General features: G+C 57.1%; 63 protein-coding genes and 4 tRNA genes (1 of these 67 cut by a window edge). 55 read left to right on the top strand and 12 right to left on the bottom strand.

Annotated elements, in window-relative coordinates; all coding sequences use genetic code 11:
- Nucleotides 1-72: 72 nt before the first annotated feature.
- The 50 genes from birA to bfr all read left to right on the top strand — a co-directional run bounded on the left by birA (nt 73) and on the right by bfr (nt 36641).
- Entirely contained in the window at nt 73-1026 is a 954-nt protein-coding gene (birA, locus tag AC27VU_RS21230) for a bifunctional biotin--[acetyl-CoA-carboxylase] ligase/biotin operon repressor BirA (RefSeq protein ID WP_262141990.1), read from the top strand.
- Complete coding sequence (locus AC27VU_RS21235; RefSeq protein WP_488724861.1) at nt 1016-1765, top strand: pantothenate kinase; 750 nt, start codon at nt 1016-1018, stop codon at nt 1763-1765. Before birA ends, AC27VU_RS21235 begins: the two co-directional genes overlap by 11 nt.
- 7 nt (nt 1766-1772) lie before the next feature.
- Complete coding sequence (locus AC27VU_RS21240; protein ID WP_488724862.1) at nt 1773-2210, top strand: hypothetical protein; 438 nt, start codon at nt 1773-1775, stop codon at nt 2208-2210.
- 142 nt (nt 2211-2352) lie between these two features.
- Nucleotides 2353-2437 (top strand) — tRNA-Tyr (locus tag AC27VU_RS21245).
- A 24-nt stretch (nt 2438-2461) separates the two neighbouring features.
- Nucleotides 2462-2535 (top strand) — tRNA-Gly (locus tag AC27VU_RS21250).
- 26 nt (nt 2536-2561) lie between these two features.
- Nucleotides 2562-2637: transfer RNA gene (locus AC27VU_RS21255), tRNA-Thr, on the top strand.
- An 84-nt stretch (nt 2638-2721) separates the two neighbouring features.
- Nucleotides 2722-3915 (top strand): elongation factor Tu, encoded by a 1194-nt coding sequence (gene tuf, locus AC27VU_RS21260; protein ID WP_024164425.1) that lies wholly within the window; start codon nt 2722-2724, stop codon nt 3913-3915.
- Between the two features lie 53 nt (nt 3916-3968).
- A tRNA-Trp gene (locus AC27VU_RS21265) sits at nt 3969-4044 on the top strand.
- A 45-nt stretch (nt 4045-4089) separates the two neighbouring features.
- Nucleotides 4090-4458, top strand: coding sequence for a preprotein translocase subunit SecE (secE, locus tag AC27VU_RS21270; protein WP_003228759.1), 369 nt, complete (start codon nt 4090-4092; stop codon nt 4456-4458).
- Between the two features lie 9 nt (nt 4459-4467).
- On the top strand, nt 4468-5001 hold the full coding sequence (gene nusG, locus AC27VU_RS21275; RefSeq protein ID WP_025113545.1) for a transcription termination/antitermination protein NusG: 534 nt from the start codon (nt 4468-4470) through the stop codon (nt 4999-5001).
- A 117-nt stretch (nt 5002-5118) separates the two neighbouring features.
- Nucleotides 5119-5550, top strand: coding sequence for a 50S ribosomal protein L11 (gene rplK / locus AC27VU_RS21280; RefSeq protein ID WP_003228756.1), 432 nt, complete (start codon nt 5119-5121; stop codon nt 5548-5550).
- On the top strand, nt 5550-6245 hold the full coding sequence (gene rplA, locus AC27VU_RS21285) for a 50S ribosomal protein L1 (protein ID WP_003228754.1): 696 nt from the start codon (nt 5550-5552) through the stop codon (nt 6243-6245). Before rplK ends, rplA begins: the two co-directional genes overlap by 1 nt.
- Before the next feature lie 198 nt (nt 6246-6443).
- Nucleotides 6444-6944, top strand: coding sequence for a 50S ribosomal protein L10 (gene rplJ / locus AC27VU_RS21290; RefSeq protein WP_003228752.1), 501 nt, complete (start codon nt 6444-6446; stop codon nt 6942-6944).
- A gap of 74 nt (nt 6945-7018) precedes the next feature.
- Complete coding sequence (gene rplL / locus AC27VU_RS21295; RefSeq protein ID WP_003228750.1) at nt 7019-7384, top strand: 50S ribosomal protein L7/L12; 366 nt, start codon at nt 7019-7021, stop codon at nt 7382-7384.
- Nucleotides 7385-7605: 221 nt separating this feature from the next.
- On the top strand, nt 7606-11679 hold the full coding sequence (gene rpoB / locus AC27VU_RS21300) for a DNA-directed RNA polymerase subunit beta (RefSeq protein WP_003228748.1): 4074 nt from the start codon (nt 7606-7608) through the stop codon (nt 11677-11679).
- Between the two features lie 63 nt (nt 11680-11742).
- Complete coding sequence (rpoC, locus tag AC27VU_RS21305) at nt 11743-15942, top strand: DNA-directed RNA polymerase subunit beta' (RefSeq protein WP_003228747.1); 4200 nt, start codon at nt 11743-11745, stop codon at nt 15940-15942.
- Nucleotides 15943-16157: 215 nt separating this feature from the next.
- The gene (gene rpsL, locus AC27VU_RS21310) at nt 16158-16529 is read left to right on the top strand and encodes a 30S ribosomal protein S12 (RefSeq protein WP_003186084.1); all 372 of its coding nucleotides are present in this window, start codon (nt 16158-16160) and stop codon (nt 16527-16529) included.
- 107 nt (nt 16530-16636) lie between these two features.
- On the top strand, nt 16637-17110 hold the full coding sequence (gene rpsG, locus AC27VU_RS21315) for a 30S ribosomal protein S7 (protein WP_003228745.1): 474 nt from the start codon (nt 16637-16639) through the stop codon (nt 17108-17110).
- A 30-nt stretch (nt 17111-17140) separates the two neighbouring features.
- The gene (gene fusA / locus AC27VU_RS21320) at nt 17141-19246 is read left to right on the top strand and encodes an elongation factor G (protein ID WP_003228743.1); all 2106 of its coding nucleotides are present in this window, start codon (nt 17141-17143) and stop codon (nt 19244-19246) included.
- Nucleotides 19247-19277: 31 nt separating this feature from the next.
- Nucleotides 19278-20471, top strand: a complete 1194-nt coding sequence (gene tuf, locus AC27VU_RS21325) for an elongation factor Tu (RefSeq protein ID WP_024164425.1) — start codon at nt 19278-19280, stop codon at nt 20469-20471.
- Between the two features lie 158 nt (nt 20472-20629).
- On the top strand, nt 20630-20941 hold the full coding sequence (gene rpsJ / locus AC27VU_RS21330) for a 30S ribosomal protein S10 (protein WP_003186070.1): 312 nt from the start codon (nt 20630-20632) through the stop codon (nt 20939-20941).
- A gap of 80 nt (nt 20942-21021) precedes the next feature.
- Nucleotides 21022-21657, top strand: coding sequence for a 50S ribosomal protein L3 (rplC, locus tag AC27VU_RS21335; protein ID WP_003228738.1), 636 nt, complete (start codon nt 21022-21024; stop codon nt 21655-21657).
- A gap of 12 nt (nt 21658-21669) precedes the next feature.
- On the top strand, nt 21670-22272 hold the full coding sequence (gene rplD, locus AC27VU_RS21340; RefSeq protein WP_003228735.1) for a 50S ribosomal protein L4: 603 nt from the start codon (nt 21670-21672) through the stop codon (nt 22270-22272).
- Nucleotides 22269-22568 carry a 50S ribosomal protein L23 gene (gene rplW, locus AC27VU_RS21345; protein WP_002555488.1) on the top strand — a complete coding sequence of 100 codons (300 nt, stop codon included), beginning with the start codon at nt 22269-22271 and terminating at the stop codon, nt 22566-22568. Before rplD ends, rplW begins: the two co-directional genes overlap by 4 nt.
- Before the next feature lie 14 nt (nt 22569-22582).
- Entirely contained in the window at nt 22583-23407 is an 825-nt protein-coding gene (gene rplB, locus AC27VU_RS21350) for a 50S ribosomal protein L2 (protein WP_003228734.1), read from the top strand.
- A gap of 16 nt (nt 23408-23423) precedes the next feature.
- Nucleotides 23424-23699, top strand: coding sequence for a 30S ribosomal protein S19 (gene rpsS / locus AC27VU_RS21355; protein WP_003228731.1), 276 nt, complete (start codon nt 23424-23426; stop codon nt 23697-23699).
- Between the two features lie 11 nt (nt 23700-23710).
- Nucleotides 23711-24043 (top strand): 50S ribosomal protein L22, encoded by a 333-nt coding sequence (rplV, locus tag AC27VU_RS21360; RefSeq protein WP_003103908.1) that lies wholly within the window; start codon nt 23711-23713, stop codon nt 24041-24043.
- 13 nt (nt 24044-24056) lie between these two features.
- On the top strand, nt 24057-24743 hold the full coding sequence (gene rpsC / locus AC27VU_RS21365; protein ID WP_003176422.1) for a 30S ribosomal protein S3: 687 nt from the start codon (nt 24057-24059) through the stop codon (nt 24741-24743).
- Between the two features lie 12 nt (nt 24744-24755).
- Nucleotides 24756-25169, top strand: a complete 414-nt coding sequence (gene rplP / locus AC27VU_RS21370; protein WP_003228729.1) for a 50S ribosomal protein L16 — start codon at nt 24756-24758, stop codon at nt 25167-25169.
- The gene (rpmC, locus tag AC27VU_RS21375; protein ID WP_002555481.1) at nt 25169-25360 is read left to right on the top strand and encodes a 50S ribosomal protein L29; all 192 of its coding nucleotides are present in this window, start codon (nt 25169-25171) and stop codon (nt 25358-25360) included. The genes rplP and rpmC overlap by 1 nt, the downstream gene beginning before the upstream one ends.
- Before the next feature lie 2 nt (nt 25361-25362).
- Complete coding sequence (rpsQ, locus tag AC27VU_RS21380) at nt 25363-25629, top strand: 30S ribosomal protein S17 (RefSeq protein WP_003194644.1); 267 nt, start codon at nt 25363-25365, stop codon at nt 25627-25629.
- A 23-nt stretch (nt 25630-25652) separates the two neighbouring features.
- Nucleotides 25653-26021, top strand: a complete 369-nt coding sequence (gene rplN / locus AC27VU_RS21385) for a 50S ribosomal protein L14 (protein WP_002555479.1) — start codon at nt 25653-25655, stop codon at nt 26019-26021.
- Nucleotides 26022-26032: 11 nt separating this feature from the next.
- Nucleotides 26033-26347: a 50S ribosomal protein L24 gene (gene rplX, locus AC27VU_RS21390; protein ID WP_003186046.1), complete on the top strand. Its 315-nt coding sequence runs from the start codon at nt 26033-26035 to the stop codon at nt 26345-26347.
- A 20-nt stretch (nt 26348-26367) separates the two neighbouring features.
- Entirely contained in the window at nt 26368-26907 is a 540-nt protein-coding gene (gene rplE, locus AC27VU_RS21395; RefSeq protein ID WP_003210069.1) for a 50S ribosomal protein L5, read from the top strand.
- Between the two features lie 13 nt (nt 26908-26920).
- A complete protein-coding gene (rpsN, locus tag AC27VU_RS21400; protein ID WP_003228726.1) occupies nt 26921-27226 on the top strand; it encodes a 30S ribosomal protein S14 in 306 nt (101 codons plus the stop codon).
- Between the two features lie 209 nt (nt 27227-27435).
- Nucleotides 27436-27828: a 30S ribosomal protein S8 gene (gene rpsH / locus AC27VU_RS21405; RefSeq protein WP_003228724.1), complete on the top strand. Its 393-nt coding sequence runs from the start codon at nt 27436-27438 to the stop codon at nt 27826-27828.
- A 12-nt stretch (nt 27829-27840) separates the two neighbouring features.
- Entirely contained in the window at nt 27841-28374 is a 534-nt protein-coding gene (gene rplF / locus AC27VU_RS21410; protein WP_003228722.1) for a 50S ribosomal protein L6, read from the top strand.
- A gap of 10 nt (nt 28375-28384) precedes the next feature.
- Nucleotides 28385-28735: a 50S ribosomal protein L18 gene (rplR, locus tag AC27VU_RS21415; protein WP_003186037.1), complete on the top strand. Its 351-nt coding sequence runs from the start codon at nt 28385-28387 to the stop codon at nt 28733-28735.
- Between the two features lie 3 nt (nt 28736-28738).
- A complete protein-coding gene (gene rpsE, locus AC27VU_RS21420; protein WP_003176409.1) occupies nt 28739-29239 on the top strand; it encodes a 30S ribosomal protein S5 in 501 nt (166 codons plus the stop codon).
- 2 nt (nt 29240-29241) lie between these two features.
- Entirely contained in the window at nt 29242-29418 is a 177-nt protein-coding gene (gene rpmD / locus AC27VU_RS21425; RefSeq protein ID WP_003176408.1) for a 50S ribosomal protein L30, read from the top strand.
- A 3-nt stretch (nt 29419-29421) separates the two neighbouring features.
- A complete protein-coding gene (rplO, locus tag AC27VU_RS21430) occupies nt 29422-29859 on the top strand; it encodes a 50S ribosomal protein L15 (RefSeq protein WP_003228720.1) in 438 nt (145 codons plus the stop codon).
- Nucleotides 29860-31188, top strand: a complete 1329-nt coding sequence (gene secY / locus AC27VU_RS21435) for a preprotein translocase subunit SecY (protein ID WP_003228718.1) — start codon at nt 29860-29862, stop codon at nt 31186-31188.
- A 27-nt stretch (nt 31189-31215) separates the two neighbouring features.
- Nucleotides 31216-31332 carry a 50S ribosomal protein L36 gene (rpmJ, locus tag AC27VU_RS21440; protein ID WP_002555468.1) on the top strand — a complete coding sequence of 39 codons (117 nt, stop codon included), beginning with the start codon at nt 31216-31218 and terminating at the stop codon, nt 31330-31332.
- 130 nt (nt 31333-31462) lie between these two features.
- Nucleotides 31463-31819 carry a 30S ribosomal protein S13 gene (gene rpsM, locus AC27VU_RS21445; RefSeq protein WP_008374135.1) on the top strand — a complete coding sequence of 119 codons (357 nt, stop codon included), beginning with the start codon at nt 31463-31465 and terminating at the stop codon, nt 31817-31819.
- A gap of 30 nt (nt 31820-31849) precedes the next feature.
- Nucleotides 31850-32239, top strand: coding sequence for a 30S ribosomal protein S11 (rpsK, locus tag AC27VU_RS21450; RefSeq protein WP_002555466.1), 390 nt, complete (start codon nt 31850-31852; stop codon nt 32237-32239).
- Between the two features lie 18 nt (nt 32240-32257).
- Nucleotides 32258-32878, top strand: a complete 621-nt coding sequence (gene rpsD, locus AC27VU_RS21455) for a 30S ribosomal protein S4 (RefSeq protein ID WP_003176404.1) — start codon at nt 32258-32260, stop codon at nt 32876-32878.
- Between the two features lie 22 nt (nt 32879-32900).
- Entirely contained in the window at nt 32901-33902 is a 1002-nt protein-coding gene (locus AC27VU_RS21460) for a DNA-directed RNA polymerase subunit alpha (RefSeq protein WP_003186012.1), read from the top strand.
- A 42-nt stretch (nt 33903-33944) separates the two neighbouring features.
- Nucleotides 33945-34331 carry a 50S ribosomal protein L17 gene (gene rplQ, locus AC27VU_RS21465; RefSeq protein ID WP_003176402.1) on the top strand — a complete coding sequence of 129 codons (387 nt, stop codon included), beginning with the start codon at nt 33945-33947 and terminating at the stop codon, nt 34329-34331.
- A 240-nt stretch (nt 34332-34571) separates the two neighbouring features.
- Nucleotides 34572-36026 carry a catalase gene (locus AC27VU_RS21470; RefSeq protein ID WP_488724863.1) on the top strand — a complete coding sequence of 485 codons (1455 nt, stop codon included), beginning with the start codon at nt 34572-34574 and terminating at the stop codon, nt 36024-36026.
- A gap of 150 nt (nt 36027-36176) precedes the next feature.
- Nucleotides 36177-36641, top strand: a complete 465-nt coding sequence (bfr, locus tag AC27VU_RS21475; protein ID WP_003228714.1) for a bacterioferritin — start codon at nt 36177-36179, stop codon at nt 36639-36641.
- A gap of 64 nt (nt 36642-36705) precedes the next feature.
- On the opposite strand, the gene uvrA is transcribed toward bfr, so the two are convergent.
- Entirely contained in the window at nt 36706-39540 is a 2835-nt protein-coding gene (gene uvrA, locus AC27VU_RS21480) for an excinuclease ABC subunit UvrA (protein ID WP_003228713.1), read from the bottom strand.
- A 191-nt stretch (nt 39541-39731) separates the two neighbouring features.
- On the opposite strand from uvrA, the gene AC27VU_RS21485 reads away from it, so the two are divergent.
- Both AC27VU_RS21485 and AC27VU_RS21490 read left to right on the top strand, forming a co-directional pair.
- Nucleotides 39732-41129 carry an MFS transporter gene (locus tag AC27VU_RS21485; protein WP_003228711.1) on the top strand — a complete coding sequence of 466 codons (1398 nt, stop codon included), beginning with the start codon at nt 39732-39734 and terminating at the stop codon, nt 41127-41129.
- Nucleotides 41130-41138: 9 nt separating this feature from the next.
- Nucleotides 41139-41657 (top strand): single-stranded DNA-binding protein, encoded by a 519-nt coding sequence (locus AC27VU_RS21490; protein ID WP_003228709.1) that lies wholly within the window; start codon nt 41139-41141, stop codon nt 41655-41657.
- 199 nt (nt 41658-41856) lie between these two features.
- Here AC27VU_RS21490 and AC27VU_RS21495 read toward each other — a convergent pair whose 3' ends face one another.
- The 6 genes from AC27VU_RS21495 to AC27VU_RS21520 all read right to left on the bottom strand — a co-directional run bounded on the left by AC27VU_RS21495 (nt 41857) and on the right by AC27VU_RS21520 (nt 46406).
- Nucleotides 41857-43014 carry a glutathionylspermidine synthase family protein gene (locus AC27VU_RS21495; protein WP_201136444.1) on the bottom strand — a complete coding sequence of 386 codons (1158 nt, stop codon included), beginning with the start codon at nt 43012-43014 and terminating at the stop codon, nt 41857-41859.
- Between the two features lie 2 nt (nt 43015-43016).
- Entirely contained in the window at nt 43017-43703 is a 687-nt protein-coding gene (locus tag AC27VU_RS21500) for a DUF1190 domain-containing protein (RefSeq protein WP_488724864.1), read from the bottom strand.
- A gap of 17 nt (nt 43704-43720) precedes the next feature.
- Entirely contained in the window at nt 43721-44146 is a 426-nt protein-coding gene (locus AC27VU_RS21505) for a DUF350 domain-containing protein (RefSeq protein ID WP_003228704.1), read from the bottom strand.
- 15 nt (nt 44147-44161) lie between these two features.
- Nucleotides 44162-44812, bottom strand: coding sequence for a DUF2491 family protein (locus AC27VU_RS21510; protein WP_003228702.1), 651 nt, complete (start codon nt 44810-44812; stop codon nt 44162-44164).
- Between the two features lie 209 nt (nt 44813-45021).
- Complete coding sequence (locus AC27VU_RS21515; RefSeq protein WP_103483879.1) at nt 45022-45720, bottom strand: PspA/IM30 family protein; 699 nt, start codon at nt 45718-45720, stop codon at nt 45022-45024.
- Between the two features lie 17 nt (nt 45721-45737).
- A complete protein-coding gene (locus AC27VU_RS21520; protein WP_445261600.1) occupies nt 45738-46406 on the bottom strand; it encodes a YjfI family protein in 669 nt (222 codons plus the stop codon).
- Between the two features lie 324 nt (nt 46407-46730).
- On the opposite strand from AC27VU_RS21520, the gene AC27VU_RS21525 reads away from it, so the two are divergent.
- A complete protein-coding gene (locus AC27VU_RS21525; RefSeq protein WP_488724865.1) occupies nt 46731-47840 on the top strand; it encodes a DUF3182 family protein in 1110 nt (369 codons plus the stop codon).
- Nucleotides 47830-48588: an alpha/beta hydrolase family protein gene (locus AC27VU_RS21530; RefSeq protein ID WP_103522052.1), complete on the top strand. Its 759-nt coding sequence runs from the start codon at nt 47830-47832 to the stop codon at nt 48586-48588. The genes AC27VU_RS21525 and AC27VU_RS21530 overlap by 11 nt, the downstream gene beginning before the upstream one ends.
- 114 nt (nt 48589-48702) lie before the next feature.
- On the opposite strand, the gene AC27VU_RS21535 is transcribed toward AC27VU_RS21530, so the two are convergent.
- The 5 genes from AC27VU_RS21535 to AC27VU_RS21555 form a co-directional block, all read right to left on the bottom strand.
- On the bottom strand, nt 48703-49677 hold the full coding sequence (locus AC27VU_RS21535; RefSeq protein WP_488724866.1) for a lysylphosphatidylglycerol synthase domain-containing protein: 975 nt from the start codon (nt 49675-49677) through the stop codon (nt 48703-48705).
- Nucleotides 49674-50948: a cardiolipin synthase ClsB gene (gene clsB / locus AC27VU_RS21540; protein WP_488724867.1), complete on the bottom strand. Its 1275-nt coding sequence runs from the start codon at nt 50946-50948 to the stop codon at nt 49674-49676. Before clsB ends, AC27VU_RS21535 begins: the two co-directional genes overlap by 4 nt.
- Nucleotides 50945-51742, bottom strand: a complete 798-nt coding sequence (locus AC27VU_RS21545) for an endonuclease/exonuclease/phosphatase family protein (protein ID WP_488724868.1) — start codon at nt 51740-51742, stop codon at nt 50945-50947. The genes clsB and AC27VU_RS21545 overlap by 4 nt, the downstream gene beginning before the upstream one ends.
- Complete coding sequence (locus AC27VU_RS21550) at nt 51739-52665, bottom strand: DUF72 domain-containing protein (protein ID WP_201136449.1); 927 nt, start codon at nt 52663-52665, stop codon at nt 51739-51741. The genes AC27VU_RS21545 and AC27VU_RS21550 overlap by 4 nt, the downstream gene beginning before the upstream one ends.
- A gap of 214 nt (nt 52666-52879) precedes the next feature.
- Nucleotides 52880-54085 carry an MFS transporter gene (locus AC27VU_RS21555; RefSeq protein WP_103483872.1) on the bottom strand — a complete coding sequence of 402 codons (1206 nt, stop codon included), beginning with the start codon at nt 54083-54085 and terminating at the stop codon, nt 52880-52882.
- 339 nt (nt 54086-54424) lie between these two features.
- On the opposite strand from AC27VU_RS21555, the gene AC27VU_RS21560 reads away from it, so the two are divergent.
- Nucleotides 54425-54997, top strand: the beginning of a protein-coding gene (locus AC27VU_RS21560; RefSeq protein ID WP_488724869.1) for a mechanosensitive ion channel family protein. The gene runs 1521 nt beyond the window's last position; only the first 573 of its 2094 coding nucleotides appear in the window; it begins with the start codon at nt 54425-54427; its stop codon lies beyond the right edge, outside the window.

Below are 54997 nucleotides of genomic sequence, written 5' to 3' on the forward strand. Positions count from 1 at the left end.
GGTTTGCTTGATTTCTATGCAATCGCCCGGCTCATGGCTATTATTCGGGCCTCATTGTGAGGCGAGACCTGCATGCTGACGTTGTTGAATCTTTTGAAGGATGGTCGATTCCATTCTGGCGAGGCTCTCGGGCTTGCCTTGGGTATCAGTCGGAGTGCGGTATGGAAGCAGCTTCAGCATCTTGAGGCTGAACTCGGGTTGTCCATTAACAAAGTGCGGGGCAGAGGCTATCAGCTGGCTGCGCCCTTGACGCTGCTCGATCCTCTCAAAATTGGTGCCTTGGCAGCGGTTTGGCCAATTACAGTCTTTGATTCCATTGATTCCACCAATGCAGAAGCGCTACGCGCGATCAATCAAGGTCGAGTGGCACCGTTCCTGGTATTGGCAGAGCGGCAGATTTCTGGTCGTGGCCGTAGGGGGCGTAAGTGGGTAAGCCCCTTCGCTGAAAATCTCTATTACAGCCTTGTCCTGCGCATCGAAGGTGGCATGCGCCAGCTTGAGGGCTTGAGTCTGGTGGTCGGTTTGGCGGTTATGCATACCCTGCGAAGGCTGGGCGTGTCGGGAGCTGGATTGAAGTGGCCCAACGACGTGCTGGTTGGAAACAAGAAAATCGCCGGTATCCTCCTCGAGCTTGTAGGTGATCCAGCAGATGTATGCCATGTGGTGTTGGGTATAGGCATCAATGTAAACATGCAGATTGCTGATGAGGTTGACCAGCAATGGACATCGATACGGCTGGAGACAGGCAAAAGCTGTGATCGCAACGTCTTGGTGGCTGAACTGAGTGAGCAACTGCGCGGCTATATCCAGCGCCATCAGGCCGATGGCTTTTCGGCGCTCCAGGAGGAGTGGGAGAAGGGGCATATGTGGCAGGGTCGACCGGTTTCTTTGATTGCCGGCGTTAGTCATATAGAAGGTGTAGTGCTCGGCATTGATGGTCAAGGTGCGTTGCGCTTGATGGTGGATGGCGTGGAAAAAGTATTTAGTGGTGGTGAGCTCAGCCTGAGGTTGCGTGATGATTCTTGAGCTCGACTGTGGGAACAGCTTTATCAAGTGGCGCGTATTGAGTACTGCGGCTGGAGGTCTTTTCGCGGAAGGCGTGGTCGACTCGGATCAAGCGCTGGTGGATAGCCTGCGTGCATTTGACGGCCTATTGCTGCGCAAATGTCGCTTGGTCAGCGTCAGAACCGGTGAAGAAACAGCCGCACTCAGTCGGATTCTTGAGCAGACGTTCGGCGTCTCGGTCGTGTGTGCCAAGTCGGCCAGTGAAATGTCTGGTGTCAGGAATGGCTATGACGACTACGAGCGTCTGGGGCTGGATCGCTGGTTGGCGATGCTTGGTGGTTTTCACCTGGCTGCAGGCGCCTGTCTGATTCTGGATTTCGGCACTGCTGTGACGGCGGATTTTATTAATGCTGAAGGGGAGCATCTCGGCGGTTTTATTTGCCCTGGGATGCCATTGATGCGTAATCAGTTGCGCACTCACACCCGGAATATCCGTTACAGAGATTTGGCCGCTGAGCGAGCTTTGACGAGTCATGCCCCGGGGCGGAGCACTGTCGAGGCGGTGGAGCGTGGATGCTCCTTGATGTTGAGAGGATTTGTCCTGACTCAAATGGAAATGGCTCGATCCTATTGGGGGGAGGGCTTCACCGTCTTTATTACAGGCGGCGACGCTGGATTGGTTGCGGACGTCGTGCCTGATGCTCGGATTGTCCCTGACCTGGTGTTTGTAGGGCTGGCCATGGCGTGTCCTTTATCTTGAGGTTTGTATGCGTTGGTTGTTCCTGCTGCTTGTTGTACTCAATGTGTTCTATTACGTCTGGCATCAGCAGGAAGCGCCCTTGCGTGCAAAAGATGTCACGCCTCTCAGCATGTACCGTGGATCTCAGCAGGACATTCGCTTGCTGAGCGAAGCTAGTGGTGACTCCCGAGAAGTGCCGGGCGCGCGCCGCGCCGGACAGGATTGTCTGTTCTTGGGCGGTTTGAGTCGTGAGGAGGGCGTTTCCGGACTGCAGCAGCGGCTGGTGGCCATGAATGTGAAGGCTCAACCATTGCAAAAGGATCTCCCTGAGCCTGGTTACTGGTTGCGCATTGCGCCCGAAAGCCAGCGTTTATTGGGGGATGTGCAGTTGCAGAACCTTTCCAAGGAATTCAATGAGTTAAAACATAAAATAATGCTGTGTGAAGGGGTTGCACCGCTGGAATAGTTTGCATAGAATGGCGCCCGCTCCACAGCGAACACCTAAACAGGTTGTCAAAGCGGAGCAGTGTCAACGCAGCTAACCTCAGGTTTTTAATGAGAAAATGCTTGACAGAAGGTCGGCATAGTATAGAATGCCGGCTCGCTTAGGAGGGGTTCCCGAGCGGCCAAAGGGATCAGACTGTAAATCTGACGTCTACGACTTCGAAGGTTCGAATCCTTCCCCCTCCACCATTTTTAGCGTGAGCTGCAAGCTCCGCGGGTATAGTTTAGTGGTAGAACCTCAGCCTTCCAAGCTGATGATGCGGGTTCGATTCCCGCTACCCGCTCCAAGTTTGCAGGTTGTGCAAAGTGTTACGCTCTTGTAGCTCAGTTGGTAGAGCACACCCTTGGTAAGGGTGAGGTCAGCGGTTCAAATCCGCTCAAGAGCTCCATATAACAAGGCAGATATGAAAATATCTGCCTTTGTTTTAATGGTAGATATCGTTCGTCTAATTCTTCTGTTGAGGGTGTTATCGATGGCTAAGGAAAAATTTGATCGTTCCCTGCCCCACGTCAACGTAGGGACCATTGGTCACGTTGACCACGGTAAAACCACTCTGACCGCTGCTCTGACTCGCGTCTGCTCCGAAGTTTTCGGTTCGGCCGTAGTTGAATTCGACAAGATCGACAGCGCTCCAGAAGAAAAAGCTCGCGGTATCACCATCAACACCGCACACGTTGAGTACAACTCGCTGATCCGTCACTACGCTCACGTTGACTGCCCAGGTCACGCTGACTATGTGAAGAACATGATCACCGGTGCTGCTCAAATGGACGGCGCTATCCTGGTTTGCTCGGCCGCTGATGGTCCGATGCCACAAACCCGTGAGCACATCCTGCTGTCCCGTCAGGTAGGCGTTCCGTACATCGTGGTTTTCCTGAACAAGGCTGACCTGGTAGACGACGCTGAGCTGCTGGAACTGGTTGAGATGGAAGTTCGCGACCTGCTGTCCACCTACGACTTCCCGGGCGATGACACTCCAATCATCATCGGTTCGGCTCGTATGGCGCTGGAAGGCAAAGACGACAACGAGATGGGCACCACTGCCGTCAAGAAACTGGTTGAAACTCTGGACAGCTACATCCCAGAACCAGTTCGTATGATCGACAAGCCATTCCTGATGCCAATCGAAGACGTATTCTCGATCTCGGGTCGTGGTACTGTTGTGACTGGTCGTATCGAGCGCGGTATCGTTCGCGTTCAAGATGCACTGGAAATCGTTGGTCTGCGCGACACCACCACCACCACCTGCACCGGTGTTGAAATGTTCCGCAAGCTGCTCGACGAAGGTCGTGCTGGCGAGAACTGCGGCGTTCTGCTGCGTGGTACCAAGCGTGACGACGTTGAGCGTGGTCAGGTTCTGGTCAAGCCAGGTTCGGTTAAGCCGCACACCAAGTTCACCGCAGAAGTTTACGTTCTGAGCAAGGAAGAAGGCGGTCGTCACACTCCGTTCTTCAAAGGCTACCGTCCACAGTTCTACTTCCGTACTACTGACGTGACTGGTAACTGCGAGCTGCCAGAAGGCGTTGAAATGGTAATGCCAGGTGACAACATTCAGATGACTGTTACCCTGATCAAAACCATCGCGATGGAAGACGGTCTGCGTTTCGCTATCCGTGAAGGCGGTCGTACCGTCGGCGCTGGCGTCGTAGCCAAAATCATCGAATAAGCGGTTGTAATGTATTTTTCGGGCCGGCATAATGGTCGGCCTGATTTTGTTTTAGGTCAGTAGCTCAATTGGCAGAGCGACGGTCTCCAAAACCGTAGGTTGGGGGTTCGATTCCCTCCTGACCTGCCAGATTCACTCGGTGTGTCTGGCTTTCTTTTCACAGGATCTTCATAGATGACTCCTAAGGCTGAAGCTCAAGGCTCTCGCTTCGATCTGCTCAAGTGGCTTGTAGTAGTTGCTTTGGTGATTGTTGGCGTTGTTGGCAATCAGTATTACGCTGCTTCGCCGATCCTGTACCGTGTACTCGCTTTGCTCGTAATTGCTGCTGTAGCTGCCTTTGTAGGCCTGCAGACCGCAAAGGGCAAGTCGTTCTTTGTACTGGTTAAGGAAGCTCGCACCGAGATTCGTAAAGTCGTATGGCCAACTCGCCAGGAAACCACGCAGACAACGTTGATCGTTGTTGCTGTGGTTATCGTTATGGCGTTGCTGTTGTGGGGTGTTGACTCCCTGCTCGGCTGGCTTGTTTCCTTGATTGTCGGCTAAGGGTGTCCCGTGGCTAAGCGTTGGTACGTTGTGCATGCTTACTCGGGTTACGAGAAGCATGTCATGCGCTCGCTGATTGAGCGCGTAAAGCTGGCTGGCATGGAAGATGGCTTCGGCGAAATTCTGGTTCCCACTGAAGAAGTGGTTGAAATGCGTAATGGCCAGAAGCGCAAAAGCGAACGCAAGTTCTTCCCAGGTTATGTGCTGGTACAGATGGATATGAACGAGGGTACTTGGCACTTGGTCAAGGATACTCCTCGGGTGATGGGCTTCATTGGCGGTACCGCCGACAAGCCCGCTCCAATCACCGACAAAGAGGCGGAAGCCATTCTGCGTCGCGTGGCCGATGGTAGCGATAAGCCGAAGCCGAAGACTCTGTTTGAGCCAGGTGAGGTGGTTCGTGTTACTGACGGGCCATTCGCTGACTTTAACGGCACTGTCGAAGAAGTTAACTACGAAAAGAGCCGTGTCCAGGTGGCAGTGCTTATTTTCGGTCGCTCTACCCCGGTAGAGTTGGAGTTCAGTCAGGTCGAAAAGGTCTAGCTGAACAAGCATCCCAACCCCGCAGCCCTAGGCTGTGGGGTTTTGTCGTCACTGGGATAAACGCGCAAGTAACCGGGGAGCCTTTCGAGGCGTTCGAACCCGTAATTGGAGTGCCTCATGGCCAAGAAGATTACCGCTTACATCAAGCTGCAAGTGAAGGCCGCTCAGGCTAACCCAAGCCCACCTGTTGGTCCTGCTCTGGGTCAGCACGGCGTGAACATCATGGAATTCTGCAAGGCTTTCAACGCCCGTACTCAGGGTCTTGAAGCAGGTCTGCCGACTCCAGTGATCATCACTGTCTACAGCGACCGTAGCTTCACTTTCGAAACCAAATCCACCCCTGCTTCGGTTCTGCTGAAGAAGGCGGCCGGTCTGACCAGCGGTTCCGCTCGTCCGAACACCGTTAAGGTTGGCACTGTTACCCGTGCTCAGCTGGAAGAAATCGCGAAAACCAAAAACGCGGATCTGACTGCAGCTGATATGGATGCAGCCGTGCGTACTATCGCCGGTTCTGCTCGTAGCATGGGCCTTAACGTGGAGGGTGTGTAATGGCTAAGCTGACCAAGCGTCAAAAGGCTATCGCCGGCAAAATCGAAGCAGGCAAGGCCTACAACATTGTAGACGCTGCTGCTCTGCTGGCTGAGCTGTCGACTGTCAAGTTCAGCGAGTCGTTCGACGTTGCTGTAAACCTGGGTGTAGACCCGCGTAAATCCGACCAGGTTGTTCGTAGCGCTACTGTGCTACCACACGGCACTGGCAAGACCGTTCGCGTTGCTGTGTTCACCCAGGGTCCAGCTGCTGAGGCCGCTCTGGCTGCCGGCGCTGACCGTGTAGGTATGGACGACCTGGCTGCCGAAATGAAAGGCGGCGACCTGAACTATGACGTAGTGATCGCATCTCCGGATGCCATGCGCGTTGTAGGTCAACTGGGTCAGATCCTCGGTCCACGTGGCCTGATGCCTAACCCGAAAGTCGGCACCGTAACTCCAGACGTAGCCACCGCGGTTAAAAACGCCAAGGCTGGTCAGGTTCGTTATCGCACCGACAAAAACGGCATCATCCACACCTCCGTTGGCAAGATCGGCTTCGATGCCGTCAAGCTGAAGGAAAACGTTGAAGCCCTGATCGCTGATCTGAAGCGTATCAAGCCAGCTTCCTCGAAAGGTATTTACGTCAAGCGCGTTACCCTGAGCACCACTATGGGCCCAGGTCTGGTTATCGACCAGAGCTCGCTGGACGCGTAAGACAAAGGTTGGTGCGATTATTCGCGCCAATTGAAAGATTGGGGTCCCTGCCTGGCGGGGGCTATCCAAGACCGTAGGCGGCGCAAGCCTTAAACCACAAGCCTACGCAGATGGTGCTCCCGGTTCCTTACCGAATCAGACACCAAAACGACATTCGGTTTCGATCGAGTGAAACGGTAACAAGCAGGAGTTAAACCCGTGGCAATTAATCTCGAAGACAAGAAGGCCATCGTCGCTGAAGTCAACGAGGCTGCCAAAGTCGCTCTGTCCGCTGTCGTGGTTGATGCACGTGGCGTAACAGTAGGCGCAATGACCGGACTCCGTAAAGAGGCTCGTGAAGCTGGCGTTTACGTACGTGTTGTACGTAACACCCTGCTCAAGCGCGCTGTTGCTGACACTGAATACAGTGTTCTCAACGACGTGTTCACCGGCCCGACCCTGATTGCATTCTCGAACGAACATCCGGGCGCTGCTGCCCGTATCTTCAAAGAGTTTGCCAAGGGTCAGGACAAGTTCGAGATCAAGGCAGCTGCGTTCGAGGGCAAGTTCCTCGCAGCTAATCAGATCGACGTACTGGCAACTCTGCCGACCCGTGACGAAGCAATTTCTCAGCTGATGAGCGTGATTCAAGGCGCTACCAGCAAATTGGCTCGTACACTGGCGGCAATTCGCGACCAGAAAGAAGCTGCTGCAGCCTAAGGCTCGTCAACTTCTCGCGTTTTTTGTTTATTTCGATGGTCGCGTAGGCCGTCCCCCAATTCAGGAATTGAGTCATGTCTCTGACTAACGAACAAATCATCGAAGCAATCGGCCAGAAATCCGTAGTGGAAATCGTTGAGCTGATCAAAGCGATGGAAGAAACCTTCGGCGTTACCGCTGCTGCCGCTTCGGCTGGTCCAGCTGCTGCTGCCGCTGTTGTTGAAGAGCAAACCGAGTTCAACGTTGTTCTGCTGGAAGCTGGCGAGAAGAAGGTTAACGTGATCAAGGCAGTTCGTGAACTGACTGGTCTGGGCCTGAAAGAAGCCAAAGAGAAAGTAGACGGCGCTCCTCAGGTTGTAGCTGAAGGCGTTTCGAAAGAAGCTGCTGAAGACGCTAAGAAGAAGCTGGAAGAAGCAGGCGCTAAAGTCGAACTGAAATAAGTATCGACTTTGCTCCTCCAGCCCGAGCGTCAAGCGACAGGCTGATGGCTGGTGGCTCTTGCCACCGGCCTTTTTCCGTTATTGGCAGCCGACTGGGTCGGTGCTGATAAAGGTGCTGTAACCACCCGATGCGGTGGCGCAAACCATGGGGTTTGCACGATTTTCTGGCTGCTCCCGTCGGGAGGGGCCAAACAAGCAGGTGACCAAGCTGGGGAACGCTGATGGCTTACTCATATACTGAGAAAAAACGTATCCGCAAGGACTTTAGCAAGTTGCCGGACGTCATGGATGTGCCGTACCTCCTGGCCATCCAGCTGGATTCGTATCGTGAATTCTTGCAAGCGGGAGCGACTAAAGATCAGTTCCGCGACGTGGGCCTGCATGCGGCCTTCAAATCCGTTTTCCCGATCATCAGCTACTCCGGCAATGCTGCGCTGGAGTACGTCGGTTATCGCCTGGGCGAACCGGCATTTGATGTCAAAGAATGCGTATTGCGCGGTGTAACTTTCGCCGTACCTTTGCGGGTAAAAGTGCGCCTGATCATTTTCGACAAAGAATCGTCGAACAAAGCGATCAAGGACATCAAAGAGCAAGAAGTCTACATGGGCGAAATCCCATTGATGACTGAGAACGGTACCTTCGTAATCAACGGTACCGAGCGTGTTATCGTTTCCCAGCTGCACCGTTCCCCGGGCGTGTTCTTCGACCACGACCGCGGCAAGACGCACAGCTCCGGTAAACTGCTTTACTCCGCGCGCATCATCCCTTACCGCGGTTCGTGGCTGGACTTTGAGTTCGACCCGAAAGACTGCGTGTTCGTGCGTATCGACCGTCGTCGCAAGCTGCCGGCTTCGGTACTGCTGCGCGCGCTCGGCTACACCACCGAAGAAGTGCTGGACGCGTTCTACACCACCAACGTATTCCACGTTAAAGGCGAAGGCCTGAGCCTGGAACTGGTGCCTCAGCGTCTGCGCGGTGAAGTGGCTGTCCTCGATATCCAGGACGATAAAGGCAAGGTTATTGTCGAGCAGGGCCGTCGTATTACTGCCCGCCACATCAACCAGCTGGAAAAAGCCGGGATCAAAGAGCTGGACGTGCCTCTGGACTACGTCCTGGGTCGCACCACCGCCAAGGTCATCGTGCATCCGGCCACCGGCGAAATCCTGGCAGAGTGCAACACCGAACTGTCGACTGAAGTCCTGGCGAAAATCGCCAAGGCCGGCGTCGTTCGTATCGAAACTCTGTACACCAACGACATCGACTGCGGTCCGTTCGTCTCCGACACGCTGAAGATCGACTCCACCAGCAACCAATTGGAAGCGCTGGTCGAGATCTATCGCATGATGCGTCCAGGCGAGCCGCCAACCAAAGACGCTGCCGAAACCCTGTTCAACAACCTGTTCTTCAGCCCTGAGCGCTATGACCTGTCTGCGGTCGGCCGGATGAAGTTCAACCGTCGTATCGGTCGTACCGAGATCGAAGGTTCGGGCGTGCTGTGCAAGGAAGACATCGTCGCGGTACTGAAGACTCTGGTCGACATCCGTAACGGTAAAGGCATCGTCGATGACATCGACCACCTGGGTAACCGTCGTGTTCGCTGCGTAGGCGAAATGGCCGAGAACCAGTTCCGCGTTGGCCTGGTACGTGTTGAGCGTGCGGTCAAAGAGCGTCTGTCGATGGCTGAAAGCGAAGGCCTGATGCCGCAAGACCTGATCAACGCCAAGCCAGTGGCTGCGGCGGTGAAAGAGTTCTTCGGTTCCAGCCAGCTCTCGCAGTTCATGGACCAGAACAACCCGCTGTCCGAGATCACCCACAAGCGTCGCGTCTCTGCACTCGGCCCTGGCGGTCTGACTCGTGAGCGCGCAGGCTTTGAAGTCCGTGACGTACACCCGACTCACTACGGTCGTGTCTGCCCGATTGAAACGCCGGAAGGTCCGAACATCGGTCTGATCAACTCCCTGGCTGCTTATGCCCGCACCAACCAGTACGGCTTCCTGGAAAGCCCGTACCGCGTGGTGAAAGAGGGTGTGGTCACTGACGAGATCGTGTTCCTGTCCGCCATTGAAGAAGCCGATCACGTGATCGCGCAGGCTTCGGCGACCATGAACGACCAGAAAGTCCTGATCGACGAGCTGGTAGCCGTACGTCACCTGAACGAATTCACCGTCAAGGCGCCGGAAGACGTCACCCTGATGGACGTATCGCCGAAGCAGGTAGTTTCGGTTGCAGCGTCGCTGATTCCGTTCCTCGAGCACGACGACGCCAACCGTGCGTTGATGGGTTCGAACATGCAGCGTCAAGCTGTACCAACCCTGCGCGCTGACAAGCCGCTGGTAGGTACCGGCATGGAGCGTAACGTGGCTCGCGACTCCGGCGTTTGCGTCGTGGCTCGTCGTGGCGGCGTGATCGACTCTGTTGATGCCAGCCGTATCGTGGTTCGTGTTGCCGATGACGAAGTTGAAACCGGTGAAGCTGGTGTCGACATCTACAACCTGACCAAATACACCCGCTCGAACCAGAACACCTGCATCAACCAGCGTCCGCTGGTGAGAAAGGGCGATCGCGTTCAGCGTAGCGACATCATGGCCGACGGCCCGTCCACCGACATGGGTGAACTGGCACTGGGTCAGAACATGCGCATCGCGTTCATGGCATGGAACGGCTTCAACTTCGAAGACTCCATCTGCCTGTCCGAGCGTGTGGTTCAGGAAGACCGCTTCACCACGATCCACATCCAGGAACTGACCTGTGTGGCCCGTGACACCAAGCTTGGCCCAGAGGAAATCACTGCAGACATCCCGAACGTGGGTGAAGCTGCACTGAACAAGCTGGACGAAGCCGGTATCGTTTACGTAGGTGCTGAAGTCGGCGCAGGCGACATCCTGGTAGGTAAGGTCACTCCGAAAGGCGAGACCCAACTGACTCCGGAAGAAAAACTGCTGCGTGCGATCTTCGGTGAAAAAGCCAGCGACGTTAAAGACACCTCCCTGCGTGTACCTACCGGTACCAAAGGTACTGTCATCGACGTACAGGTCTTCACCCGCGACGGCGTTGAGCGTGATGCTCGTGCACTGTCGATCGAGAAGTCCCAGCTGGACGAGATCCGCAAGGATCTGAACGAAGAGTTCCGTATCGTTGAAGGCGCGACCTTCGAACGTCTGCGCTCCGCTCTGGTAGGCCACAAGGCTGAAGGCGGCGCCGGTCTGAAGAAAGGTCAGGACATCACCGACGAAGTTCTCGACGGTCTTGAGCATGGTCAGTGGTTCAAACTGCGCATGGCTGAAGATGCTCTGAACGAGCAGCTCGAGAAGGCTCAGGCCTACATCGTTGATCGCCGCCGTCTGCTGGACGACAAGTTCGAAGACAAGAAGCGCAAACTGCAGCAGGGCGATGACCTGGCTCCAGGCGTGCTGAAAATCGTCAAGGTTTACCTGGCAATCCGTCGTCGCATCCAGCCGGGCGACAAGATGGCCGGTCGTCACGGTAACAAAGGTGTGGTCTCCGTGATCATGCCGGTTGAAGACATGCCGCACGATGCCAATGGCACCCCGGTCGACGTCGTTCTCAACCCGCTGGGCGTACCTTCGCGTATGAACGTTGGTCAGATCCTTGAAACCCACCTGGGCCTCGCGGCCAAAGGTTTGGGCGAGAAGATCAACCGGATGGTCGAAGAGCAGCGTAAAGTCGCTGAACTGCGCACCTTCCTGGACGAGATCTACAACCAGATCGGCGGTCGTAACGAAGATCTGGACAGCTTCTCCGATCAGGAAATCCTGGATCTGGCGAAGAACCTGCGTGGCGGCGTTCCAATGGCCACTCCAGTGTTCGACGGTGCCAAGGAAAGCGAAATCAAGGCCATGCTGAAACTGGCAGACCTGCCGGAAAGCGGCCAGATGCAGCTGACTGACGGCCGTACCGGCAACAAGTTCGAGCGTCCAGTTACCGTTGGCTACATGTACATGCTGAAGCTGAACCACTTGGTAGACGACAAGATGCACGCGCGTTCTACCGGTTCGTACAGCCTTGTTACCCAGCAGCCGCTGGGTGGTAAGGCGCAGTTCGGTGGTCAGCGTTTCGGGGAGATGGAGGTCTGGGCACTGGAAGCATACGGTGCTGCTTACACTCTGCAAGAAATGCTCACAGTGAAGTCGGACGATGTGAACGGCCGTACCAAGATGTACAAAAACATCGTGGATGGCGATCACCGTATGGAGCCGGGCATGCCCGAGTCCTTCAACGTGTTGATCAAGGAAATTCGTTCCCTCGGCATCGATATCGATCTGGAAACCGAATAACACGTGACGCGATCGAGAGCGGGGCAGGATTGCCCGCTCTCTGCTCCGCCAGGAGGAAAGGCCTTGAAAGACCTACTGAATTTGCTGAAAAACCAGGGTCAAGTCGAAGAGTTCGACGCCATCCGTATCGGATTGGCCTCGCCTGAGATGATCCGCTCGTGGTCGTTCGGTGAAGTTAAAAAGCCGGAAACCATCAACTACCGTACGTTCAAACCTGAGCGTGACGGTCTGTTCTGCGCCAAGATCTTTGGCCCGGTAAAGGATTACGAGTGCCTGTGCGGTAAGTACAAGCGCTTGAAGCACCGTGGTGTGATCTGCGAGAAGTGCGGCGTTGAAGTTGCACTGGCCAAGGTTCGTCGTGAGCGCATGGCGCACATCGAACTGGCTTCGCCGGTTGCCCACATCTGGTTCCTGAAATCGCTGCCGTCCCGTATCGGCCTGCTGATGGACATGACCCTGCGTGATATCGAACGCGTTCTCTACTTCGAGAGCTATGTCGTTATCGACCCGGGCATGACCACCCTTGAAAAAGGTCAGCTGCTGAACGATGAGCAGTACTTCGAAGCGCTGGAAGAGTTCGGTGACGACTTCGACGCCCGCATGGGTGCAGAAGCTGTCCGTGAACTGCTGCACGCTATCGACCTGGAGCACGAGATTGGCCGTCTGCGCGAAGAGATTCCGCAAACCAACTCCGAAACCAAGATCAAGAAGCTGTCCAAGCGTCTGAAGTTGATGGAAGCCTTCCAGGGTTCCGGCAACCTGCCAGAGTGGATGGTGCTGACCGTTCTGCCGGTTCTGCCGCCAGATCTGCGTCCACTGGTCCCGCTGGATGGCGGTCGCTTCGCGACTTCCGACCTCAACGATCTGTATCGTCGAGTGATCAACCGTAACAACCGTTTGAAGCGCCTGCTGGATCTGTCCGCTCCGGACATCATCGTGCGCAACGAAAAGCGTATGTTGCAGGAAGCTGTCGATGCCCTGCTCGACAACGGTCGTCGTGGCCGCGCTATCACCGGTTCGAACAAGCGTCCTCTGAAATCCCTGGCTGACATGATCAAGGGTAAGCAAGGTCGTTTCCGTCAGAACTTGCTCGGTAAGCGTGTTGACTACTCCGGTCGTTCGGTAATTACCGTAGGTCCGACCCTGCGTCTGCACCAGTGCGGTCTGCCGAAGAAGATGGCTCTCGAGCTGTTCAAACCGTTCATTTTCGGCAAGCTGGAAATGCGTGGTCTCGCGACCACCATCAAAGCGGCCAAGAAAATGGTCGAGCGCGAACTGCCAGAGGTTTGGGACGTTCTCGCTGAAGTGATTCGCGAACACCCGGTTCTTCTCAACCGTGCACCGACCCTTCACCGTCTGGGTATCCAGGCGTTTGAACCGGTACTGATCGAAGGTAAGGCTATCCAGCTGCACCCTCTGGTCTGCGCCGCGTACAACGCCGACTTCGACGGCGACCAAATGGCCGTGCACGTACCGCTGACGCTGGAAGCCCAGCTCGAAGCGCGTGCGTTGATGATGTCGACCAACAACATTCTGTCGCCAGCCAACGGTGAGCCAATCATCGTTCCGTCGCAGGACGTTGTATTGGGTCTGTACTACATGACTCGTGAAGCGATCAACGCCAAGGGCGAAGGTCGCGTATTCGCGGATCTGCAGGAAGTTGACCGTGTGTTCCGTGCCGGCGAAGCCGCACTGCACGCCAAGGTCAAGGTTCGTATCAACGAAACCGTCAACGACCGTGACGGCAACAGCGTGAGCGGTACCCGTATCGTCGACACTACCGTCGGCCGTGCGCTGCTGTTCCAGGTTGTGCCAAAAGGTCTGTCGTACGACGTCGTCAACCTGCCGATGAAGAAAAAGGCGATCTCCAAGCTGATCAACCAGTGCTACCGCGTGGTTGGTCTGAAAGAGACCGTGATCTTCGCTGACCAGTTGATGTACACCGGTTTCGCTTACTCGACCATCTCCGGCGTTTCCATCGGCGTTAACGACTTCGTTATCCCGGACGAAAAAGCCCGCATCATCGGTGCAGCCACCGACGAAGTGAAAGAGATCGAGAGCCAGTACGCCTCCGGCCTGGTAACCCAGGGCGAGAAGTACAACAAAGTGATCGACCTTTGGTCGAAGGCGAACGACGAAGTTTCCAAGGCGATGATGGCCAACCTCTCGAAAGAGAAAGTCATCGACCGTCACGGCAATGAAGTCGACCAAGAGTCCTTCAACTCGATGTACATGATGGCCGACTCGGGTGCGCGGGGTTCCGCAGCACAGATTCGTCAGCTGGCCGGTATGCGTGGTCTGATGGCCAAGCCGGACGGTTCCATCATTGAAACGCCGATTACTGCGAACTTCCGTGAAGGTCTGAGCGTACTCCAGTACTTCATCTCGACTCACGGTGCTCGTAAAGGTCTGGCGGATACCGCGTTGAAAACCGCGAACTCCGGTTACCTGACTCGTCGTCTGGTAGACGTGGCGCAGGATCTGGTTGTAACCGAGATCGATTGCGGCACCGAACACGGTCTGCTGATGACTCCGCACATTGAAGGCGGTGACGTTGTAGAGCCGTTGGGTGAGCGCGTATTGGGTCGTGTTATTGCCCGTGACGTATTCAAGCCAGGCACCGAGGACGTCATCGTTCCTGCCGGTACTCTGGTAGACGAGAAGTGGGTCGAGTTCATCGAGCTGAACAGCATCGACGAAGTTATCGTGCGTTCGCCGATCAGCTGCGAAACCCGCTATGGCATTTGCGCCAAGTGCTACGGCCGTGATCTGGCGCGTGGTCACCAGGTGAACATCGGTGAAGCGGTCGGCGTTATCGCTGCCCAGTCCATCGGTGAGCCGGGTACCCAGCTGACCATGCGTACGTTCCACATCGGTGGTGCGGCAAGCCGTACTTCCGCTGCCGACAGCGTTCAGGTGAAGAATGGCGGTACTGTCCGTCTGCACAACCTGAAACACGTTGAGCGTGTGGATGGCCATCTGGTTGCTGTGTCCCGTTCCGGTGAGCTGGCAATCGCTGATGACTTCGGTCGTGAGCGCGAGCGTTACAAGCTGCCGTACGGTGCCGTGATTTCGGTTAAAGAAGGTGACAAGGTCGACGCTGGCGCAATCGTGGCCAAGTGGGATCCGCACACTCACCCGATCGTTACCGAAATGAAAGGTACCGTGACCTACGTGGGCATGGAAGAAGGCATCACGATCAAGCGTCAGACTGACGAATTGACCGGTATGACCAACATTGAAGTACTCGACGCGAAGGATCGTCCAGCTGCGGGCAAAGAAATCCGTCCAGCAGTGAAGATGGTCGACGACAACGGCAAGGATCTGTTGCTGCCAGGCACTGACGTTATCGCTCAGTACTTCCTGCCAGCCAACGCCCTGGTCGGTGTGGCGGACGGTGCGAAGATCGCGATCGGTGATGTTATCGCTCGTATCCCGCAAGAAACTTCGAAGACTCGTGACATCACCGGTGGTCTGCCGCGTGTTGCCGACTTGTTCGAAGCCCGTCGTCCGAAAGAAGCGTCGATTCTGGCTGAAGTCAGCGGCACCATCGCGTTCGGTAAAGAGACCAAGGGCAAGCGCCGTCTGGTCATTACCCCGAACGACGGTAGCGATCCGTACGAAGAGCTGATTCCGAAGTGGCGTCACCTGAACGTGTTCGAAGGCGAACAGGTAAACCGCGGCGAAGTTATCTCTGACGGTCCAAGCGATCCACACGACATCCTGCGTCTGCTGGGTGTGAGCGCGCTGGCCAAGTACATCGTGAACGAGATCCAGGACGTTTACCGTCTGCAAGGCGTGAAGATCAACGACAAGCACATCGAGACCATCCTGCGTCAGATGCTGCGTAAAGTTGAGATCTCCGAGTCCGGCGATTCCAGCTTCATCAAGGGCGACCAGATGGAACTGACTCACGTACTGGTAGAGAACGAGCGTCTGAGTGCGGAAGACAAGTTTGTCTCCAAGTTCACCCGCGTTCTGCTGGGTATCACCAAGGCGTCGTTGTCCACCGAATCGTTCATCTCGGCGGCTTCCTTCCAGGAAACCACTCGCGTACTGACCGAAGCGGCAGTCACCGGCAAGCGCGATTACCTGCGCGGCCTGAAAGAAAACGTGGTTGTGGGTCGTCTGATCCCGGCCGGTACCGGTCTGGCTTATCACAGCGAGCGCAAGCGTCGCCGTGATGCAGACAAGCCGTTGCGCGTAAGCGCCAGTGAAGTGGAAGCTGCACTGACCGAAGCGCTGAACTCGAGCGGTAACTGAGTTCTGCGGTAAATAAGCTGAGGCCCTGATCACTCCGTTCGTCGAATCGAGACAAATTGTCAAGGTTCGACGGGCGGGGAGGTCGGGGCCTTGCCTTGACTGGGGACAAGATCCTCTTTAGACTCTTGATCCCCTAAATTTGGCGGGAATCCGTTCCTGCCATTTTGCTTTTCTTGCAAGACAATAGCGTCGCAAGACAACAGTGGAGCTAGTAGATGGCAACTATCAACCAGCTGGTACGTCAGCCGCGTAAGCGTATCGTCGAGAAATCCGACGTGCCTGCGCTGCAGAACTGCCCGCAACGTCGTGGCGTGTGCACCCGTGTGTACACCACTACGCCGAAAAAACCTAACTCGGCACTGCGTAAAGTATGCCGTGTGCGTCTGACCAACGGTTTCGAGGTTTCCTCGTACATCGGTGGTGAAGGCCACAACCTGCAAGAGCACAGCGTGGTACTGATCCGCGGCGGTCGTGTAAAAGACTTGCCAGGTGTTCGTTACCACACCGTTCGCGGCTCCTTGGATACTTCCGGCGTTAAAGGCCGTAACCAGGGTCGTTCGAAGTACGGTACCAAGCGTCCGAAGTAATCGGCCGTTTTGCAGATTTTCATTTTATTGAGTCGATAAGAGTAAGGTCGGGCTTGCATCCACTGGATCTGTCCCGAACTAACCTGAAGACCGCTTGAGGGCTTATCATGCCAAGACGTCGCGTAGCAGCAAAGCGTGAGATTCTGGACGATCCGAAATACGGAAGCCAGATCCTCGCCAAATTCATGAACCACGTTATGGAAAGCGGCAAGAAAGCCGTTGCCGAGCGTATCGTTTATGGTGCCCTGGAAACCGTGAAGGCTCGTAAGGCCGGCACCGATCCCCTGGAACTCTTCGAAAAAGCACTCGACGCCATCGCTCCGCTGGTCGAAGTGAAGTCGCGCCGCGTTGGTGGTGCTACTTACCAGGTTCCGGTCGAGGTTCGTCCTTCCCGCCGTAACGCTCTGGCAATGCGCTGGTTGGTAGACTTCGCCCGTAAGCGTGGCGAGAAGTCTATGGCTCTGCGCTTGGCTGGCGAACTGCTGGATGCTGCTGAAGGTAAAGGTGCTGCTGTTAAGAAGCGTGAAGACGTGCACCGTATGGCCGAAGCCAACAAAGCTTTCTCGCACTACCGCTTCTAATTTTAGCTTCACTAATTTTGCGAGGGCTTTATGGCTCGTACTACTCCGATTAGTCGCTACCGTAACATCGGTATCGTCGCTCACGTGGATGCTGGTAAAACCACCACCACCGAGCGCGTCCTTTTTTACACCGGCAAAAGTCACAAAATGGGCGAGGTGCATGACGGCGCCGCGACCACAGACTGGATGGTGCAGGAGCAGGAGCGTGGTATTACCATTACTTCTGCTGCTATCACCGCCTTCTGGAAAGGTTCCGAGAAGCAGTATGCGCATGAGCACCGCTTCAACGTCATCGATACCCCAGGCCACGTAGACTTCACTATTGAAGTTGAGCGTTCCCTGCGCGTACTCGACGGCGCTGTCGTTGTATTCTGCGGTACTTCGGGTGTTGAGCCTCAGTCGGAAACCGTATGGCGTCAAGCCAACAAATACGGCGTTCCACGTCTTGTTTACGTAAACAAGATGGACCGTGCTGGTGCCAACTTCCTGCGAGTGATCGGTCAGATCAAACAGCGTCTGGGTCACACTCCGGTGCCGATTCAGCTGGCTATCGGTTCGGAAGATAACTTCCAGGGCCAGATCGACCTGATCAACATGCAGGCTGTTTACTGGAACGACTCTGACAAGGGTATGGTTCCTGTTCGCAAGGAAATCCCTGCGGACATGCTCGAGCTCGCCACCGAATGGCGCAGCAACATGGTTGAGGCTGCGGCCGAAGCCAGCGAAGAGCTGATGAACAAGTACCTGGAAGGCGAAGAGCTGTCGATCGAAGAGATCAAGGCCGCTCTGCGTCAGCGCACTATCGCTGGCGAAATCGTTCTGGCTGTGTGCGGTTCGTCGTTCAAGAACAAGGGTGTTCCCCTGGTTCTCGACGCCGTTATCGACTTCCTGCCTGCTCCAACCGACATTCCTGCGATCAAGGGTTCCAACCCTGATAACGAGGAAGAGGAAATGGAGCGTCACGCAAGTGACGACGAGCCGTTCGCGGCACTGGCGTTCAAAATCGCTACCGACCCATTCGTGGGTACCTTGACCTTCGTCCGCGTTTACTCGGGCGTGTTGAACTCCGGCGACGGCGTGATCAACTCGGTTAAAGGTAAAAAAGAGCGCGTGGGTCGTATGGTGCAAATGCACGCAAACGCCCGTGAAGAGATCAAGGAAGTACGCGCTGGCGACATCGCGGCCCTGATCGGCATGAAGGACGTCACCACTGGTGAAACCCTCTGCAACGCTGACAAGCCAATCATCCTGGTTCGTATGGACTTCCCGGAGCCGGTTATTTCGGTTGCCGTAGAGCCTAAGACCAAGGATGACCAGGAAAAAATGGGTATCGCTCTGGGCAAACTGGCTCAGGAAGACCCGTCTTTCCGCGTTAAGACTGATGAAGAGACTGGTCAGACGATCATCTCCGGCATGGGCGAGCTGCACCTGGACATCCTGGTTGACCGGATGCGCCGTGAGTTCAACGTCGAAGCCAACATCGGCAAGCCTCAAGTTTCGTACCGTGAGCGCATCACGAAGAACTGCGAAATCGAAGGCAAGTTCGTTCGCCAGTCCGGCGGTCGTGGCCAGTTCGGCCACTGCTGGATCCGTTTTGCTCCTGCTGACGAAGGTCAGGAAGGTCTGCAATTCGTGAACGAAGTAGTAGGTGGTGTGGTTCCTAAGGAATACATCCCGGCTATCCAGAAGGGTATCGAAGAGCAGATGAAGAACGGCGTTGTTGCCGGCTATCCGCTGATCGGCCTGAAGGCTACCGTGTTCGATGGTTCTTACCACGACGTCGACTCCAACGAGATGGCGTTCAAGGTGGCTGCTTCCATGGCGACCAAGCAACTGGCCCAGAAGGGTGGTGGTGAGTTGCTCGAGCCGATCATGGCGGTAGAGGTTGTTACGCCTGAAGACTATATGGGTGATGTAATGGGCGACCTTAACCGTCGTCGCGGCATGATCCAGGGTATGGAAGACACAGTGTCCGGCAAGGTTATCCGTGCCGAGGTTCCACTGGGTGAGATGTTCGGTTATGCGACCGACGTTCGTTCCATGTCTCAGGGTCGCGCAAGCTACTCTATGGAATTCAAAAAATACGATACGGCTCCGTCGCACATCGTCGAATCCGTAACCAAAAAACAAGGCTGATTCAGCCCCTTTAGGCTAGGAGTTAATTGTCGTGGCTAAAGAAAAATTTGATCGTTCCCTACCGCACGTCAACGTTGGCACCATCGGTCACGTTGACCACGGTAAAACCACTCTGACCGCTGCTCTGACTCGCGTCTGCTCCGAAGTTTTCGGTTCGGCCGTAGTTGAATTCGACAAGATCGACAGCGCTCCAGAAGAAAAAGCTCGCGGTATCACCATCAACACCGCACACGTTGAGTACAACTCGCTGATCCGTCACTACGCTCACGTTGACTGCCCAGGTCACGCTGACTATGTGAAGAACATGATCACCGGTGCTGCTCAAATGGACGGCGCTATCCTGGTTTGCTCGGCCGCTGATGGTCCGATGCCACAAACCCGTGAGCACATCCTGCTGTCCCGTCAGGTAGGCGTTCCGTACATCGTGGTTTTCCTGAACAAGGCTGACCTGGTAGACGACGCTGAGCTGCTGGAACTGGTTGAGATGGAAGTTCGCGACCTGCTGTCCACCTACGACTTCCCGGGCGATGACACTCCAATCATCATCGGTTCGGCTCGTATGGCGCTGGAAGGCAAAGACGACAACGAGATGGGCACCACTGCCGTCAAGAAACTGGTTGAAACTCTGGACAGCTACATCCCAGAACCAGTTCGTATGATCGACAAGCCATTCCTGATGCCAATCGAAGACGTATTCTCGATCTCGGGTCGTGGTACTGTTGTGACTGGTCGTATCGAGCGCGGTATCGTTCGCGTTCAAGATGCACTGGAGATCGTTGGTCTGCGCGACACCACCACCACCACCTGCACCGGTGTTGAAATGTTCCGCAAGCTGCTCGACGAAGGTCGTGCTGGCGAGAACTGCGGCGTTCTGCTGCGTGGTACCAAGCGTGACGACGTTGAGCGTGGTCAGGTTCTGGTCAAGCCAGGTTCGGTTAAGCCGCACACCAAGTTCACCGCAGAAGTTTACGTTCTGAGCAAGGAAGAAGGCGGTCGTCACACTCCGTTCTTCAAAGGCTACCGTCCACAGTTCTACTTCCGTACTACTGACGTGACTGGTAACTGCGAGCTGCCAGAAGGCGTTGAAATGGTAATGCCAGGTGACAACATTCAGATGACTGTTACCCTGATCAAAACCATCGCGATGGAAGATGGTCTGCGTTTCGCTATCCGTGAAGGCGGTCGTACCGTCGGCGCTGGCGTCGTAGCCAAAATCATCGAGTAATTCTCTTTTATAGAGTCTGCTTGATGAATTGAAAAAGCCCCCGCTCAGCGGGGGCTTTTTTATTGGGTTGACACCTATCTGGGGCGTCTATAGAATTGCGCCTCCTTTTAACGGGCGTATTGCGCCCGGTGGGAATAGCAGCCGGAGTCTGAAATCCAATGCAAAATCAGCAAATCCGTATCAGGTTGAAGGCTTTTGACCATCGCCTGATCGACCAATCAACCCAGGAAATCGTGGAAACCGCGAAACGTACTGGTGCTCAAGTGCGTGGTCCAATTCCACTGCCTACCCGTAAAGAGCGGTTCACCGTTCTGGTTTCCCCGCACGTCAACAAAGACGCGCGTGACCAGTACGAAATCCGCACTCATAAGCGCGTTCTGGACATCGTCCAGCCAACGGATAAAACCGTTGATGCTCTTATGAAGCTTGATCTTGCGGCCGGTGTGGAAGTGCAGATCAGCCTCGGCTAAGACTCGGTCTTGGTCGTGTAACGCTCTGAAATGGGCGGCCATAGCGGGTGAAAGCCCCGTACACTCATGAGGTTTACAACATGACTATTGGTGTAGTCGGTCGTAAATGCGGTATGACCCGTATTTTCACCGAAGAAGGTGTCTCCATTCCGGTCACGGTCATTGAGATCGAGCCGAATCGCGTCACCCAGTTCAAAACTGAAGAGACCGATGGCTATCGTGCAGTGCAAGTCACTGTCGGCGAGCGTCGTGCTTCGCGTGTAACAGCAGCTCAGGCTGGCCACTTCGCTAAAGCGAACGTTGCCGCTGGTCGCACTACCATGGAATTCCGTCTTGAAGAAGGCGAGTACCAGGCTGGCGATCTGATCAACGCTGAAATCTTCGCCGCTGGTCAACTGGTTGATGTAACCGGTCAGTCCAAAGGTAAAGGCTTCCAGGGTACGATCAAGCGTTGGAATTTCCGCGGGCAAGATAACACCCACGGTAACTCCGTATCCCACCGCGTCCCAGGCTCTATCGGCCAGTGCCAGACTCCTGGTCGTGTATTCAAGGGCAAAAAAATGTCCGGTCATATGGGCGCTGAGCGCGTGACCGTGCAGTCCCTGGAAGTAGTGCGCGTGGACGCTGAACGCAATCTGTTGTTGGTCAAGGGCGCTGTTCCTGGCGCTACTGGCGGCAACCTGGTTGTACGTCCAGCAGCCAAGGCTCGCGGTTAAGGGGAAGCTGACATGCAATTAAATGTAAATGACGCTCAAGCGATCGAAGTTTCCGAACTGACATTTGGCGGCGAATTCAACGAGACGCTGGTTCACCAAGCAGTCGTGGCCTACATGGCCGGCGGCCGTCAAGGTAGCAAGCAGCAAAAGACCCGTTCCGACGTTCGTGGTGGCGGCAAGCGCCCATGGCGTCAGAAAGGTACTGGCCGTGCTCGTGCCGGTACTATCCGTAGCCCAATCTGGCGTGGCGGCGGTACCACTTTCGCAGCTCGTCCACAGGATCACTCCCAAAAGCTGAACAAGAAGATGTATCGCGCAGCAATGCGTTCCATCCTTGCTGAGCTGGTGCGTACTGATCGTCTGGTCGTGGTTCAGGATTTCGCTGTTGAAACTCCGAAAACCAAAGATCTGCTGGGCAAGCTGAACAACATGAGCCTGACCGATGTTCTCATCGTGTCGGACGCTGTTGATCAGAACCTGTACCTGGCTGCTCGTAACCTGCCACACGTAGATGTACGTGACGTGCAAGGTTCCGATCCAGTTAGTCTGATCGCATACGACAAGGTGTTGATCACCGTGTCGGCCGTGAAGAAATTCGAGGAGCTGCTGGGATGAACCAGGAACGCGTATTTAAAGTTCTGCTTGGCCCGCACGTTTCCGAGAAGGCTACGGTTCTGGCAGACAAGAAAGGCCAGTTCGTTTTCAAGGTTGCTACTGATGCAACCAAGCTGGAAATCAAGAAGGCCGTCGAAAGCCTGTTCAGCGTGAAAGTAGAGCGCGTCACTACCCTGAATGTTCTGGGTAAGAGCAAGCGCACTGCTCGCGGTCTGGGCAAGCGTAATGACTGGAAGAAGGCAGTTATCTCCCTTCAGCCAGGCCAAGATCTCGATTTCAGCAGCAGTGCTGAGTAAGGAAGGGGTGCATCATGGCAATCGTTAAATGCAAACCGACTTCCCCTGGCCGCCGTTTTGTGGTCAAGGTGGTCAACCAGGAGCTGCATAAAGGCGCTCCTCACGCACCGCTGCTCGAGAAAAAATCGAAGACTGGTGGTCGTAACAACAATGGCCGTATTACCACTCGTCACATCGGTGGTGGTCATAAGCAGCATTACCGTATGGTCGATTTCCGTCGCAACGACAAAGATGGCATCGTCGCCACTGTCGAGCGTATCGAATACGATCCAAACCGTACTGCTCACATCGCACTGCTCTGCTACGCAGACGGCGAGCGCCGCTACATCATCGCCCCTAAAGGCGTGAGTGCTGGCGACCAGCTGATCGCAGGCGCTCTGGCTCCAATCAAGCCGGGCAACGCTCTGCAACTGCGCAACATTCCAGTCGGTTCTACCGTACACGGCATCGAACTGAAGCCAGGTAAAGGCGCACAGATCGCTCGTTCCGCTGGTGCTTCGGCTCAGCTGATCGCTCGGGAAGGCGTGTACGTTACCCTGCGTCTGCGTTCCGGTGAAATGCGTAAAGTCCTGGCTGAATGCCGTGCGACCCTGGGCGAAGTCTCGAACTCCGAGCACAGCCTGCGTTCGCTGGGTAAAGCTGGTGCCAAACGCTGGCGTGGCGTTCGCCCAACCGTTCGTGGTGTTGCCATGAACCCGGTTGACCACCCACATGGTGGTGGTGAAGGTCGTACCTCTGGTGGTCGTCATCCGGTATCGCCATGGGGCTTCCCGACTAAGGGCGCGAAGACTCGTGGTAATAAGCGTACCGACAAAATGATCGTCCGTCGTCGCAAGTAAATAGAGGGATACGACAGTGCCACGTTCTCTGAAAAAAGGTCCTTTTATTGATCTTCACCTACTGAAGAAGATCGAAGTGGCGGCGGAAAAGAACGATCGCAAACCAATTAAAACCTGGTCGCGTCGTTCGATGATCCTGCCACAAATGGTCGGTCTGACCATCGCAGTACACAACGGCCGTCAGCACGTCCCAGTTCTCGTGAACGAAGACATGGTTGGCCATAAACTGGGCGAGTTCGCCGGTACCCGCACTTATCGTGGGCACGTGGCTGACAAGAAAGCCAAGCGTTAAGGGGTAAGGAAATGGAAGTAGCCGCTAAGTTGTCGGGCGCTCGAATCTCCGCCCAGAAAGCCCGCTTGGTCGCCGACCAGATCCGCGGGAAGAAGGTGGGCGAAGCGCTCAACCTGTTGGCTTTCAGCAGTAAGAAAGCCGCCGAGATCATGAAAAAAGTGCTGGAGTCGGCCGTAGCCAACGCCGAGCATAACGAAGGCGCAGACGTTGATGACCTGAAGGTCAGCACCGTTTTCGTCAACGAAGGGCGTTCGCTGAAGCGCATCATGCCACGTGCCAAAGGCCGTGCTGATCGCATCGTCAAGCGGTCTTGCCATATCACTGTCAAGGTTGCTGACAAGTAACGGAGTCGAAGAGATGGGTCAGAAAGTACATCCCATTGGCATTCGCCTGGGAATCGTCAAGGAGCACACCTCCGTCTGGTACGCAGACGGTCGGACTTATGCGGACTACTTGTTCGCTGATCTGAAGGTGCGTGAGTATCTCCAAGACAAACTAAAAAGCGCGTCCGTAAGCCGTATCGATATCCATCGTCCGGCCCAAACTGCACGTATCACCATCCACACCGCTCGTCCAGGTATCGTTATCGGGAAGAAAGGTGAAGATGTTGAGAAACTGCGTCAGGACCTGACCAAGCAAATGGGTGTGCCTGTGCACATCAATATCGAAGAGATCCGCAAGCCGGAACTCGACGGTATGCTGGTTGCGCAGAGCGTAGCTCAGCAGCTGGAGCGTCGCGTAATGTTCCGTCGCGCTATGAAGCGCGCAGTACAGAACGCCATGCGCATTGGTGCCAAAGGCATCAAAATCCAAGTGAGCGGTCGTCTCGGCGGTGCTGAAATCGCACGTACTGAATGGTATCGCGAAGGTCGTGTGCCACTGCACACCCTGCGTGCCGACATCGACTATGCCAACTACGAAGCTCACACCACTTATGGTGTGATCGGTGTAAAGGTTTGGATCTTCAAAGGCGAAGTAATTGGTGGTCGCCAAGAAGAGCTGAAGCCACAAGCACCAGCGCCTCGTAAAAAAGCTGCTAAGTAAGGGGTACGCCAAATGTTGCAACCAAAGCGTACGAAGTTCCGCAAGCAGATGACCGGCCACAACCGTGGTCTGGCACTGCGCGGTAGCAAAGTCAGCTTCGGCGAGTTCGCGCTGAAGTCTGTTGCTCGTGGTCGTCTCACCGCTCGTCAGATCGAGTCAGCGCGTCGTGCTCTGACCCGTCACGTAAAACGTGGCGGCAAGATCTGGATCCGTGTATTCCCGGACAAGCCGATCTCCAAAAAACCTCTCGAGGTTCGTATGGGTAAAGGTAAGGGTAACGTGGAGTACTGGGTTGCCCAGATTCAGCCAGGTAAAGTCCTGTATGAGATCGAGGGTGTTTCTGAAGAGCTGGCGCGTGAGGCTTTCGCCCTGGCTGCTGCAAAGCTGCCGCTCGCCACCTCCTTTGTTAAACGGACGGTGATGTGATGAAAGCGAATGAACTTCGTGAAAAATCCGCACAGCAGCTGAACGAGCAACTGCTCGGCTTGCTGCGCGACCAGTTCAATCTGCGCATGCAGAAAGCAACTGGCCAGTTGGGGCAGTCTCATCTGCTCTCGCAAGTTAAGCGTGACATCGCTCGCGTGAAGACTGTGCTCAACCAGCAGGCAGGTAAGTGATCATGGCTGAAGCCGAAAAAACTGTCCGTACGCTGACTGGCCGTGTTGTCAGCGACAAGATGGACAAAACCATCACCGTTCTGATCGAGCGTCGCGTTAAGCACCCGATCTACGGTAAATACGTTAAGCGTTCGACTAAGCTGCACGCGCACGACGAAACCAATCAGTGCCACATCGGCGACAAAGTCACTATTCGTGAAACTCGTCCGATGGCCAAGACCAAGTCTTGGGCGCTGGTTGATGTTCTCGAACGCGCTGTGGAAGTCTAAGGGCTAGGGGTCGGAGAAATTATATGATTCAGACTCAATCCATGCTCGATGTGGCCGATAACAGCGGCGCTCGCCGCGTTATGTGCATCAAGGTGCTGGGTGGCTCCCATCGTCGTTACGCTGGTATCGGTGACATCATCAAAGTTACCGTGAAGGAAGCAATTCCTCGCGGTAAGGTGAAAAAAGGCCAAGTGATGACTGCTGTTGTAGTCCGCACTCGTCACGGCGTACGTCGTGCTGATGGCTCCATTATCCGCTTTGATGGCAACGCTGCTGTTCTTCTGAACAACAAGCAAGAGCCGATCGGCACCCGTATCTTTGGGCCAGTGACCCGTGAACTTCGTACTGAGAAGTTCATGAAGATCGTCTCGCTCGCCCCAGAAGTGCTGTAAGGAGATCCGACATGCAAAAGATTCGTCGTGACGACGAGATCATCGTGATCGCCGGCAAAGACAAAGGTAAGCGCGGTAAGGTGCTGAAGGTTCTTGCTGACAACCGTCTGGTTGTTGGTGGTCTGAACCTGGTCAAGCGTCATACCAAGCCTAACCCGATGTCGGGCGTACAGGGCGGTATCGTCGAGAAAGAAGCGCCACTGCACGCTTCCAACGTCGCCATCTTCAACGGCGAAACCAACAAGGCTGACCGCGTTGGTTTCAAAGTAGAAGACGGTAAGAAAATTCGTGTCTTCAAGTCGACCCAAAAAGCGGTTGATGCTTGAACACTGCTAGGTAGAAGACCATGGCACGACTAAAAGAGATTTACCGGAAGGAAATCGCTCCGAAACTTAAGGAAGAACTTAAGCTTTCGAACGTGATGGAAGTTCCGCGCGTTACCAAAATCACCCTGAACATGGGTCTGGGCGAAGCGATCGGCGACAAAAAAGTCATCGAGCACGCTGTTGCTGACCTGGAAAAGATCACCGGCCAAAAAGTCGTTGTGACCTACGCTCGTAAATCCATCGCTGGCTTTAAAGTCCGTGAAGGATGGCCGATCGGCGTCAAGGTGACTCTGCGCCGTGAGCGTATGTACGAATTCCTGGATCGTCTGCTGTCGATCTCCCTGCCTCGGGTTCGCGACTTCCGCGGCCTGAATGCCAAGTCCTTCGATGGTCGTGGCAACTACAGCATGGGCGTGAAAGAGCAGATCATTTTCCCGGAAATCGACTACGACAAGATCGATGCTCTCCGCGGTCTGGACATTACCCTGACCACCACTGCCAAGAACGATGATGAAGGCCGCGCTCTGCTGCGTGCTTTCAAATTCCCGTTCCGCAACTGATTGGAGTAGGAAAATGGCCAAGAAGAGCATGAAAAACCGTGAGCTGAAGCGTCAGCTCACTGTTGCCAAGTACGCCACCAAGCGTGCAGCGCTGAAAGCTATCATCGTCGATCTGAACGCAAGTCCAGAAGCGCGTTGGGAAGCTACCGTAGCTCTGCAGAAGCAACCACGTGACGCAAGCGCTTCGCGCATGCGTAACCGTTGCCGCCTGACTGGTCGTCCGCACGGCGTTTACCGCAAGTTCGGCCTGGGCCGTAACAAACTGCGTGAAGCGGCAATGCGTGGTGACGTTCCAGGTCTGGTTAAAGCCAGCTGGTAATCGCTGTCAAAGCCTTGATGGTCGGGGTCGCAAGAACCTGACCATCGGTGGCCTTGAATCTGAATCAAGCCCCTTTTGGGGCTTGATTCATTTCTGGGGTGTGTCTAGAATGACCGGCTCGCCTGAGCCCGTGTTTTTCATGCCCGGAGTTTCTCGGCGACAAGTAGTAGCCGCAAGGCTAATTTTTCTGTATTAGGAGCGTCTAGCCCATGAGTATGCAGGACCCGTTAGCGGACATGCTAACTCGAATCCGTAATGCCCAGATGGCTGAAAAGTCCGTCGTAAGCATGCCTTCTTCCACGTTGAAGGTGGCTGTAGCTAAAGTCCTGAAGGACGAAGGTTACATCGCGGGTTATCAGATCAGCAGCGAAACCAAACCACTGCTGTCTATCGAGCTGAAATATTTCGAAGGCCGTCCGGTTATCGAAGAAGTCAAGCGCGTTAGCCGTCCAGGCCTGCGTCAGTACAAGTCCGTCGAAGATCTGCCTAAAGTACGTGGCGGTCTCGGTGTGTCTATCGTCTCCACCAACAAAGGTGTGATGACTGATCGTGCTGCGCGCGCTGCCGGTGTCGGCGGCGAAGTTCTTTGCACTGTGTTCTAAGGGGGGATAAGCATGTCTCGCGTCGCTAAGAACCCCGTTAAGCTGCCAGCCGGTGTCGAAGTAAAATTCGCAGGCCAACAGCTTTCGGTGAAGGGTGCCAAGGGTACTCTTGAACTGAACATCCATTCGTCCGTTGAGATCGTTGAAGAAGCTGGTGAGCTGCGTTTCGCTGCTCGCAATGGCGATCAACAGACTCGCGCAATGGCCGGTACCACGCGTGCGTTGGTAAACAACATGGTCCAAGGCGTAAGCCAAGGCTTCGAGCGCAAGCTCCAGCTGGTCGGTGTTGGTTACAAGGCGCAAGCAAAAGGTCAGGTGCTGAACCTGGCTCTTGGCTTCTCGCACCCAGTGGATTACGAACTGCCGGAAGGCATCACCGCTGAGACTCCTAGCCAGACCGATATCCTGATCAAGGGCATCGACAAGCAGCTGGTAGGTCAAGTGGCCGCCGAGATCCGCGACTTCCGTCCACCAGAGCCGTACAAAGGCAAAGGTGTGCGCTACGCGGACGAAGTCGTCCGTCGTAAAGAAGCCAAGAAGAAGTAGGGCATAGCAAATGACCGACAAAAAAGTTACTCGACTGCGTCGCGCTCGCAAAGCACGCCTGAAAATGCACGAACTCGAAGTCGTGCGTCTCTGCGTGTTCCGCTCTTCGCAGCACATCTACGCCCAGGTCATTTCGGCCGACGGCAACAAAGTCCTGGCAAGCGCCTCGACTTTGGATAAAGAACTGCGTGATGGCGCCACTGGCAACATCGACGCGGCCACTAAGGTTGGCCAGCTGGTCGCTACGCGTGCTAAGGCCGCTGGCGTCTCGCAGGTGGCTTTCGACCGCTCTGGCTTCAAGTACCACGGCCGCGTTAAAGCGCTGGCTGATGCTGCTCGTGAAGCTGGGCTGGAGTTCTAAGTTATGTCAAATAACGACCAAAAGCGCGACGAAGGCTACATCGAGAAGCTGGTTCAAGTTAACCGCGTAGCCAAAACCGTTAAAGGCGGCCGTATCTTCACTTTCACCGCGTTGACCGTGGTTGGTGATGGTAAAGGGCGTGTTGGCTTCGGCCGTGGCAAGTCGCGTGAAGTGCCTGCTGCGATCCAGAAGGCAATGGAAGCTGCTCGCCGCAACATGATCCAAGTTGACCTGAACGGCACTACCCTGCAGTACGCAATGAAGTCCGCTCACGGCGCTTCGAAAGTGTACATGCAGCCTGCTTCTGAAGGTACCGGTATCATCGCTGGCGGCGCTATGCGTGCTGTCCTCGAAGTTGCTGGCGTTCAGAACGTTCTGGCCAAGTGCTACGGCTCGACTAACCCGGTAAACGTGGTTCACGCCACTTTCAAGGGTCTGAAAGCCATGCAATCTCCTGAGTCCATCGCTGCCAAGCGTGGCTTGACTGTCAAGGAGATCTTCTGATCATGGCTACCGTTAAAGTAACGCTGATCAAAAGCATGACCGGCCGCATCCCTAACCACAAACTGTGCGTTAAGGGTCTGGGTCTGCGTCGCATCGGTCACACTGTAGAAGTCCAGGATACTCCCGAGAATCGCGGGATGATCAACAAGGCCTACTACATGCTGCGTGTCGAGGGTTAATCGATGAAACTCAATGATCTGAGTCCAGCGCCGGGTTCCCGTCGCGAAAAGCATCGTCCGGGCCGTGGTATCGGTAGCGGTTTGGGTAAGACTGGTGGCCGCGGCCACAAAGGTCAAACCTCCCGCTCCGGTGGCACCATTGCTCCAGGCTTTGAAGGCGGTCAACAGCCGCTGCATCGTCGCCTGCCGAAGTTCGGTTTCGTTTCCCTGAAAGCCATGGACCGCGCAGAAGTGCGTCTGTCCGAGCTGGCTAAAGTGGAAGGCGACATCGTCACCGTGCAGTCCCTGAAAGATGCCAACGTGATCAACGTCAACGTACAGCGTGTGAAAATCATGCTGTCCGGTGAAGTGACTCGCGCTGTCACTATCGGCAAGGGAATCGGCGCCACCAAAGGTGCGCGTGCGGCTATCGAAGCAGCTGGCGGCAAGTTCGAGGAATAAATGGCTAAGCAAGGTGCTCTCTCTGCGCTCGGCAAAGGCGGTATGTCTGAACTCTGGGCTCGTCTGCGTTTTCTGTTCCTGGCGATTATCGTCTATCGAATAGGCGCACACATCCCGGTTCCAGGTATCAACCCTGACCGACTCGCAGACCTGTTTCGACAGAATGAGGGGACCATTCTTAGCTTGTTCAACATGTTCTCCGGCGGCGCGCTGGAACGGATGAGCATCTTTGCACTGGGGATCATGCCGTACATTTCGGCATCGATCATCATGCAACTGATGACAGCCGTCAGCCCGCAGCTGGAGCAGTTGAAGAAGGAAGGTGAAGCTGGCCGTCGCAAGATCAGCCAGTACACCCGCTACGGCACCGTCGTCCTCGCTCTCGTTCAGGCTATTGGCATGTCCATTGGTCTGGCGGGGCAGGGCGTTGCGTTCACTGGTGACTTTGGCTTCCATTTCGTCGCGGTATCCACTTTTGTGGCTGGTGCGATGTTCATGATGTGGCTGGGTGAGCAGATTACTGAGCGTGGTGTAGGCAACGGTATCTCGATGTTGATTTTTTCGGGTATCGTCGCCGGTCTTCCGAGAGCAATCGGGCAGTCTTTCGAGTCTGCGCGTCAGGGTGATATCAATATCTTCGCCTTGGTTGCCATCGGTTTGCTGGCAGTAGCGATTATCGGTTTCGTGGTGTTCATTGAGCGTGGTCAGCGTCGTATCGCTGTTCACTACGCCAAGCGTCAGCAGGGCCGTAAGGTTTTTGCTGCGCAGACAAGCCACTTGCCGCTGAAGGTGAACATGGCCGGCGTTATTCCGGCTATTTTCGCGAGCAGCATTTTGCTGTTCCCGGCTTCGTTGGGTGCCTGGTTTGGTCAGTCTGAAGGTATGGGCTGGTTGCAGGACATCTCGCAGTCGATCGCTCCTGGTCAGCCGTTGAATATTCTGCTGTTTAGTGCAGGGATTATTTTCTTCTGCTTCTTCTATACGGCGTTGATGTTCAATCCGAAAGACGTAGCGGAAAACCTGAAGAAGTCCGGTGCCTTTATTCCGGGCATCCGTCCAGGTGAGCAGTCTGCGCGCTACATTGATGGCGTACTGACTCGCTTGACCATGTTCGGTGCTCTTTACATGACGGCCGTGTGCCTGTTGCCCCAGTTCCTGGTGGTTGCAGCAAACGTTCCGTTCTACCTTGGCGGGACCTCGTTGCTGATCGTGGTCGTGGTTGTGATGGACTTCATGTCCCAAGTACAATCGCACCTCGTTTCGCACCAGTACGAATCCCTGATGAAGAAAGCCAACCTGAAGGGTTACGGCAGCGGCATGTTGCGCTGAGTACCCATAAGGTTCGAGGAGTTGGTGATGAAAGTTCGTGCATCGGTGAAAAAGCTGTGCCGTAACTGCAAGATTATTCGCCGCGAAGGTGTTGTTCGAGTAATTTGCAGCGCGGAACCGCGTCACAAACAGCGCCAAGGCTGAGTGTGATTGTGCTTCAAGCCCGGCAGCTAGTGCGCTGCCGGGTTGATTATTTGTTATTACAGCGATATTATCTCGCGCCCTATTTCTTGGCTTCCGGGGCGTAGGTAGCTGTCAATTGGAGTCCCACTGAATGGCCCGTATTGCAGGCGTTAACATTCCAGATAACAAGCATACTGTTATCTCGCTGACCTACATCTATGGTGTTGGTCGCACTACTGCACAGAAAATCTGTGCAGACACTGGGGTAAACCCAGCAGCAAAGATCAAAGATCTGAGCGACGAGCAAATTGAACAGCTGCGTGGCGAAGTGGCGAAGTTCACCACTGAAGGTGACCTGCGTCGCGAAATCAACATGAAAATCAAGCGCTTGATGGACCTCGGTTGCTATCGCGGTCTGCGTCATCGTCGCGGTCTTCCAGTACGCGGTCAGCGTACCAAGACCAACGCGCGTACCCGTAAAGGTCCGCGTAAGCCGATCCGCAAGTAATCGCCCCAGCGAATCGACAGGAATTTAATCATGGCAAAACCTGCTGCTCGTCCTCGTAAAAAAGTTAAAAAGACAGTGGTTGATGGCATCGCCCACATCCATGCTTCTTTTAACAACACCATCGTGACCATTACCGACCGTCAAGGTAACGCTCTTTCCTGGGCTACCTCCGGTGGTTCGGGTTTCCGCGGTTCCCGCAAGTCCACCCCGTTCGCTGCTCAAGTAGCTGCTGAGCGTGCTGGTCAAGCTGCGCTGGAATACGGCCTGAAAAACCTCGACGTTAACGTCAAGGGGCCAGGTCCAGGTCGTGAATCCGCAGTCCGCGCTTTGAACGGCTGTGGCTACAAGATCGCCAGCATCACCGACGTGACGCCAATCCCGCACAACGGGTGCCGTCCGCCGAAGAAGCGCCGCGTGTAATCCAGGAGATTGTAAAGAATGGCTCGTTACATTGGTCCAAAATGCAAACTCGCTCGTCGCGAAGGCACCGATCTCTTCTTGAAGAGCGGCGTGCGCGCGATCGAATCGAAGTGCAACATTGAAGCAGCACCTGGTATCCACGGCCAACGCCGCGGTCGCCAGTCCGACTACGGCACCCAACTGCGTGAAAAGCAGAAGGTCCGTCGTATTTACGGCGTTCTCGAGCGTCAGTTCAGCGGCTACTACAAAGAAGCTGCTGGCAAGAAAGGTGCAACCGGTGAAAACCTGCTGCAACTGCTCGAATGCCGTCTGGACAACGTTGTATACCGTATGGGCTTTGGTTCGACTCGTGCCGAATCCCGTCAGCTGGTATCGCACAAGTCGATCAGCGTTAACGGTCAGACCGTAAACGTTCCGTCGTATCAGGTTCGTGCTGGTGACGTGGTCGCAGTTCGCGAGAAAGCAAAAAACCAACTTCGCATTGTCCAAGCTCTCGATCTGTGTGCCCAACGTGGCCGCGTAGAATGGGTAGAAGTAGACACTGAGAAGAAGTCGGGCGTTTTCAAGAACGTTCCTGCTCGCAGTGATCTGTCCGCCGACATCAACGAAAGCCTGATTGTCGAGCTCTACTCCAAGTAAGGGCTAGAAAATAGGTGCATCCATGCAGATTTCGGTAAATGAGTTCCTGACACCCCGCCACATTGATGTGCAGGTTGTCAGTCCAACCCGCGCCAAGATCACTCTCGAGCCTCTCGAGCGTGGTTTTGGCCACACCCTGGGCAACGCGCTGCGCCGCATCCTGTTGTCCTCAATGCCCGGCTGCGCAGTAGTCGAGGCCGAGATTGACGGTGTGCTCCACGAGTACAGCGCCATCGAAGGTGTACAGGAAGACGTAATTGAAATCCTGTTGAACCTTAAAGGTCTGGCCATCAAGCTGCACGGTCGTGACGAAGTTACGCTGACCTTGTCGAAGAAGGGTTCGGGGGTGGTTACCGCTGCCGATATTCAGCTGGATCATGATGTCGAGATCGTTAACCCCGATCACGTAATCGCTAACCTGGCGTCTAACGGCGCCCTGAACATGAAGCTCACCGTAGCTCGTGGTCGTGGTTATGAACCAGCCGACTCGCGTCAGAGCGATGAAGATGAAAGCCGCAGCATTGGTCGCTTGCAGCTTGACTCTTCGTTCAGCCCGGTTCGCCGTATCGCATACGTGGTGGAAAACGCCCGTGTCGAGCAGCGTACCAACCTGGACAAGCTGGTTATTGATCTGGAAACCAACGGTACTCTGGATCCTGAAGAGGCTATCCGCCGCGCTGCAACCATCCTGCAACAGCAGTTGGCTGCGTTCGTCGACCTCAAAGGTGACAGTGAGCCAGTGGTTGTCGAGCAGGAAGACGAGATCGATCCGATCCTGCTTCGCCCGGTTGACGATCTGGAACTGACTGTACGTTCGGCTAACTGCCTTAAGGCGGAAAACATCTACTACATCGGTGACCTGATTCAGCGTACCGAAGTAGAGCTGTTGAAGACTCCGAACCTGGGCAAGAAATCCTTGACTGAAATCAAGGACGTTCTGGCCTCCCGCGGTCTGTCCCTCGGCATGCGCCTCGACAACTGGCCGCCTGCAAGTCTTAAGAAGGACGACAAGGCGACTGCCTGATCGTCGTAATCACCGAACGTAGTGTTTGGTAAGGAATGAACCATGCGTCATCGTAAAAGTGGGCGTCACCTGAGCCGCACCAGCTCGCACCGCAAGGCCATGTTCCAAAACATGGCGGTGTCGTTGTTCGAGCACGAGCTGATCAAGACTACTCTGCCAAAAGCCAAAGAACTGCGCCGCGTTGCCGAGCCGCTGATCACTCTGGCCAAGACAGACAGCCTGGCTAACCGCCGTCTGGCTTTCGACCGTACTCGTTCGAAAGCTATCGTTGGTAAGCTCTTCAACGACCTGGGCAAGCGTTACGCTACCCGTGAGGGTGGCTACCTGCGCATCCTCAAGTGCGGTTTCCGCGCTGGCGACAACGCGCCTATGGCGTACGTCGAGTTGGTTGATCGTGCTACTGCTGGCGAAGCTGTATCCGCCGAGTAAGACGTCAGTCTGAAACGAAAAACCGGGCCTAGTGCCCGGTTTTTTGTGTCCGCAAGAAAAAGCGCTGTTCGTACAAGATTCTGACATTGTTCAGTTGTCACTATGTGCTGGGAAACATCATTAGTAATTATCTATCGATGATTGCAAGTTAATGAATTTGTAGGTGTCACATCGATGATCAATACTTCCCAGCAAGCCGATTAGCCGGCAGTTTCAAGACTGACAGAGGAAGAAAACCGTATGAGCCAGATCAAAACGCTTACGACCGCCAGTGGCGCACCTGTCGCTGATAACCAGAATTCTCGCTCCGCCGGCCCTCGTGGCCCGTTGCTGCTCGACGATTTTCACCTGATCGAGAAGCTTGCCCATTTCAACCGTGAAAATATTCCTGAGCGCCGCGTACACGCAAAAGGCTCGGGTGCTTACGGTACTTTTACTGTTACCCGCGACATTACCGAGTACACCAGCGCCAAGCTGTTCGAATCTGTAGGCAAACAAACCCCGACCTTCCTGCGTTTCTCTACCGTTGGCGGTGAGCGTGGTTCGGCTGACACCGAGCGTGATCCGCGCGGTTTTGCCCTGAAGTTTTACACCGAGGAAGGCAACTGGGACATCGTTGGCAACAATACTCCGGTGTTCTTCATTCGTGACCCGCTGAAGTTTCCCGACTTTATCCACACCCAGAAGCGTCTGCCGCAGAGCAACCTGAAAAGCGCGCAAATGATGTGGGACTTCTGGTCGCATTCGCCTGAAGCGCTGCACCAGGTGACCATCCTGTTCTCGGATCGCGGCATCCCCGACGGCTACCGTCATATGCACGGTTTTGGCAGCCACACCTACAGCCTGATCAACGCAAGAGGCGAGCGTCACTGGGTGAAATGGCACTACAAGACCCAGCAAGGGATCAAGAATCTCGCGCCGGCTGAAGCCGCTCGTCTGGCCGGTACCGATCCGGATTACGCGCAGCGTGACCTGTTCGAAGCCATCGAGCGTGGCGACTTTCCGAAATGGCGTGTGTGCATTCAGATCATGACCGAAGCTGAGGCTGCGGCGCATTACGAGAACCCGTTCGACGTGACCAAGACCTGGTCGCAGAAGGAATTCCCGCTGATCGAAGTCGGTGAGCTGGAGCTGAACCGCAATCCGCTGAACTACTTCGCCGAGGTTGAGCAAGCTGCATTTGGCCCTAGCAACATGGTGCCCGGTGTCGGTCTGTCGCCGGATCGCATGCTGCAAGGCCGCGTGTTCGCTTACGCCGATGCGCACCGTTACCGCGTGGGTACCAATCACCAACAATTGCCGGTAAACGCGCCGCGCAGCCCGGTGAACACTTATCAGCGCGACGGTTCGATGGCGTTCGGCAGCAACGGTGGTGCAGCGCCTAACTACGAACCGAACAGCTACATCGAATCACCGAAACAAGCCCCGCACTACGCCGAACCCGCGCTGGCCTTGAGCGGTGCTGCTGATCGTTACGATCATCGCGAAGATACGGACTACTACAGCCACGCCGGTGCGCTGTTCCGCCTGATGAATGACGAGCAGAAGGCCTTGCTGGTCAGCAATATCGCCGGCGCCATGAACGGTGTTTCGCCTGATGTGGTTGACCGTCAGTTGCAACATTTCTTCAAAGCTGACCCGGCGTATGGAGAAGCAGTCGCAAAGCTGCTCAACGTACAGCTTAACGAAGTCTAAACGAGAAGCAGAACCGCCCTCATTAGGGCGGTTTTTGCGTTATTTAGGCTGATTTTCTCAGAATATCTTCGCTTTTATTGCGCGAAACGGGGTGACCTTCCGGTCAGCTTGGTTCAAACTACAGACTTTCAAGCAGGGAGATGTAGGGCGATGCAAGGCCACCCAGACGTTATCGATTACCTCAACACGTTGCTGACCGGCGAACTGGCCGCGCGTGACCAATATTTTGTGCACTCGCGGATGTATGAGGACTGGGGTTTCACCAAGCTCTACGAACGAATCAACCACGAGATGGAAGAAGAAGCAGGTCATGCAGACGCACTGATGCGCCGGATCCTGATGCTCGAAGGTACGCCGCGCATGCGCCCGGACGATCTCGACGTCGGTACCACCGTGCCGGAGATGCTTGAAGCCGATCTGCGTCTTGAATACAAAGTTCGCGCCGCACTGTGCAAAGGCATTGAACTGTGCGAGCAGCACAAGGACTACGTCAGTCGCGAGATTCTGCGTGTTCAGCTCAACGACACCGAAGAAGATCACACCTACTGGCTGGAAAAGCAGTTGGGCCTGATCAAACTCATCGGTCTCGAGAATTACCTGCAATCTCACACCTGATTGCACAGACACAAAAAAGCCCCTGTCACTGTTGAAGTGACAGGGGCTTTTTCGTTCCTGGCTTTTAAGCCCGGTCGCGAATCAACAACGGCTTGAGGTAATGACCTGTGTGAGACTGCTTCATCTCGGCCACTTCTTCAGGCGTGCCGGTGGCGATGATCTGCCCACCCTTGGAGCCGCCCTCTGGCCCTAGGTCCACCAACCAGTCGGCAGTCTTGATGACGTCCAGGTTGTGCTCGATCACCACTACCGTATTGCCGTGGTCGCGCAGGCGATGCAGCACGTCGAGCAATTGCTGGATATCGGCGAAGTGCAGACCGGTGGTCGGCTCATCAAGGATGTACAGGGTCTTGCCGGTGTCACGCTTGGACAGCTCGCGAGACAGCTTGACCCGCTGCGCTTCACCACCGGACAGCGTGGTCGCCGACTGCCCGAGTTTGATGTACGACAGGCCCACATCCATCAACGTCTGCAGCTTGCGCGCCAGCGCCGGTACCGCGTCGAAGAACTCCCGGGCTTCCTCGATGGTCATCTCGAGGGTTTCGTGGATGCTCTTGCCCTTGTATTTGATCTCAAGGGTTTCGCGGTTGTAGCGCTTGCTCTTGCACACATCGCAGGGCACGTAGATGTCCGGCAGGAAGTGCATTTCCACTTTGATCAAGCCGTCGCCCTGGCACGCCTCGCAGCGACCGCCCTTGACGTTGAACGAGAAACGCCCCGGGCCGTAACCTCGGGAGCGTGACTCGGGCACGCCGGCGAACAGTTCGCGGATCGGCGTGAAGAGCCCGGTGTAGGTGGCCGGATTGGAGCGTGGCGTACGGCCGATCGGGCTTTGGTCGATATCGACGACTTTGTCGAGATGTTCCAGGCCTTTGATGCTGTCGTGCGCGGCCGCTTCCAGCGTAGTCGCACCATTAAGTGCAGTAGCGCTCAACGGGAACAGCGTGTTGTTGATCAGCGTCGATTTGCCCGAGCCGGAAACGCCGGTCACGCAGGTCAGCAGGCCGATCGGGATTTCCAGGTCGACGTTGCGCAGGTTGTTGCCGCGCGCGCCCTTGAGCGACAGCGTCAGCTTCTTGTTACGCGGCGTGCGTTTGGCCGGCACTTCGATCTTCACCCGCCCCGACAGGTATTTACCGGTCAGGGAGTCCGGGTGCGCCATGACTTCGGCCGGCGTACCTTCAGCCACGATCTGCCCGCCGTGCACCCCGGCGCCCGGGCCGATATCCACCACATAGTCAGCCAGGCGAATCGCGTCTTCGTCGTGCTCGACCACGATCACCGTGTTGCCGATGTCGCGCAAGTGCTTGAGGGTGCCGAGCAAACGGTCGTTATCGCGCTGGTGCAGACCAATGGACGGTTCGTCGAGGATGTACAGCACCCCGACCAGGCCGGCGCCGATCTGGCTCGCCAGACGAATGCGCTGCGCCTCGCCACCGGACAGGGTGTCGGCACTGCGATCCAGTGACAGATAGTCGAGGCCGACGTTGACCAGGAACTGCAGACGCTCGCGGATTTCCTTGAGGATCTTGTCGGCGATTTCGCCGCGACGGCCGGTCATCTTCAGCTCGCCGAAGTATTCGCAGGCATCGCCAATCGGCAGGTTGGTCACTGCCGGCAGGGTTTTCTCGCCAACCCACACGTGCCGCGCTTCACGGCGCAGACGAGTGCCGCGGCAATCCGGGCAGGCCTGGGTGCTGAGGAACTTGGCCAGTTCTTCACGCACGCTGGCCGATTCGGTTTCGCGGTAGCGACGCTCAAGGTTCGGCACGATGCCTTCGAACGGGTGCGAACGTTTGACGATGTCGCCGCGATCGTTCAGATATTTGAAGTCGACATTCTGTGAGCCGCTGCCATGCAGAATGTGTTTCTGCTGTTCGGCGGTCAGCTCGTTGAACGGCTTCTCCAGGCTGAACTTGTAATGCGAAGCCAGCGAGCCGAGCATCTGGAAGTAATAGACGTTGCGCCTGTCCCAACCGCGAATCGCGCCCTCGGCAAGAGTCAGTTCACCATTGACCAGGCGCTTGATGTCGAAGAACTGCTTCACGCCCAGGCCATCGCAGGTCGGGCAGGCGCCGGCCGGGTTGTTGAAGGAGAACAGCTTCGGCTCCAGCTCGCTGATGGCATGCCCGCAGATCGGGCAGGCAAAGCGCGCGGAGAAGATCATCTCTTCACCCGGCTCGTCGTCCATCGGCGCCACCAGGGCAATGCCGTCCGCCAGCTTCAGTGCGGTCTCGAACGATTCGGCCAGACGCTGCTGCAGGTCGGCACGTACCTTGAAACGGTCGACGATCACATCGATCGAGTGCTTCTTCTGCTTGTCCAGTTTCGGCAGCTCGTCGAGCTCGCAGATTCGGCCGTTGACCCGGGCGCGGACGAAGCCTTGGGCGCGCAGTTCTTCGAACACCGACAAGTGTTCGCCCTTGCGCTCGCGGATCACCGGGGCCAGCAACATCAGTTTGCTGCCTTCCGGCTGGGCCAGCACCAGGTCGACCATCTGGCTGACGGTCTGCGCTTCCAGCGGAATGTCGTGATCGGGGCAGCGCGGCGTACCGACGCGTGCATAGAGCAGACGCAGGTAGTCGTAGATTTCGGTGATGGTGCCGACCGTGGAACGCGGGTTGTGCGAGGTCGACTTCTGTTCGATGGAGATCGCCGGCGACAAACCTTCAATGGTGTCGACGTCGGGTTTTTCCATCATCGACAGGAACTGCCGGGCGTAGGCCGACAGGGATTCGACATAGCGGCGCTGACCTTCGGCGTACAGCGTGTCGAAGGCCAGGGACGACTTGCCGGATCCGGACAGGCCGGTGATGACGATCAGTTTGTCCCGTGGCAGGGTCAGGTCGATGTTCTTCAGGTTGTGGGTACGGGCCCCACGTATCAGGATCTTGTCCAAAGTGGCCTCGCTCGGCGGGCGTCGAAAACGTAGGAGTATACGGGCAAATACTGGATGGATGCACACTATCAAACGAAGGGTTTTTTACCTTGCATGAAGAGAGTTTCATCTATACGCGTCATAGCGTCGCGATATACCCCGTCTTTCGATGGGACTGGTAGAATCGCCGCCGGTTCACACGAGGTTTTTCCATGCACGATCCCCACAGCGAACGCATGAGTGGCAGCGAGACCCGCGCAGCGAGCGGTCTGGCCCTGGTGTTCGCCTTCCGTATGCTTGGCATGTTCATGGTGTTGCCGGTACTGGCGACCTACGGCATGGACCTGGCGGGAGCGACCCCGGCCCTGATCGGGCTGGCGATTGGCGCTTACGGCCTGACCCAGGCGATTTTCCAGATTCCCTTCGGGATCATTTCCGACCGTATCGGCCGGCGTCCGGTGATTTTCCTCGGGCTGGTGGTCTTCGCCCTCGGCAGTGTGCTGGCGGCCCAGGCCGATTCGATCTGGGGCGTGATTGCCGGACGTATCCTGCAGGGCGCCGGGGCGATTTCTGCCGCGGTGATGGCCCTTCTCTCCGACCTGACCCGTGAACAACACCGCACCAAAGCCATGGCGATGATCGGCATGACCATCGGCCTGTCGTTCGCCGTGGCCATGGTGGTCGGGCCGCTGCTGACCCGTGCATTCGGCCTGTCCGGGCTGTTCCTCGCGACGGGCGGCATGGCCCTGTTCGGGATCGTCATCGTGATGTTCATGGTACCGAAATCCACCGGGCCGCTGAGCCATCGTGAATCCGGCGTGGCGCGTCAGGCCTTGATGCCGACGCTCAAACATCCGGATCTGCTGCGCCTGGATCTGGGCATTTTTGTGTTGCACGCGATGTTGATGTCGAGCTTCGTCGCCCTGCCGCTGGCACTGGTGGAAAAGGCCGGGTTGCCCAAGGAGCAGCACTGGTGGGTTTACCTGACTGCGCTGCTGATCTCTTTCTTCGCCATGATCCCGTTCATCATCTACGGCGAGAAAAAACGCAAAATGAAACGAATTTTGCTCGGTGCCGTCCTGACGTTGATGCTCACTGAGCTATTCTTCTGGCAGTTCGGTGACAGCTTGCGGGCCCTGGTGATCGGCACGGTGGTGTTCTTCACCGCGTTCAATCTGCTGGAAGCTTCGTTGCCGTCGCTGATCAGCAAGGTTTCACCGGCAGGCGGGAAGGGCACGGCCATGGGCGTGTATTCCACCAGCCAGTTCCTCGGTTCGGCACTCGGCGGGATACTCGGCGGCTGGCTGTTTCAGCATGGCGGTCTGTCGGTTGTGTTCCTTGGATGTGCCGGTCTGGCTGCCATCTGGCTGGCCTTTGCTGTTACCATGCGCGAACCTCCCTACGTGACGAGCCTGCGCTTGCCGTTGTCGCCCGAGGCGATCCGCGAAGCGGGTCTGGTCGAGCGCCTCAAGGCCCTCGTAGGGGTAACAGATGCAGTGATAGTTGCTGATGAAGCGGCTGTTTACATCAAACTGGACAAAGAATTAGTGGATCGCGACACCCTCGAACGCCTGGTGAACAACCCGGCCGAGGCTGCTTGCGAAGCCTAGGAGAACGTTATGGCCCGTGGGGTTAACAAAGTCATATTGGTCGGCACTTGCGGCCAGGATCCCGAAGTTCGCTACCTGCCTAACGGTAACGCCGTGACCAACCTGAGTCTGGCAACCAGCGAACAATGGACCGACAAGCAAACCGGTCAGAAGGTCGAAAAGACCGAGTGGCACCGTGTTTCGATGTTCGGCAAGGTTGCCGAAATCGCCGGCGAATACCTGCGTAAAGGTTCGCAGGTGTACATCGAAGGCAAGCTGCAGACCCGCGAGTGGGAAAAAGACGGTATCAAGCGTTACACCACCGAAATCGTGGTCGACATGCAAGGCACCATGCAACTGCTCGGCGGCCGTCCTCAACAGGGCGATCAACAAGGCGGTGGCAACAACTACCAGCAGCAGGCGCCACGTCAACAGGCTCCACGCCCGCAGCAGTCGGCTCCGCAACAGCGTTCAGCCCCGGCTCCACAGCAGGCTGCACCGCAACCGGCTCCGGATTTCGACAGCTTCGATGACGACATTCCGTTCTGATTCGATGCTGCATCCGCGCTGAATAAAAAGGCCCGTCGTTCAACACGACGGGCCTTTTTTGTGGCGCAAGGTCCGCGATTAGCGCTGATCTACTGTGGGAGCGGGCTTGCTCGCGAAGGCGTCGGGTCAGTCAAAGCATTTGTTGAATGGCAGTCCGCTTTCGCGAGCAAGCCCGCTCCCACCGGTGCGGATGTATGTCTCAGTCGAGGATCAGGTGCGGCAGAAACCGGCTCGAATCCTTGGTGATCAGACTGTTGTCTTCGCGCACGCCAATCCCAGCCGCCTGATCACCAATCACCCACGAGCCGATCAGGGTGTAGCTGTCATCGAACTTCGGTAATGGCGCAAATTCCTGCAGGATGAACGGCGCATCGGTGTAGGGCCCGTCCTCTTTGACGATCAGACCTTCCGCCGTTTGCAGTTCGATGTTGGCGCCTTCGCGGGAGAAGTACGGTTTGCGTACCCAGCCCTTGGGCACCGCACGGGTCGGATTCGGATCAAGGTGCGCCGCGAGCAGATTCGGATGCCCCTTGTGCAGCTCCCACAGCAAAGGCAGTGCGCCTTTGTTCGACAGGATCGATTTCCACGCCGGCTCAAAGAACTGCGTATCGCTGTCGGCAATTGCAGCACCGAACGGCTCGTGGAAGATGAATTCCCAGGCGTGCAGTTTGAACAGGTGCGGGATCCAGCGATCTTGCAGATCGACGAAGCGTCCCTCGGCGGTCAGACCGATGTCTTCGATGTCGATATGCCGGGATTCGATGCCGACTTTTTCCGCGATCAGGCGCAGGTAATCGGTGGTGCCCTTGTCTTCGACCGAGTCTTTCATCGAGGCAAAGTAGAACGGCCGCTTGAGCTGCAATTCGGCGAAGGCCTGATGCAACTTGGTATCGATGCTGTTGAACTGGTCGGCGTGACGCGGCAGCATCCCGCGCTCGATGCACTGTTCCAGCCAGCCCCACTGAAACGCCGCGGCCTCATAGAGGCTGGTCGGCGTGTCGTAGTTGAGCTCCAGCAGCTTCGCCGGGCCGTTGCCGCTGTATGAAAAGTCCATGCGCCCGTACAGATGCGGATGACCTTCCAGCCAGGACGTGCGGATCATGTCGTAGTACGGCGCCGGGATGCTCAGGCGATCCAGCAACTCTTCGCTATGCACCACGCGATCGACCAGGTCCATGCACATCTCGTGCAGTTCGGTGGTCGGATCCTCCAGATCGTTTTCAATCTGCGCGAGCGTGAACTGGTAGTAGGCGCTTTCGTCCCAGTACGGTTCGTCATCGATGGTGTGGAACAGAAAGCCGAGGCTTTCGGCCGTCTGTTTCCAGTCGGGGCGCTCGGCGCAGTGGATCTTCTTCATGGTCAGCTGCTCGAACTGCCCCAGCCGCCCCAACCGCTGCGGGCGGAAGACTGGCTGCCGAAACCGCCGCGGGACGTCGAGGAAGCGACGTTGACCGGTTTGCTTCGGGAGTTGTCGTAGCGAGTGTCGGTGCGAGTTGCCGGCGCCGATTCGATTTTGCGGTACTGCGTCGAGGTGTTGTAGGTCTGGCGGGTATCGCGGTCGCGATAGACCGTGCGGTTGGCGTTATTGCTCATCGCATTGCCGATCAACCAGCCTGTGAGCCAGCCGTTACCTGCACCACCGGAACCGGAAGAGTGGGAGGTGCTTTGCGCATTCTGCGCAGCGGCGGTTTCACCGGCAGGCATCTGCGCATTGGCAATCGCATTCAGGTCCTGCGGCGCCTCACCGCTCTGTGGCACCTTGAAACCGCCGAGCTTCGGCACGAAGCGACCGTCGGAGTTTTTCTGGCACCAGTCGGCCGCAAAATCCGCATCGCACTTGGCTTTGTCGTCGTAGGCCGGTGCAATGCGTCGGTGCTCGGTCAATGCCGCGACATAGGCGTTCGAGCAGACATCGGCGGCCACTTCGGCGCCGACGCACTCCTCGACAGTTTGAAAGCGTTGCTGATCCTGCGCGGCAACCTCGCCGGAAATCGCCAGCGCCACCGAAGCGGCGAGAGACAGTTGAACGTACTTGCTGCGTTTCATCGAAGGCTTCCTGCCGATCAGTTGGACGGGGTCATGCACGCGGCGTTGAGCATGCCGACGCTGATGGCCACCGCGGCCACGTAGATACCGGAAGCGATTTCACCGTTGGCGATGCGCTGGGACGTGCCTTTGAGCACCAGCCCTGTGGCGAGGAAGGCCAGCAGTTGCACCACGGCCGCAATCACTGCCCACAGAACGAAATCGAGGACGTTGACCGAAAACGCGATCACGTTGCTGGCCGGAATCGCAAAACCGATGATCGCCCCCGCGAGGGCAATGGCGGCGGCGATGTTGCCGGAGCGAATCAGCTCGAACTCTTTGTGTGGCGTGATGCGGGTGTAGACGAACTGAAACAGCATGAACAACAGCACGGCGCCGAGCAGGTAGACGACGAAACCGACCAGCGCGGTCTTGTTCAGGGAAACGGCCAGCACTTCCAGCATGGAAAACTTCCTTTTTTAAATGGTGCTCAAATCAGTCGTGTACAGCGAAATGCCCAGCGAGGTGCTCAGGCTGACGGTGCCTTCCTCGTCCTGTTCGACGGAGAACAGCAGCAGCTCGCGGCGATCGGTCAGGCCGGTCTCGCGGGCGTAGAGCATCGAGTGGTGCTCGATGGTGTAGGACTCGTCCGGGTTGATCACGTGTTCGGTCAGCGGCACCAGTTCGGTCTGGCCCTGCTCGGTGCCCCATTCGCGGCTGTACTGGACGCCGTCGTGGGTGTAGGTCGGCAGGCCGATCGGGCTGGCGGGGCCGGCGAGGCGCTGCAGTTCGGCGTCACTGTTGACGGTCACGTAACTGAGGTAGTTGAACAGGGTGACCGACTCGATCTGGTCGTCACCGGTGACGTGGATCTGTAGCCAGAAATCCTCGTCATTCATGTAATAGCGGTGCAGTTTGTTGGATTGGCCGAGGTCGACCCAGCCGGCGCTCCAGATTGCCTGATCGAATGGCACTCGCACTGACGTCGAGCCGTCGAGCAGCAGGGCGAGGGTCGAATCGAATCTGACAGCCTTGCCTTGCGCCATCCCGAGTGGGCCACTGGCAACGGTTGGCGTTGGCGCAGCGGACTGCCAGTTGCTGGTGCCCAGCAAATCTTTGAACCATCCCATGGGTACATTCCTTGAGGCGGGTGGAGGTGTTCGTCGTAAAAAGCGCCGCTAGTGTACCGGGCCGGGCGACGAACGAGCAGAGTCATTTGCACAGCACAAACCATGTGGGAGCGGGCTTGCTCGCGAATACGGTATGTCAGCTAGCAAATTGTTCACTGATACAGCGTATTCGCGAGCAAGCCCGCTCCCACAGGTTTTTTATCGCGGGGTTACTGCGTGGACTTCTGCTTCAGACGCTCAAGAATCGCATTGGCGCTGCCCTCGTTCGGCGTGATGCCGGCGTCGCGCAGTTTGCGTTCCAGGTCGTTGCCGGTCGAAGCGTCAGCCAGCTCATCGGCGGCGCTCAGCTCGGCGGCGCGTTGCTGTTGCTTGGCCTGCAGACGGTTCAGGGTGCCGACCGCGGTTTCCAGTTTGCCGTTGGCGCCACCGCTGGCGATGGATGCGCTGACCTGCGCCTTCTGCACGCTTTCACGGGCCTTGGCCATGTCCACCTGCTGGCGCAGGCTCTTGATTCGCGACTCGGCCTTGCTGATGTCCTTGCGCATGTTTTCGGCGTAGGTGCCGAACTCGTCGCTCTGGGCTTTCTCGGCGGTCAGGTCGTTGGTCAGGGTCGAAATCGCTTCGGCCACTTCCATCGCCAGGTCTTCGCGGCCGGCGTTCAGCGCGGAAACAGCCTTGGCTTCCAGATCCTTGATCTTCGCGTCGTACTCGCTCACGCGGTCGGCGGCCAGCTTGTGCTTAGCCATGATGGTGACCAGCTCGCGGCGGGCGTTGGACAGCGCGGTGTCGGCGTCGCGGATTTCCTGGTCGAGGATGCGCAGAGCCTGTTGGTCGACGATCGCTTCGCCGACTTCATTGGCGCCGCCGCGCAGTGCGGTGAACAACTTGCTCCAGATGGACTGAGTCATTGGATTTTCCCTGTTGATTACTTGAAAAAGTGTTCGAAGGCTTCGCTCGCGCGCTGCACGTTGTCGACCAGGGTTTTCACCTCGGTGACGACGTTGGTCAGGCTCGAGTCGGCGCTGAGGGCGCCAAACATGTTGTAAACGGTCTGGCCGTTAGGCATCGACTCGATACCGATCGACGACAGCGGGAACATTTCCCGGCTGCGCAACACGGCGTCGTTGAAGGCGCGTACGTCAGTGATCGAATCGATATCCACCAGCACGGTGTCAACGATGATCTGTGCACCGGCCACGGCGATGTGAATCGGCAGACCGCCGAATTCGTTCATTTCCAGCTTGATGCTGGGTTCGGAGCTCTGGATCAGAGACAGCGTGATCTCGTGCGAAGCCACCTCGTCCAGTGCCTTGAGGGCGTTGAAGAGGCTATCGATGTTCCAGTTGTTGCCTGCGCTCATGTAATTCTCCGACATGAATGAGCCAGCCAGAATCGGTTGGCGTAGCTGTTGCTCCATCTGCTTGAGCAAGCTTCGGTTTTCCGGAAGTACCCAAGTTTCGTGTTTCACATAACCGGCGGCAGCCAGGCCCGCGCGCATCTGCTTCATGTAGAAGCTCGACGGCTTTTTCGCGGACGGTTTCGAGCGCTCTCCCTTTGGGCTCTCTGACGCAACAGTGGGGGAGCGGCTTTTCATGGCAATGACTCCGTTATGAACATCTCACGCGTGAGCCACACTACAACCAATTCAAAATGCCATCAATGGCTCACGCGTGAGATTTTTATGACAGGCGAAAAAGCGGCGAATATCTAATGTAGGAGTGAGCCTGCAGGGTTCTGTGCAAGCAGCGGTCGTGCAAATTGCCGCGAGTTTGTGCTGTTTCGTGCAGATTGAAAAGGGCGTGGTGCCATCACCGTTTTAGCAAGCCTTTGATCGGCCAGAGTTTTCCACAGGACGGTCGTTGGCCTGATCTCTGCACCCTTCACCGCTACATTCACCGAACCGCTGCAAGGGGGACGCATGACCCCGACGCCAGGCAGAAAAATCGTCGTCGCACACTCGGTGCGCGCTGGCGCGCCGCAACATGAAGTGCAGACCAACAAGGCGCTGGCCCGTTGGCTGGCGCAAATTCTCGGGCTCAAATTCGCTGGCAGCTACGACCCGGAAAAACACCGCGGTCGCGATCTGTACTGGCTACCCACGCAAACCATTGTCGGCGCCAGACAGGCGCAGGCACTGGGCATCAAAGGCGCACAGGACTTGTGGGGCGGATTCGTCGAACACGATTTCATTTGCACCAAAGCCATCAGCCATGGCCTGCGCAGTTATCTGGCCCACGCCCCGCGAGGCTGGGCGCCGCTGTTCTCCGAGCGTGTGCGCGATGTGGTGCTCGACGGCTTGACCGTGTTTGCCGTGGAAGATGCGCGACCCGCTGCCGAGCATCTGCTGTACGGCGGGCCGATCCGTCTGAAGCCGATTCACGCCTGCGCCGGTCGCGGCCAGGAAGTTATCAACAGCCTTGACGCGTTCGATGAAGTGCTCGCCCGAGCGGAGGTCGCCGAGCTGTTCCGCGATGGCGTGGTGCTGGAACAGGACTTGAGCAAGGTCTTCACCCACAGCATCGGCCAGTCATTCATCGACGACAAAGTGCTGAGCTACTGCGGTGATCAATACTTGACCAAGGATGCCCATGGCGAAGACGTCTATGGTGGTTCGAATCTGCTGGTCGTGCAGGGCGGTTACGCCGATCTGCTGGCGCTGGACTTGCCGGGCGATGTGCGCCTGGCCATCGAGCAGGCGCAGATTTTTGACCGGGCGGCAGACGAGGCCTACCCGGGTTTCTATGCCTCGCGGCGCAACTACGACGTCGCCCAGGGCCTGGACCACGATGGCAAACCTCGTAGCGGGGTACTCGAACAGTCCTGGCGCATGGGCGGTGCCAGCAGCGCTGAACTGGCCGCGCTGCAAAGCTTTGTCAACGATCCAGATATGCCGGCGATCCGTGTGTCGACGGTGGAGACCTACAACGATCAGACCCTGCCGGCCGACGCCATCGAAATCTATCGCGGGCCGGCGGAGAACAGCGACTTCCTTCTCAAATACGTAACGGTCAAATCCTATGACGGCTAGAAGCGAAAGCATTCAGATCGACATTGATGACGAGCAGATGAGCGGGACGTTTCTCAGTCCCAAATCGAAAGTCCCCGGCGTGTTGTTTGTGCACGGCTGGGGCGGTAGCCAGGAGCGCGATCTGGAGCGCGCCAAGGGCATCGCCGGGCTTGGCTGTGTCTGCCTGACCTTCGACCTGCGCGGGCACACCGGTGGCACCGGCATTCCGTTGACTCGGGTCACGCGCGAGGACAACCTGCGCGACTTGCTCGCCGCCTACGATCGCCTGCTCGCGCACCCGGCGCTCGACACCTCGGCGATTGCGGTGGTCGGCACCAGTTATGGCGGTTATCTCGCCTCAATCCTCACCTCGTTGCGCCCGGTGCGCTGGCTGGCGCTGCGAGTGCCGGCGCTGTATCGCGACGAGCAATGGCACACGCCCAAGCGTGATCTGGACAAGGCTGACCTGCGGGATTACCGGGCGACGTTGGTCCGTGCTGACAGCAATCGTGCGCTGCACGCCTGTTCGCAATTCACCGGGGATGTGTTGCTGGTGGAATCGGAAACCGACGACTACGTGCCCCACGCGACGATCATGAGTTACCGCGCGGCCTGTCAGCAGACGCATTCGCTGACGCACCGGATTATCGACGGCGCCGACCATGCCTTGAGCGAGCCGGTTTCGCAGCAGGCCTATACCTCGATTCTGGTGGACTGGATTACCGAGATGGTGGTCGGTGAGCGGTTGAGCATTATTCAGGCAACATGATCTTTGGCGCCCTCTCGAACCCCTTCGCGAGCAAGCCCGCTCCCACATTTGGAATGCGTTCTACCTGTGGGAGCGGGCTTGCTCGCGAAGGGGCCATCAGCCATAGCCACAAAATCAGGACGGTTTCTTCTCGATCCGCAACGCCTTGGCCTTGGCTTCCACCAGCAAATACATCACCACCGTAATCAGCAACGGCAACAGAAAATAAATCGCCCGATACGCCAGCAACCCCGCCACCAGACTGCCCCGCGAAGCTTCGTGCTGCAGCAGCGCGACGAACACCGCTTCCAGCACCCCGAGTCCCGCCGGAATGTGCGTGATAACCCCGGCTATCGCACTGATCAACAGCACGCCAAGCACCAACGGATAATCCAGTTTGCTCGGCAGCAGAGTGAAAATCACCGCCGCCATCAGCGACCAGTTCAATGCGCCGAGCAGCAATTGCAGCACGGCCATGCGCAGTGACGGCAGGTTGATTTCCACCCCGCGAATCGACCACTCGCGGCGCTTCGAGAACTGGCACGCGGCGAGGTAACCGGCACTCAACAGCAGTAACAGCACGCCGATGCCCTGCAATGCGTCGCTGCTGATTTTCCAGCCCGGCGGCATGCTCACCAGACCGCTGCTGAACACCGCGCCGGCAATCGTCATGTAGCCGAACCAGTTGGTCGCCAGGCTCAGGCCGAGGATCTTGGCGATGTTGCCTTTGCTCACACCCAGGCGCGAATACAGGCGATAGCGCATGGCGATCCCGCCAACCCAGGCACTGAGATTGAGGTTGAACGCATAGCTGATGATCCCCACCGGCAGGATCTGCTTCCAGGTCAGGTCCTGGCGGATGTAGGTGCGGCCGATCAGGTCGAAACTGGCGTAGGTGAGAAAGCTCAGCAGGGTCAGGCTGGCGGCGATGATCAGCGTGCGGACCTTGAAGTCAGCCAGGGTTTGCAGGACTTCCGCCCATTCGATACGGGTGGCGAACATTGTCAGCAGCACGATCAACGCGAGGAAGAACAGCAGCGTCAGCGGGCGCTTCCAGCGACTCCATCGAGAATGCACGGCAGGCGCCGCGTGCGCTTGGGAATGGCTCATGAGGTGCGCCCCCGAAACGGCTTGAGCCGCGGTTTGTGCGCCGGCAACCAACCGGCCATCGACGGGAAATGCCGCAGGAAGTGAAACACCAGAAACCCTACGGTCATGTGCCAGATCCGCCCGCGTGGGGCCATGTCGGCGTCCATGGCCTTGCAGTGGTTCTGGCTCAGGTCTTCGAGGCGCTGGAACAAATGCTGATTGAACGCGCGGTCGCGGATCAGCACGTTGGCTTCGAGGTTGAGCGACAGGCTCAGCGGGTCGAGATTGCTAGAGCCGACGGTGCTCCATTCCTCATCCACCAGGGCGACTTTACCGTGCAGCGGGCGCTGGCAATATTCGTGGATCTGCACGCCGGCCTTGAGCAGGTAGTCGTAGGTCATTCGCGCCGCCAATTTCGCCACCAGCATGTCCGGCTGGCCTTGCAGGATCAGCCGCACCTCGACGCCACGGCGCGCGGCATTGCGGATCTCACGCAGCAGGCGGTAGCCGGGGAAGAAGTAGGCGTTGGCGATCACCACCCGACGTTTGGCCCGGCGCAATGCCTGCAAGTACACATCTTCGATGTCGGTGTGATGCTGATCGTTGTCGCGAAACACCAGCCGTACCTGACCGTCGTGATCGTTGAAAGCCATGTCCGCCCGGCGCTGACGGCGGCGCTGCCACCAGAACCGTGCGCGTCCCGGGCGACCGCTTTGCAGCAGGGCGAAGTGATGGATGTCAGCGACCGCCGGCCCCTGAATCTGCACCGCATAATCCTGTTTCGCCTCCGGGCCGAAATCGGCCAGGTGATCGCCGGAAAAGTTGATCCCGCCAATGAACGCAATCAATCCGTCGACCACCACAATCTTGCGGTGCAGGCGGCGGAACCAATTGGTGCGAAAACCCAGATGTTTGGGCGCCGGATCGAACATTTGCAGGTGCACGCCAGCATCGCTCAAAGCCGCGAGATAACCGGTGGACAATTCGCCACAACCAAAACCGTCGAGACTGACAGTGGTGCGCACGCCACGTCGTGCGGCGTCGATCAGGATCTGCTGCAACTCGGCACCGACCTTGTCTTCGAAAACGATGAAGGTCTCCAGCAGGATTTCACTCTTCGCCGCACGCATGGCGCCGAACACCCGGGGGAAATATTCCTCGCCGTTTTCCAACAACTCGACGCGGTTGTTGCCCTGCCAGCCGTACTCGACATCGACATGCCCGGGCTCGCGCACCGGCGGGTTGATGCTGATCGGTGCCACGGCGGATTTCTCCAGCGGTGCGCTGCTCATAATTCGATCTCCACCGATAACGGGGCATGGTCGGAAAGGTGTGACCAGGGCCGATTCGCCAGGACTGTCGGCTGGCTGGTCTTGAGGTTACGCACGTAAATGCGATCGAGCCGCAGCGTCGGCAGGCGTGCCGGAAAACTGCGCGCCGGTTTGCCGTGATGCTCGGCGAACACCTCGCGCAGACCGCAGGGTTCGAGCAACGCATCGGCGCGTTGACGCCAGTCATTGAAGTCACCGGCGACGATCACTGGGGCGTCAACCGGCAGCTCCGCCAGACGCTCGCCGAGCAGCTTCAGTTGTGCATTGCGATGGCTTTCGCGCAGACCCAGATGCACGCAGATCGCATGCACCTCGACGCCATCACCGGGCAGGCGCAGCACGCAATGCAGCAGGCCACGGTTTTCGTGGCCGCTGATCGAAACGTCGAGGTTGTCGTGGCGAATGATCTGGAATTTCGACAGCAACGCATTGCCGTGATCGCCCTCCGGATACACCGCGTTGCGTCCATAGGCGAATTGCGGCCACAGACTGTCCGCGAGGAACTCGTATTGCGGCATCGTCGGCCAGTTGCTGTAGCGTTTTGGATGGTGTTCGTGGGTGCCGTGGACTTCCTGCAAAAACACCACGTCGGCCGCCACGCTACGCACCGCTTCGCGCAACTCCGGGAGGATGAAGCGTCGATTGAGGGCGGTGAAACCCTTGTGGGTGTTGACCGTCAGCACGGTGAAACGGCGCACCGACACTTCAACGCTGGTCTGCTCGTCGGTGAACCCGACCGGCTCTGGAATACTCATGCCAACACCCCTTCGGCTGCCGGTTCGCCGGGGGTGGTGGCGAGCGTTTTATCCAGCTCAAAACGGTGCAGCAAACTGCGGGCGTCGTAGGGCGCGCGGACTTTGATGTCGTTGTCGAAATAGCAGAACACTTCACGGGATTTACGTGCCCGAGGCTTGAGGCGCGGCGCGATCAGATGCGCATCGCGCGGTTGCTGACCGTGGTGCCAGGCGTCGATGCGTTCGGCCCAACTCTGCAGCGCCGGTTCGCTATAGCCGCTGGCGTAAAGTGCCTCGGCACCGTGCAGACGCAGGTAGACGAAATCGCTGGTGAGGTCTTCGCGGTACGGCCACTTGCCGGCGGTGTCAGCAATCACCAGGGCGGTGTTGTAGCGTTTCAACAAGCGCACGAAGTCGGGGTCGATGAAGCTGTCGTTGCGAATTTCCACGGCATGGCGCAGCGGTTTTTTGCGCCAGGCCTTCAGGCTGGCGTGGCCGTGCAGGTGCGAGTCATGCTGGCGGGCGAGGGCGGCGGCCGCTTCAGTGTCGTGAGGGAGCAGGGCGAGGAAGTGTTCGAAACGCTCGGGATCGAATTTGAAGTTCGGCGGGAACTGCCAGAGGATCGGCCCGAGTTTTTCCTTGAGTTCCAGCACCCCGGAGGCGAAGAAATTCGCCAACGGTTTTTCGATCTCGCGCAAACGGCGAATGTGGGTGATGAAGCGCGGCGCCTTGACGCTGAACACGAAGTCGTCGGGCGTTTCGGCGTACCACTGGGCATAACGTTCGGGCCGTTGCAGGGCGTAGAACGATCCATTGATTTCGATGCTGTTGACCGCCCGCGAAGCGAATTGCAATTCGCGTTTCTGCGCCAGTCCTTTCGGGTAGAAATCCCCGCGCCACGGGGCGTAGCGCCAGCCGGAAATACCGATGTGAATCGTTGCCATGTCGCCCTCCCGTTGTCGTCCTCGTACAGCCTGTGTCTGTTGATGACTGTGGGCGGTTCGGGAAAGTTTCGGTGGCGTTACGGACGGTACATTCTCTGCAGAAACCACACATCTCAATGTGGGAGGGGGCTTGCTCCCGAAGGCGGTGGGTCAGTCAACAACAATGGCGACTGATACACCGTCTTCGGGAGCAAGCCCCCTCCCACAGGGTTACTCAGTGACCCGTGATTACTCGGCCTTGAGCCGGTTCGGCATAGACCGGACCGAGCCGATCCAGTCGACCGCTCCATGCGGTGAGTGCCAGCGCCACCAGCACCACCAGACCACCGATCCACGCCGTATGAATCAGGCCCAGATGCTCGACGATCAGCCCGCCGCCCCACGCCCCGCCGGCAATCCCGAGGTTGAACGCGGCAATGTTCAGCCCCGATGCCACGTCCACTGCCTGCGGTGTGTGATGTTCAGCCTGACGCACCACATACACCTGCAGACCCGGCACGTTGCCGAACGCCACCGCGCCCCACACCAGCACCGTGGCCAGCGCCAGCCATGGATTGCCAGCGGTGAAGGTCAGTACGAACAGCACGGCGGCGAGCAGGGCGAAGATGATTTTCAGGGCGCTGATCGGCCCGCGTTTGTCCGCCAGTTTACCGCCCCAGATGTTGCCGACCGCCACCGACACGCCGTACACCAGCAACACCAGGCTGACGGTGCCGGCGCTGAAACCGGAGATGTCCTGAAGGATCGGCGCAAGGAAAGTGAAGGCGATGAACGAGCCGCCGTAACCGATCGCAGTCATGGCGTACACCAGTAACAGACGCGGTTGCTTCAGCACTTGCAGCTGTTGCAACAGGGACGCCGGTTTGCTGTGGGCGATGTTGTTCGGCACATACAGCAGGCTGCCGATGAAGGCGATCACACCCAGCGCCGAGACGGCGAGGAAGGTTTCGCGCCAGCCGAAATGCTGACCAATGAAAGTGCCCAGCGGCACGCCGGTCACAAGGGCCACGGTGAGGCCGGTGAACATGATCGCAATCGCGCTGGCAGCCTTTTCCTTGGGCACCAGACTGGTGGCAATGGTCGAGCCGATGGAGAAGAACACCCCATGCGCCAGGCCGGTAACGATCCGCGCCAGCACCAGCGATTCGTAACTCGGCGCCATCCACGCCAGCAGGTTGCCGAGGGTGAACAGCACCATCAGCGACAGCAGCAACAGTTTGCGCGGGACTTTGCCGGTGAGGGCGGTCAGCACCGGCGCGCCAATGGCAACGCCCAACGCATAGAGGCTGACCAGCAGCCCGGCGGACGGCAGGCTGACGCCGAGATCGGCGCCAATGGTGGGTAACAGGCCAACGATAACGAACTCGGTCGTCCCGATGGCGAATGCGCTGAGGGTCAGCGCGAGCAAGGCAATGGGCATGACAGCACTCCGGTAGAGGTTTGAATGGAGCGCAGTGTCGGGGTTTAGCTTGTGCGGAAAAATACGGGGTTGGGCATTTGATATTTGCCTTGGACGCAAAGGTCAAAAGCGCTCCCCTTCACCCCAACCCTCTCCCCCAAAGGGGCGAGGGGGAAGGGAGCTGATCTCGGTTGCACTCAATATTGAGTTCGGCTGGATATTTCAGGTCGATGTAGCTCGAGAGCACAACTCGGTCGGCTCCCTCTCCCTCGGGGAGAGGGCTGGGGTGAGGGTGCTCTTGAACTTGCCAGACAATTACCGATCAGTTCCTTACAGGTTCAGCCAAGGGGGATCGGAGTTTTGATCAAGTTCAGGGTCGCTGTTTTGCTGGGGGCGCTGCTGTTGGGCGCTGGCCAGATGGTGCAAGCCGCCGCGTTGCCGGGCGTTCCGGCCACCGCTGAAGAACCGGCCAAACCCGAGCCGATCGTGCAGGGCGGCTTGCTCGGCGCGATCAGTACGAGCATCGACGACGTGCAGGACAAACTCGATCTCAACGAGCATCTGGTCGACGCCTGGCGCCTGCGCGCTGATCGCGCGGCGGACGAGGTCGACAAACTGGTCAACCAGCCGTCGGATCGTTCGGGCTGGAGCGTCGCCGGGGATTTCCTGATGTTGTCCGGCGTGTGGCTTGGCACTTTTGCGCTGCTCACGGTGCTCGGCAGCCTGCTGGCCAAGCGGCTGAGTCAGGGTCGTTGGCTGCGTACCCGCCAGCGCAGTCAGGACCTGCTTGGCTACCTGCTGCCGTACACGCTGCCGGCGCTGATCTGCCTGCCGCTGACGCTGTACGTCAGTCACTTTCTGCAAGCCTCGGTTGGGCGGGCGCTGGCGCTGTGTTTTGCCTACGCCACCAGCAGCGGGATTTTCTCCACCTCG

This window comes from Pseudomonas sp. 14P5.3.2 (assembly GCF_057799175.1).

What these genes read in the sequence shown, in the direction of transcription:
- birA (WP_262141990.1), top strand. Translation starts at nt 73, where the DNA reads ATGCTGACGTTGTTGAATCTTTTGAAGGATGGTCGATTCCATTCTGGC.
- AC27VU_RS21235 (WP_488724861.1), top strand. Translation starts at nt 1,016, where the DNA reads ATGATTCTTGAGCTCGACTGTGGGAACAGCTTTATCAAGTGGCGCGTA.
- AC27VU_RS21240 (WP_488724862.1), top strand. Translation starts at nt 1,773, where the DNA reads ATGCGTTGGTTGTTCCTGCTGCTTGTTGTACTCAATGTGTTCTATTAC.
- tuf (WP_024164425.1), top strand. Translation starts at nt 2,722, where the DNA reads ATGGCTAAGGAAAAATTTGATCGTTCCCTGCCCCACGTCAACGTAGGG.
- secE (WP_003228759.1), top strand. Translation starts at nt 4,090, where the DNA reads ATGACTCCTAAGGCTGAAGCTCAAGGCTCTCGCTTCGATCTGCTCAAG.
- rplK (WP_003228756.1), top strand. Translation starts at nt 5,119, where the DNA reads ATGGCCAAGAAGATTACCGCTTACATCAAGCTGCAAGTGAAGGCCGCT.
- rplA (WP_003228754.1), top strand. Translation starts at nt 5,550, where the DNA reads ATGGCTAAGCTGACCAAGCGTCAAAAGGCTATCGCCGGCAAAATCGAA.
- rplL (WP_003228750.1), top strand. Translation starts at nt 7,019, where the DNA reads ATGTCTCTGACTAACGAACAAATCATCGAAGCAATCGGCCAGAAATCC.
- rpoB (WP_003228748.1), top strand. Translation starts at nt 7,606, where the DNA reads ATGGCTTACTCATATACTGAGAAAAAACGTATCCGCAAGGACTTTAGC.
- rpsL (WP_003186084.1), top strand. Translation starts at nt 16,158, where the DNA reads ATGGCAACTATCAACCAGCTGGTACGTCAGCCGCGTAAGCGTATCGTC.
- rpsG (WP_003228745.1), top strand. Translation starts at nt 16,637, where the DNA reads ATGCCAAGACGTCGCGTAGCAGCAAAGCGTGAGATTCTGGACGATCCG.
- fusA (WP_003228743.1), top strand. Translation starts at nt 17,141, where the DNA reads ATGGCTCGTACTACTCCGATTAGTCGCTACCGTAACATCGGTATCGTC.
- rpsJ (WP_003186070.1), top strand. Translation starts at nt 20,630, where the DNA reads ATGCAAAATCAGCAAATCCGTATCAGGTTGAAGGCTTTTGACCATCGC.
- rplC (WP_003228738.1), top strand. Translation starts at nt 21,022, where the DNA reads ATGACTATTGGTGTAGTCGGTCGTAAATGCGGTATGACCCGTATTTTC.
- rplD (WP_003228735.1), top strand. Translation starts at nt 21,670, where the DNA reads ATGCAATTAAATGTAAATGACGCTCAAGCGATCGAAGTTTCCGAACTG.
- rplW (WP_002555488.1), top strand. Translation starts at nt 22,269, where the DNA reads ATGAACCAGGAACGCGTATTTAAAGTTCTGCTTGGCCCGCACGTTTCC.
- rplB (WP_003228734.1), top strand. Translation starts at nt 22,583, where the DNA reads ATGGCAATCGTTAAATGCAAACCGACTTCCCCTGGCCGCCGTTTTGTG.
- rplV (WP_003103908.1), top strand. Translation starts at nt 23,711, where the DNA reads ATGGAAGTAGCCGCTAAGTTGTCGGGCGCTCGAATCTCCGCCCAGAAA.
- rpsC (WP_003176422.1), top strand. Translation starts at nt 24,057, where the DNA reads ATGGGTCAGAAAGTACATCCCATTGGCATTCGCCTGGGAATCGTCAAG.
- rplP (WP_003228729.1), top strand. Translation starts at nt 24,756, where the DNA reads ATGTTGCAACCAAAGCGTACGAAGTTCCGCAAGCAGATGACCGGCCAC.
- rpmC (WP_002555481.1), top strand. Translation starts at nt 25,169, where the DNA reads ATGAAAGCGAATGAACTTCGTGAAAAATCCGCACAGCAGCTGAACGAG.
- rpsQ (WP_003194644.1), top strand. Translation starts at nt 25,363, where the DNA reads ATGGCTGAAGCCGAAAAAACTGTCCGTACGCTGACTGGCCGTGTTGTC.
- rplN (WP_002555479.1), top strand. Translation starts at nt 25,653, where the DNA reads ATGATTCAGACTCAATCCATGCTCGATGTGGCCGATAACAGCGGCGCT.
- rplX (WP_003186046.1), top strand. Translation starts at nt 26,033, where the DNA reads ATGCAAAAGATTCGTCGTGACGACGAGATCATCGTGATCGCCGGCAAA.
- rplE (WP_003210069.1), top strand. Translation starts at nt 26,368, where the DNA reads ATGGCACGACTAAAAGAGATTTACCGGAAGGAAATCGCTCCGAAACTT.
- rpsN (WP_003228726.1), top strand. Translation starts at nt 26,921, where the DNA reads ATGGCCAAGAAGAGCATGAAAAACCGTGAGCTGAAGCGTCAGCTCACT.
- rpsH (WP_003228724.1), top strand. Translation starts at nt 27,436, where the DNA reads ATGAGTATGCAGGACCCGTTAGCGGACATGCTAACTCGAATCCGTAAT.
- rplF (WP_003228722.1), top strand. Translation starts at nt 27,841, where the DNA reads ATGTCTCGCGTCGCTAAGAACCCCGTTAAGCTGCCAGCCGGTGTCGAA.
- rplR (WP_003186037.1), top strand. Translation starts at nt 28,385, where the DNA reads ATGACCGACAAAAAAGTTACTCGACTGCGTCGCGCTCGCAAAGCACGC.
- rpsE (WP_003176409.1), top strand. Translation starts at nt 28,739, where the DNA reads ATGTCAAATAACGACCAAAAGCGCGACGAAGGCTACATCGAGAAGCTG.
- rpmD (WP_003176408.1), top strand. Translation starts at nt 29,242, where the DNA reads ATGGCTACCGTTAAAGTAACGCTGATCAAAAGCATGACCGGCCGCATC.
- rplO (WP_003228720.1), top strand. Translation starts at nt 29,422, where the DNA reads ATGAAACTCAATGATCTGAGTCCAGCGCCGGGTTCCCGTCGCGAAAAG.
- secY (WP_003228718.1), top strand. Translation starts at nt 29,860, where the DNA reads ATGGCTAAGCAAGGTGCTCTCTCTGCGCTCGGCAAAGGCGGTATGTCT.
- rpmJ (WP_002555468.1), top strand. Translation starts at nt 31,216, where the DNA reads ATGAAAGTTCGTGCATCGGTGAAAAAGCTGTGCCGTAACTGCAAGATT.
- rpsM (WP_008374135.1), top strand. Translation starts at nt 31,463, where the DNA reads ATGGCCCGTATTGCAGGCGTTAACATTCCAGATAACAAGCATACTGTT.
- rpsK (WP_002555466.1), top strand. Translation starts at nt 31,850, where the DNA reads ATGGCAAAACCTGCTGCTCGTCCTCGTAAAAAAGTTAAAAAGACAGTG.
- rpsD (WP_003176404.1), top strand. Translation starts at nt 32,258, where the DNA reads ATGGCTCGTTACATTGGTCCAAAATGCAAACTCGCTCGTCGCGAAGGC.
- AC27VU_RS21460 (WP_003186012.1), top strand. Translation starts at nt 32,901, where the DNA reads ATGCAGATTTCGGTAAATGAGTTCCTGACACCCCGCCACATTGATGTG.
- rplQ (WP_003176402.1), top strand. Translation starts at nt 33,945, where the DNA reads ATGCGTCATCGTAAAAGTGGGCGTCACCTGAGCCGCACCAGCTCGCAC.
- AC27VU_RS21470 (WP_488724863.1), top strand. Translation starts at nt 34,572, where the DNA reads ATGAGCCAGATCAAAACGCTTACGACCGCCAGTGGCGCACCTGTCGCT.
- bfr (WP_003228714.1), top strand. Translation starts at nt 36,177, where the DNA reads ATGCAAGGCCACCCAGACGTTATCGATTACCTCAACACGTTGCTGACC.
- AC27VU_RS21485 (WP_003228711.1), top strand. Translation starts at nt 39,732, where the DNA reads ATGCACGATCCCCACAGCGAACGCATGAGTGGCAGCGAGACCCGCGCA.
- AC27VU_RS21490 (WP_003228709.1), top strand. Translation starts at nt 41,139, where the DNA reads ATGGCCCGTGGGGTTAACAAAGTCATATTGGTCGGCACTTGCGGCCAG.
- AC27VU_RS21495 (WP_201136444.1), bottom strand. Translation starts at nt 43,014, where the DNA reads ATGAAGAAGATCCACTGCGCCGAGCGCCCCGACTGGAAACAGACGGCC.
- AC27VU_RS21500 (WP_488724864.1), bottom strand. Translation starts at nt 43,703, where the DNA reads ATGAAACGCAGCAAGTACGTTCAACTGTCTCTCGCCGCTTCGGTGGCG.
- AC27VU_RS21505 (WP_003228704.1), bottom strand. Translation starts at nt 44,146, where the DNA reads ATGCTGGAAGTGCTGGCCGTTTCCCTGAACAAGACCGCGCTGGTCGGT.
- AC27VU_RS21510 (WP_003228702.1), bottom strand. Translation starts at nt 44,812, where the DNA reads ATGGGATGGTTCAAAGATTTGCTGGGCACCAGCAACTGGCAGTCCGCT.
- AC27VU_RS21515 (WP_103483879.1), bottom strand. Translation starts at nt 45,720, where the DNA reads ATGACTCAGTCCATCTGGAGCAAGTTGTTCACCGCACTGCGCGGCGGC.
- AC27VU_RS21520 (WP_445261600.1), bottom strand. Translation starts at nt 46,406, where the DNA reads ATGAAAAGCCGCTCCCCCACTGTTGCGTCAGAGAGCCCAAAGGGAGAG.
- AC27VU_RS21525 (WP_488724865.1), top strand. Translation starts at nt 46,731, where the DNA reads ATGACCCCGACGCCAGGCAGAAAAATCGTCGTCGCACACTCGGTGCGC.
- AC27VU_RS21530 (WP_103522052.1), top strand. Translation starts at nt 47,830, where the DNA reads ATGACGGCTAGAAGCGAAAGCATTCAGATCGACATTGATGACGAGCAG.
- AC27VU_RS21535 (WP_488724866.1), bottom strand. Translation starts at nt 49,677, where the DNA reads ATGAGCCATTCCCAAGCGCACGCGGCGCCTGCCGTGCATTCTCGATGG.
- clsB (WP_488724867.1), bottom strand. Translation starts at nt 50,948, where the DNA reads ATGAGCAGCGCACCGCTGGAGAAATCCGCCGTGGCACCGATCAGCATC.
- AC27VU_RS21545 (WP_488724868.1), bottom strand. Translation starts at nt 51,742, where the DNA reads ATGAGTATTCCAGAGCCGGTCGGGTTCACCGACGAGCAGACCAGCGTT.
- AC27VU_RS21550 (WP_201136449.1), bottom strand. Translation starts at nt 52,665, where the DNA reads ATGGCAACGATTCACATCGGTATTTCCGGCTGGCGCTACGCCCCGTGG.
- AC27VU_RS21555 (WP_103483872.1), bottom strand. Translation starts at nt 54,085, where the DNA reads ATGCCCATTGCCTTGCTCGCGCTGACCCTCAGCGCATTCGCCATCGGG.